This is a genomic window from Erwinia sp. Eh17-17 (genome assembly GCF_039675725.1).
Taxonomy (GTDB): domain Bacteria; phylum Pseudomonadota; class Gammaproteobacteria; order Enterobacterales; family Enterobacteriaceae; genus Erwinia.
Genome location: NZ_JBDFQT010000013.1, coordinates 1 through 57,671 on the forward strand (window position 1 = coordinate 1; position 57,671 = coordinate 57,671).

Here is a 57,671-nt window from a genome sequence, read left to right on the forward strand (position 1 = left end):
CCACACAGATTGTCTGATAAATTGTTAAAGAGCGTTGCGAACAGTGCCGGAGCTTCCTGTCGCGAGGTGGCGTATATTACGCTTTCCTCCTTCGGAGTCAACTTCTTTTTGAGAAGTTTTTCCGGCGGTTCAGATACTTCCTGAACCTCCTGACGCGTTGACTTGTAAGTCGTTATTCCGTGTCAGTGGAGGCGCAGTATAGGGATTTTCTGGCGGCTGACAAGGGCAAAATGCAAAAAACTTTTCACTTGCTCACTTTTCACCCGAAAAGCCCTTTTAACTGCATTTTTTGCTGGTTTAATAAACAGAAATGGGCCAGAGGCCCATTTCTGTTACTTACCGTGATTACTGATGTGCAACGATTACACCCTCTTTTACGTCCATTTCGATGGTTTTTCCCGGAATCAACGCCCCGGACAGTATCTGCTGTGCCAGCGGGTTCTCTATTTGCTGCTGAATCGCACGTTTCAGCGGCCTTGCACCGTAAACCGGGTCATAACCATTCTCACCGAGTTTCTGCAACGCCTCTTCAGAGATGTGCAGTGCATAACCTCGGTCCTCCAGACGCTGATACAGCCGGGCAAGCTGGATGCGGGCAATAGAAGCGATATGCTGTTCACCCAGCGGGTGGAACACCACCAGCTCATCTATACGGTTAATGAACTCCGGACGGAAGTTCTGGCTCACCACCGACAGCACAAGATCTTTCATGTCTCCATAGCTCAACGCACCAAAGCGTTCCTGAATCAGATCCGATCCCAGGTTGGATGTCATAATGACCACAGTGTTACGGAAGTCTACCGTTCTCCCCTGCCCGTCCGTAAGACGACCGTCGTCCAACACCTGCAACAGGATGTTAAACACATCCGGATGCGCTTTCTCTACTTCATCCAACAGGATGACAGAGTAAGGACGGCGGCGAACCGCCTCGGTCAGGTAACCGCCCTCTTCATAACCGACATAGCCCGGAGGCGCCCCGACAAGACGCGACACTGAGTGCTTTTCCATAAATTCGGACATATCAATCCGCACCATCGCGTCATCGCTGTCGAACATAAAGTTAGCCAGCGCCTTGCACAGCTCTGTTTTACCCACCCCGGTTGGCCCCAGGAACAGGAACGAGCCAATCGGGCGGTTAGGGTCGGCCAGCCCGGCACGGCTGCGTCGAATCGCATTCGATACCGCTTCCACCGCTTCGTTCTGCCCAATGACGCGCGTATGCAGCTGTTGCTCCATGCGCAGCAGCTTGTCGCGTTCACCTTCCATCATGCGATCGACAGGAATGCCCGTCCAGCGAGCCAGCACGTCAGCGATTTCAACCTCGGTGACGCGGTTACGCAGCAGACGCATGGTTTTACCTTCAGTCTGTGTCGCCGCCGCCAGCTGTTTTTCCAGCTCGGGAATTTTTCCGTATTGCAGCTCAGACATCTGCCCCAGATCACCCTGACGACGTGCCTGCTCCATCGCCAGCTTCGCCTGTTCCAGCTCAGCTTTAATATGCTGGGTTCCCGACAGTTCGGCTTTCTCGGCCTTCCACTCTTCTTCCAGCTCGGAGTATTCACGCTCTTTCTGGTTCAACTCGGTTTCCAGCATCTCCAGGCGCTTGATACTCGCGTCATCAGACTCTTTCTTCAGCGCCTGCTGTTCCAGCTTGAGCTGAATAATGCGGCGCTCAAGGCGGTCCAGAGATTCCGGCTTTGAGTCGATCTGTATACGAATGCTGGATGCAGCCTCATCAATCAGGTCAATCGCCTTATCCGGTAACTTACGATCGGCAATATAGCGATGGGACAGCGTCGCCGCCGCGACAATAGCCGGGTCGGTGATCTGCACATGGTGATGCAGCTCATAACGCTCTTTCAGCCCACGCAGGATCGCGATGGTATCTTCCACGCTCGGTTCAGCGACGAAAACCTTCTGGAAGCGACGCTCAAGCGCAGCATCCTTCTCTATATACTGACGATATTCGTCAAGCGTGGTGGCACCAACACAGTGCAGTTCGCCACGTGCCAGCGCGGGCTTCAGCATATTACCGGCATCCATCGCTCCGTCGGCTTTACCGGCACCCACCATGGTGTGCAACTCGTCAATAAACAGAATAACGTTCCCTTCCTGTTTAGACAGGTCGCTCAGTACCCCTTTCAGACGCTCTTCAAACTCACCGCGATATTTGGCACCAGCGACCAGCGCCCCCATATCCAGCGCCAGCACCCGGCGGCCTTTCAGCCCTTCCGGCACTTCGCCGTTGATAATGCGCTGCGCGAGGCCTTCAACGATGGCGGTTTTACCCACGCCAGGTTCACCGATCAACACCGGGTTGTTTTTAGTACGGCGCTGCAGTACCTGAATAGTCCGGCGGATCTCTTCATCACGGCCAATCACCGGGTCAAGTTTGCCCAGCTCTGCACGTTCGGTCAGATCGATGGTGTATTTCTTTAACGCCTGCCGCTGATCTTCAGCGCCCTGGTCATTCACGCTATCGCCTCCACGCATCTGGTCAATGGCTTTCGTCAGTTTGTCACTGGTGGCACCGGCAGATTTTAATAAATCAGCCAGCGAGCCACGGGAATCGAGAGCCGCCAGAACGAATAGTTCTGATGAAATAAAGTTATCGCCACGCTTTTGCGCCAGTTTGTCGCACAGGTTAAGTACCCGTACCAGGTCCGCGGAGGGTTGAACATCCCCGTCGCTACCTTCCACCTGCGGTAAGCGGCTGAGTGCCTGTTCGATACCGTTACGCAGTGACGAGACGTCAAGGCCTGCGGCGGTCAGTAAAGGACGAACGGATCCACCTTCCTGACTGAGCAATGCGCTCATCAGATGCAGAGGTTCAATGAATTGGTTGTCGCGGCCGAGGGCCAGAGATTGAGCATCAGCCAGAGCCAGCTGAAATTTGTTAGTAAGACGATCCAGACGCATAATTTCCCCCTATCAGGTCAAATTGCTACTGGAGATTAAATGAGGTCATCCCTCAAATTTTTCAAGGTTAATGACCTGACATTTTGGAGAAAAAAACATCAATCCGGACCGTCTTATGGCGCTAGGTTATATCAGCCAGATCAAACTTGCCATACGGCCGGTGACGCCATCGCGTCGGAAGGAGAAAAATTGCTCAGGCTGTGAATAGGTACATTGTCCACCACCCCAGACGTGGCGCACTCCACAGGCCTGTAACCGATGTTTTGCCAACTGCCACAAATCAGCATAAAACTTTTCACCCGCCGGGCGAAAAGCAGTTGAATCGCCTGGATTTTGTGCAATAAACGCCTCGCGGACTTCCGGACCAACCTCGAAAGCGTCGGTACTAATCGCGGGACCCAGCCAGGCAACAATCTGCGATGGCGGTGCCGAAAAAGCCTTAATGGTCTCTTCAAGCACTCCATTGCACAGACCGCGCCAGCCTGCGTGTGCTGCCGCGACTTCCTGACCATCCTGCGAACAGAACAGCACCGGAAGACAGTCAGCAGTCATCACACCGCACACCACGCCTGGGGTACGGGTATAAGCGGCGTCTGCACGCAGTGAAGCCGGTACTTTCCAGTCCAGCGTCAATACCTCAGTACCATGCACCTGCTCAAGCCACTGCGGCATAGAGGGCAGATCGGCCAGTTCCAGCATGCGCTGGCGGTTAGTCTGCACATGCTGCAGTTCATCACCCACATGAGCACCGAGGTTAAGACTGTCCCACGGTGCCTGGCTCACGCCCCCCTGCCGCGTACTGCTGCATGCGCGCACGTTAGCGGGAACCTGCCAGTCAGGTACAATCAGGCTCATTACCAGTCCAACTGTTCTTTAAATTCTTCAGTATCGGCCTTCAGTGCATTGATCAGATCGACCATGTCCTGTGGCAGCGGTGCATGCCATTCCATCTCAATCCCGGTGATCGGATGATAGAGACGCAGCATGGTGGCGTGCAGAGCCTGGCGATCGAAACCGCGCAAGGTGCCGATAAAGGCTTCAGACGCGCCTTTTGGTGGACGTGGACGGCCGCCGTAGAGCGGGTCACCCACCAGCGGATGGTTGATATGCGACATATGTACGCGTATCTGGTGAGTACGACCGGTTTCCAGACGCAGGCGCAGGCGCGTATGAGCACGGAAATGCTCCATAATGCGGTAATGCGTCGTCGCCGGTTTGCCCATCGGATGCACGGCCATGTGGGTACGTTTTGTCGAGTGGCGGCTGATCGGCTCATCAACGGTGCCACCCGCCGTCATACGACCGATTGCCACGGCTTCATACTCACGGGTAAATTCGCGTAACTGCAGCGACTCCACCAGATGCGTCTGTGCCGGAACCGTTTTTGCCACGACCATCAGGCCGGTAGTGTCTTTGTCCAGACGATGCACGATACCTGCACGAGGGACATCGGCAATCGCCGGGAAATAGTGCAGCAGTGCGTTAAGAACCGTTCCGTCAGGATTACCCGCGCCAGGGTGGACGACCAGATCGCGCGGTTTGTTGATCACCATAATATCGTCATCTTCATAGACGATGTTCAGCGGGATATCCTGAGCTTCCCAGCGGGCTTCCTCTTCGATCTCGGCATCGATGATGATCTGCTCACCACCGAGGACTTTTTCCTTAGGTTTGTCGATAATTGCACCGTTTACGGTGACGCGACGGTCAAGAATCCATTCTTTTATGCGAGAACGTGAATAATCAGGGAACAATTCGGCCAAAGCCTGATCTAAGCGTTGTCCGAGTTGCGATTCGGATACCGTTGCGTTGAGTTTTACTTGTTGTGCCATAAATAAACAGCTTCTTCGTTAACGTTGGGTTTTCACGGCGATGCCGTTTAATATAATGTGCTATCGTACCTGGTCACTACCGGAAGCTTAACGGACAGCTTCCTGAATAACACTCTGAGGATAAGCAAATCGTCATGACGCGTATGAAATATCTGGTGGCTGCAGCCACGTTGAGCCTGGCATTAGCTGGATGTTCCGGCTCCAAGGATGTGGTGCCTGACAGCCCGCCTTCCGAGATCTATGCCACTGCCCAGCAAAAACTGCAGGACGGTAACTTTAAAGGAGCAATAACGCAACTGGAAGCGCTCGATAACCGCTATCCATTCGGGCCTTACTCCCAGCAAGTTCAGCTAGACCTGATCTACGCTTACTATAAAAATGCCGATTTGCCACTGGCGCAAGCCGCCATTGACCGCTTTATGCGTCTGAATCCAACGCATCCGAACGTGGACTACGTTATCTATATGCGTGGTCTGACGGATATGGCGCTGGATGACAGTGCACTGCAGGGCTTTTTTGGTATCGACCGTTCAGACCGCGATCCCACCCATGCGCGTGATGCCTTTAAAGACTTCTCGCAGCTGCTGCGTGGCTATCCAAACAGCCAGTATGCGACGGATGCACGCAAGCGTCTGGTGTACCTGAAGGATCGTCTGGCGAAATACGAACTGTCCGTGGCGGAATTCTACACTAAACGTGAGGCATATGTCGCTGTGGTTAACCGTGTGGAGCAAATGCTGAAAGATTACCCGGATACCCAGGCAACCCGAACTGCACTGCCGTTGATGGAAAATGCTTATCGTCAACTTCAGCTCAATGCAGAAGCCGATCGCGTAGCAAAAATTATTGCGACCAATCAGGCCTGAGTCTGACCCATAAAAAAAGCAGCCTGAGTGGCTGCTTTTTTTTGACTAAAATTACGGCTTTCGCCAAATTTCCAGCCGACTTAACCTGTCAACAATGCCACTGAAAATGCCCTCCGACAACCCCTCAAGCCCTATTTACACGCCCATCTCACAGTTTTATGGTCCTTGACAAAAAGTGACAAAATAACGTGATTTTGATCACACATTTTTACCCTTTTCGCGGTATGCTGGTTTCACCAAGACGGAAATGACAGAGAGGTAAGCACTATGGTTCTGAACATTACCAGTAAGCAAATGGAAATTACTGCGGCTATCCGCCAACATGTCGAAGACCGTCTCGCCAAGCTAGAAAAATGGCAAACTCATCTGATAAACCCGCACATTGTTCTTTCGAAGGAGCCGAAGGAATTTGTTGCCGATGCCAATATCAATACGCCGAACGGCCCGCTTGTCGCCAGCGCCAAGCATGAAGATATGTATACGGCAATTAACGATCTGATTAACAAGCTGGAGCGTCAGCTGAACAAAGTTCAGCACAAAGGTGAAGCACGCCGCGCATCTGCCAGTGTGAAAGATCTCAGTGTGGTTGAGACTGACGAAGAGTAATCTGCTTAAAATAGCGATAACGCGCCTCCGGGCGCGTTTTTTATTGACAGAACGAAATTGCAGCGGTTACTTTAACCTCTCAGATAACATGGATAGCACAATGAAATCAGAAACGTTTTTCTTCGCATTATTTTTTACCTTCTTTACCTTCCCCTGACCTGGGAGGCAATTCGTCGTGTAAGAATCAATGCGAAGACGAACATTAAAGCCTCCCAAACGGGAGGCTTTTTTTTTAGCAACATCAGACAGGTAGCAAATATGAATCCCGAAAATCCTTTGCTGGCTCTGCGCGGTAAGATCAGCGCACTGGACGAACAACTGCTGTCTCTGCTGGCTCAGCGCCGCGCACTGGCAGTTGAAGTTGCCGAGGCCAAAATGGCCACCCACCGTCCCGTGCGTGATATCGACCGCGAACGCGACCTTCTTGAGCACCTGATCACCCTCGGTAAAGGCCACAAGCTTGATGCCCATTACATTACGCGGCTGTTTCAACAGATCATTGAAGACTCAGTGCTGACCCAGCAGGCACTGCTGCAAAAGCACCTGAACAACACTAATGCGCACTCTGCGCGCATCGCGTTCCTCGGACCGAAAGGCTCATACTCCCATCTTGCCTCACGCCACTATGCAGCCCGCCATTTTGATAACTTCATCGAAAGTGGCTGCCTGAAGTTTCACGATATCTTTAATCAGGTAGAAACGGGGCTGGCAGACTACGCGGTCCTGCCGGTCGAGAACACGACCTCCGGCTCCATTAACGATGTCTATGACCTGTTGCAGCAAACCAGTCTGTCGATTGTCGGAGAGATCACGATTCCTATCGATCACTGTGTGCTGGTATCCGGTAATACCACGCTGCAGGAAATTGAAACGGTTTACAGTCACCCGCAGCCTTTCCAGCAGTGCAGCCAGTTTATCAACCGCTACCCGCACTGGAAAATTGAGTACACGGAAAGCACCGCAGCCGCGATGGAGAGAGTCGCGGCGATGAATTCACCGAAAGTGGCAGCGCTGGGCAGTGAAGCAGGCGGTGAGCTGTATAATTTGCAGGTGCTGGAGCGTAATCTGGCTAACCAACGTCAGAATATTACCCGCTTCATTGTGCTGGCACGCAAGCCGATAGAAGTGTCATTACAGGTTCCGGCCAAAACTACGCTGATTATGGCCACCGGACAGCAGGCGGGAGCCTTGGTTGAGGCACTGCTGGTGCTGCGCAAGCACAACCTGACCATGAGCAAGCTGGAGTCTCGTCCAATTAACGGCAACCCGTGGCAGGAGATGTTCTACATCGACTTCCAGGGCAACCTCAATACGGATGACGTGCAGCAGGCGCTGCGTGAGCTGACGCCCATTACGCGATCTCTGAAAGTGCTGGGTTGCTATCCCAGTGAGAACGTCGTTGCTGTCGATCCGCAGTGATGGAGAAACGTTATCCGGCAAAATTTGCCGTAGCAGGCAGATAGGGAGGCCGGCGTTCTTTTTGGTCTGCCCGCCAACAATGAATATCCTCGGCACGGGACGACCGGAAAAAAAGGTCGTCCCCTACAAATGGACGAAAGTTACAGGGAGTACGGCGGCCCAGGGGTAGCATTCTTTTCCGGTGTAGGGGCTGACCTTCTTTTCCGGCGTAGGGCTGACCTTCTTTTTCGGCGTAGGGGCTGACCTTCTTTTCCGGCGTAGGGGCTGACCTTCTTTTTCGGCGTAGGGGCTGACCTTCTTTTCCGGTCAGCCCGCTAACAACACATCTCTTCTGCCCATGACGACCGGAAAAGAAGGTCCTCCCCTACAAATGGACGACCGCGACAGGGAGGCGTTATGCCCTGCTGTCATTCGCCTGACGCAGCAGCGTTCGGCTTTCAGCCTGGAAACGCTTAGCGTGGTCGCCAAACCAGTGTTCCACACGGCGGAAGCTGTCAATAAATGCCTGCTTATCCCCCTGCTCCAGCAGCGTGATTGCTTCACCAAAGCGCTGATAGTAGCGCTTGATCAGTGCCAGATTACTTTCCGACGACATAATAATGTCTGCATAAAGCTGAGGGTCCTGGGCAAACAGCCGCCCGACCATCGCCAGCTCCAGCCGGTAGATCGGCGAGGAAAGCGCCAGCAGCTGATCAAGTTGCACATTCTCTTCGGACAAATGCAGACCGTACGCGAAGGTGGCAAAGTGACGCAGCGCCTGAATAAATGCCATGTTCTGATCGTGCTCCACGGCACCGATGCGATGGAGGCGCGCGCCCCACACCTGAATCTGCTCCAGGAACCACTGATACGCTTCCGGCTGACGACCATCACACCACACCACGACCTGCTTCGCCAGGCTACCGCTGTCGGGACCAAACATTGGGTGTAATCCCAGCACCGGCCCGGTGTGTGCAGCCAGCATCGCCTGCAGCGGTTTATTTTTGACTGAGGCGAGATCAACCAGAATACAGTCCTGCGGCAGCGGCGGCAGCTCACCGATCACCTGTTCAGTAAGATGAATAGGCACGCTGATGATCACCATCCCGGCATCAGACAGCATCGCTTCAGCGTTACCCCAGTCCTCTTTATCGAGGATCTTCACCTGATAGCCGGAAAGTGTCAGCATCTTCTCAAACAGGCGGCCCATCTGCCCTTTACCGCCGACAATCACTACCGGACGCAGCTCAGGGCACAGCGTTTTAAATCCTTTATCATTTTCACTGGTATAGGATTCACGCATCACGCGGCGCAGCACATCCTCGATCAGATCCGCAGGTACGCCCAGTTTTTCAGCCTCAGCGCGGCGTGAAGCCAGCATCGTGGCCTCACGCTCAGGGACGTAAATCGGCAGCCCGTGGCGGCTTTTCACCTCCCCCACCTCGGCAACCAGCGCCAGCCGTTTCGCCAGCAGGTCCAGCAGCGCTTTATCCACTACATCAATTTGATCGCGTAGCGCGGTCAGTTCAGCCACCATAACTCGTTAATCCTCTTGCGACAGACGTGCCGCCAGTACCCCGGTCAAATCCTGATGAATATTACGCAGCAGGGTTTCCGTCGTTTCCCAGTTGATACAGGCATCGGTCACGGAAACGCCGTAGCGCATAGCGCTGCGCGGCTGCTCGGAAGACTGATTGCCTTCGTGAATATTACTTTCCAGCATCAGGCCAATTATGGAGCGGTTGCCATCTTTAATCTGTGCGACGGCTGACTCCGCTACGCCGGACTGGCGACGGAAATCTTTGTTAGAATTGCCATGACTGCAATCTATCATCAAGGAAGGACGGAGTCCCGCCTGCTGCATCTCTTTTTCACACTGCGCGACATCGTTCGGACCGTAGTTCGGGCTTTTACCGCCGCGCAGGATCACATGCCCGTCCGGGTTACCCTGGGTTTGCAGCAGGCAGACCTGACCAGCCTGATTTATCCCGACAAAACGGTGCGGCATAGCGGCGGCGCGCATCGCGTTAATCGCGGTGCCAAGGCTGCCGTCGGTACCATTCTTGAAGCCTACCGGCATTGACAGACCAGAGGCCATTTCACGGTGCGTTTGCGATTCCGTGGTGCGCGCCCCAATCGCTGACCAGCTGAACAGATCGCCCAGGTACTGCGGGCTGTTGGGATCCAGCGCTTCGGTGGCCAGCGGCAGCCCCATCTCGACCAGATTCAGCAGCAGCTGACGGGCGATATGCAGACCGGCTTCCATATCGAAGGTGTTATCCATGTGCGGATCGTTGATCAACCCTTTCCAGCCAACCGTCGTACGTGGTTTCTCAAAGTAGACGCGCATCACGATGTAAAGCTCATCTTCAACCTGGTCCGCCAGTGCTTTTAGATCGCGGGCATAGGTCAGTGCGGCTTCCGTATCGTGAATCGAACAAGGACCGCAGACCACCAGCAGACGATGGTCTTTACCGCTGATAATGTCAGAAATAGTCTGGCGGGAAGCGGCGATCTGTCCTTCCAGCACGCTGTTCAGTGGAAACTGTTTTTTCAGCTCTTCGGGGGTAATCAGAATCTGTTCGTCAGCGATATGAACGTTATTCAGCGCATCTTTTTGCATGATCGTCATCCTGGGTCATTCGTTGAAAAGGGATCCTCAGTGAGGTTGCTGACAACTGTACCAGAATGCGTACATAAAACGCCATAGCGATGTACACTTTTATTACCATTAAAATAAAACCAACCAATAAAATAGTAAAAATTGTTCTAAAACATAGATATAAATAGAATACAGCACGCGAGCCATAAAATTAAAGTGTAATTATTAGTTTACAGCAAGGTTTCACTCTCTTAAAAACATTCATCATTTTGTACCGGTGATTCGGCTACGATCTATAATGTCGTTCATTCAGGGAGCATTCAGCGGAGAGAGTGATGAAGATTATCGTACGCCCTTTTGAAAACAGCGATGCAGGGGCATTTGCAGAAGCCGTCAATACCTCTCTGGATACCCTGAAACCATGGATGGTATGGGCGCATGAAAACTACACCGCAGAGGACGCCCGCCGGTGGTTTAGCTATACGCATTTACAGCGTCGCCAGGGTGTGGCAAATGAACAGGGAGTGTTTGCTGAAGATGGCCGACTGCTGGGGGGCGCAGGTCTGCGCTACAGCACCGGGCCGGATATTCCCGCCGCGCTGGGCTACTGGGTTCGCAGCAGCGAACAGCGTAAAGGCATTGCCCGTCAGGCCGTACACCTGATCGTCACGGCAGCATTTGAGCAGCCCGACATCAACGTTATTGAGATTCTGGCCGCTGAAAATAATATTGCCAGCCGCGCAGTGGCAACCAGCGCAGGAGCAGAGCTGGTTGCCATACGCTACGGACTGATCGTACTAGAAAGTGGGCCGATCAACACCGCCATCTACCGGCTTCACCGCCCGCATCAGAGCGCTGAGTGACTGACGCTGCTGCCCACTGGCATCAATATTCTCCGCCGATAACCAGTCGGTCAGCGCCTGGTTTATCACCGGCCATTCGCTGTCAATAATCGAAAACCAGTCCGAATCCCGCGAGCGCCCTTTGCGTACCATCGTCTGCCGGAAAGTGCCCTCGTAAGTAAAGCCCATTCGCAGTGCGGCCTGTCGCGAGGGAGCGTTCAGAGAATCACATTTCCACTCACAGCGGCGATAACCGAGGGTGAACGTCTGATTGATCATCAGCCAGAGAGCTTCTGTGCCAATCACCGTGCGTTTCATCAGGGGAGACCAGGTGACACCGCCAATCTCCAGCGAGCCGTTCGACGGATCTATGCGTAAATAGGACACCAGCCCGACCGGCTTGTTGCGCTGCGCGCAAATGATGCTGAAAGTGATGAAACCAGGCGTCGCCGCACGCTGCTCAAGCCAGATATGAAAAGCCTCAGGTGAAGCGGGACGATCTTCCGTCAGGTAGGTCCAGTCACTGCCATCGGGGGCGGAAGCATAAGCGGCATACAGGTCGTCACCGTGCCGCTGGGGATCCAGCCGTTCAAGCCGACAGTAAATGCCCGCCATCATGCTGACGTCCGGTAGCGGTACCGGCTGCCAGTAAGGCAATGGTGCGCCGATGGGTTGACCAAATTCGTTCGTTCGCTGCGTCACATCTCTCTCCTTGCCGTGGTGATTTTCCAGCATACGAATAACTTCAGCGTCTTGCCAGCGATGCCGCAGTGCAGTAGCATCCTTTTTTACCTGCACAGGAAACTATCATGGTCCGTTTAGCTCTGGTTGGTGACTACCGCCCCGATGCCGTTGCGCATCAGGCCATTCCTAAGGCCGTTCAGCTTGCCGCACAATCCCTTAACCTTAACGTCGATTCACAGTGGCTTCCCACTGAGAAGATTACTGACCACCGTGTTTTACAGCAATACGATGCCCTCTGGCTGACGCCGGGAAGCCCGTATCGAAATGATGCGGGAGCCTTTCTCACCATTCGCTACGCACGAGAAAACAACGTCCCTTTTCTCGGTTCGTGCGGCGGCTTTCAGTACGCCATGGTTGAGTACGCCCGTAACGTGATGGGCTGGAGTGATGCCGGACATGCCGAAACCGACAGCGACGGACGCCTGGTGATTGCGCCGTTAAGCTGTTCGCTGGTGGAAAAAACCGGAGATATCGTCATTGAGCCGGGCACGCTGCTGGCACAGGCCTACGGTAAAACGGAAATCAGCGAGGGCTATCACTGTAATTTTGGCGTGAACCCGGAATTCGTGGCCGATCTTAAAGCGTATCCCCTGCGTCTCAGTGCTTACGATCGTGAAGGTGACGTACGGGCAATGGAGTTGCCGGGGCATAAATTCTATGCGGCCACTCTGTTCCAGTCAGAACGTGCGGCTCTGCGTGATGAACTGTCCCCTCTGCTGGTGGAGTTGCTGCGCGCTGCACGTTAAGCTTCCCGCCTCGCCGCTCAGCAGAGATAACCGGCGAGGCGAGTCACAGGCGCCCTGTCTCAGGGGGCACTGATGACCACCGCCACCCGGCGGTTTTCTGCCCGCCCCTGCGAGGTATTATTACTTTGTACCGGATTGCTGTCACCCAGACCGCGGGTGGTAATATTACTGCGCGGTACACCGGCACCGTTGGCCCAGGCATCAGCGACCACGTTGGCACGCTTCAGCGACAGCGCCTGATTATACTGTTTATCACCGTAGTTATCCGTGTGACCATCGAGCCGCGCATGGTGTAATCCACTGCTGGACAGCATCTTCGCCATGTGCTGAACGGTTGCGACACTTTCAGGCGTCAGCTCTGACTTATTCTTACCGAACAGGATCTTATCTGATATTCCCAGCATCCATCCTTCCGGGACTTCAGTGAACCCCTGGGCGCGCATGGCGCTAATTTGCTCAGGCGAGAATTTACCCTGTGGCTTACCCTGGCAGCCCGTCAGTAACAGAGCGAACAGCACCCCGCCAATGATATGTCTTCCTTTCATTTTTCATTCCCCTGATTAACTGGTTAAGACGCTGCGCGCTGATGGTGTTGTTGTTTTTCCAGATACATGCTGCGGTCAGCGGTTTCCATGATGCCCTCTACGGTGGCCGCCTGGCTGGCGACCGCACGGCCAATGCTCAACGTCATCATGACATCGTCTCCTGCACTGAGGCAAATCGGTTCAGTCATGCGCAGATTGATGGCATCAATCACAGCCTGCACTTCGTCGTCATGGCTGACTTCTTCAAGGATCATGGCAAATTCATCCCCCCCAAAGCGGCACACCAGATGCGTATTACCGGCACACTCTTTTAAACGCCCGGCTATCGCCAGCAACACCTCATCCCCCGCAGCATGCCCCCAGGTATCATTGATGCCTTTGAAATTATCCCCATCCATAAACAGCAGGGCCGTATGAGTCTTACGCGTGCTGTCACTGAGCACGCTTTCCAGCGCGCTGCGGAACGCCGCACGGTTAGCCAGCCCGGTCAGCGGATCGTGTAAAGCACGTTTCAGCAGCGAAGCTTTCTCCTGCTGCTCACGCAGCTGCCACTTCTCAATTTCGGTGAGCAGACTGTTGAAGTCCTCACCGAACACATGCAGTTCTTCAATTCTGGACGGCGGTACGCGGCGCGAAAAGTTACGCGTCGCCCGAATATCGTGCACCACACCAGTAATATTGCGTAATGCCGCGATCAGTCCGCTAAACAGATGTCGGGTGAATAACAGCGCCACCACGGAGGCCAGCAGCAGGCAGATGGTCAGCACCGTCAGCGAACGCCAGACAAAGCCCGTCACGGTGGCATCTTCACCGGTCAGGGTAACGCTGCCGATGACGACGCCATTATGCAGAATCGGTTGCTGCACGGGTTTCGGGAACAACCAGCCGGAGACGAGCCGGGCCAGGGGATCGGCGCGCAGCGACCGGTCCTCTTCCTGCCCCCAGTGAGCCAGCATCCTGCCGTTACTGTCTGCAACCGTTGCGGAAGAAAACTGCCCCTGTTTGCCCAGCTCTCTCAGCGTATCCATCGCGGCGTTACCATCACGAAAGACTACTGCCGCCTCCAGACTGTGGCTTACGGTGTAGGCCAGCAGCTGCAGATTCTTATCGGCATACTGACGGAACGACAACATGGACGTGGCAGAAATAAACAGCCAGGCAACGGTCATCGTCGTGACCACGCTGATCACACTGATACGCACCAGCGTTTTGCGAAAGCTGGGCCTGCTGAGTTCTGGTACAGATTTATCCATGCTTTTCACTCCCTGAAGATGCCAGCATTAACACATCGGGATGTACCCGAACGCCGCTTCGACCCAGCGAGTCGAGATTCACCGAAAAAGTCACCCGGTGGTTGATAAATTTAAGACAGAATGCGCTGCCGGCAACACACTCAGGGGTTTGTTCTGCAATGGTCAGCAGCGGGCGCGGCTGATAGCTGTTAATCAGTTCAACCTGCTGCCGTGAGGTTTCGCGACCGAAATAGAGCACGTCGCACTGCGATGCCAGCGCCTGCTGCACATCGTCCACCGGCACGCTCTGCCAGGCCGCAGGAGGATGTTCAACCGAGGCGGCTGTCAGCGCCTGTGCATACACCGCCGAACGAAAAATGCACAGCCGTGGCAAACCGCCAGGCTTTGGCCAGCGAGTGTAACTGATCATCCCCGCCACAGTCTGGCGAACGTCTGCCGCTGACACTCCCGAAGGTTTTTCAGGCAAGGTTTCACTCCTGAGAGGCAGAACGATGCCACTCAGCAGGAGCGGCAGTAAAAGCACGCGTTTTTTCGCCATGAAACCTCTGTAGACCCGGTCGCTGAACGGATTTTGTCTTTCCGGGTTGCCCCTCAATCTAACTAAGAAATATCCTAACACTCACTGAAACATCCGTCATCATATTGAAAACAACAAAAAGGCCAGCCTATGGGTGAACACGCCGGTTCAGTAAGCGTCAGCCCCCGACATTCAGCGGAGTGATTGCCCGACGGTGACGTCGTTCAAAGTACATTGAGATCGCCCCGCCGGTGACGACCAGCCCGGCGCCGAAAAGGGTTGCCGATCCTGGCAACGTGTCCCAGAAGAGATAACCAATGAACACCGACCAGATCAGCGTGGTGTAGTCAAACGGCGCCAGTAGTGAAGCATCGGCATATTTCAGGCTCAGGGTCAGTAAAATCTGTGTAATCCCCCCCAGCAGACCGCAGCCAAGCAGCAGCATCAGCTGCCTGCCATCGGGCACCGTCCAGCCAAAAAATAGCGTGAACAGTGAGGTCAGCGTGGTGGTTATCGCAAACCAGAAAGCGATAGCGCCGGGTTTTTCGATGCCGTTGAGATAGCGGATCTGAATGGACGCCCCTGCAATACAGACGGCCGCCATCAGCGCCAGAATCATCCCCAGAGTGGATAACCAGCTCACCTCACTTAATGCACCTTCGCGGGCAAAGAACAGCTGGCCCGACATCATTACCAGGATCCCGGCAAACCCGGCGACCACCGCGATCCAACGGTGATATTTCACTTTTTCGCGCAGAAAGACCGCCGCCATGATCACGGTGATCAAAGGCGCGGCGTAGTTGATTGCGGTGACATCGGTCAGGGAGATATACAGCAGCGCAAGGTAGCTAAAGTACAGCCCGCCCGTCCCGGCCAGCCCGCGTAAAAAATGTCCTTTGATGTTGCGGGTACGAATACCGTCCAGGACATTGCCCTGGCACCACAACCAGATAAACAGCGGGATTAACGCGACAGAAGAACGGAAGAAGATCACCTCACCGACCGGGATGGTGCCTTCAAGGCCTTTAACACAGGCCATCATCAGCGTCGAGGTCAGGGCTCCGGCGATTTTCATCGACACGCCGGTTGAGGGGCTGGGCGAAGGACGCATAGCGTAAAAGATTCCAGAAAGCAGACAGGGTTCTATCAAACATACGCGGAATTTTATTTATATCCGCATAAATATCAGCAGTAAACGGCTTTTAATTTTTTTTAGCGCACGGCGACAGGCAGGAAATTTTTCACAGAGGTGAACGGGTTAAAAAAAAGGGGCCAGCCTCGCGGCCAGCCCCTTTATTGCTATTAACTATCAGATGTCGCTTAAGCGCCCAGACGTTCTTTGATACGTGCAGACTTACCAGTACGCTCACGCAGGTAGTACAGTTTGGCTTTACGCACAGCACCACGACGTTTCACAGTAATCGTGTCGATTACCGGGGAGTGAGTCTGGAATACACGCTCTACGCCTTCGCCGTTAGAAATTTTGCGAACAGTGAATGCAGAGTGCAGACCGCGGTTACGAATAGCGATAACCACGCCCTCGAATGCCTGCAGACGCTTTTTAGCACCTTCAACGACCCATACTTTCACTTCCACGGAATCACCCGGACGGAATGAAGGTACGTCCTGTTTCAGCTGTTCTTGTTCGATCTGCTTAATAATGTTGCTCATAATTAAATCTCTTATCCTGGGTAAACTGATAGTTAAGGCGAACTAAGCACTATGCCCGTTCAACCGTATCATCGTTTTGTTGACTGGGTGTGTTCCCGTTGGAACTCAGCCAGCAACTTTGCTTGCTCTTCAGTCAGAGCCAGGTTTTCCAGAAGTTCAGGTCTTCTAAGCCAGGTACGGCCCAGCGACTGTTTCAGGCGCCAGCGGCGAATATCAGCATGGTTGCCCGACAGTAAAACTGGCGGAACCTCCATCCCTTCTAACACCTCAGGCCGGGTATAGTGTGGACAATCCAGCAAACCATCAGAAAACGAATCTTCCTCGGCTGATGCCTGTTTCCCCAGGACTCCCGGAATAAACCGGGAAACCGAGTCAATCAGCGTCATTGCTGGCAGCTCGCCACCGCTGAGTACGTAATCGCCAATCGACCATTCTTCATCGATCTCGGTTTTGATTACGCGCTCATCAATCCCTTCGTAGCGACCACAAACCAGAATTAACTTCTGGTGGGTCGCCAGCTCACAAACCCCATCTTGATCGAGTTTGCGCCCCTGAGGTGACAGATAAATCACCTTAGCCCCTTCTCCTGCCGCCGCTTTTGCTGCGTGGATGGCATCCCGTAAGGGCTGAACCATCATTAGCATCCCCGGTCCGCCGCCGTAAGGACGTTCGTCCACGGTACGGTGCCGGTCATGAGCGAAATCACGAGGACTCCAGCTCTGGATGCTGAGCAGGCCATTTTTTACTGCCCGGCCAGTTACTCCGTAGTCGGTAATTGCGCGAAACATTTCAGGAAACAGGCTGATTATGCCAATCCACATACTTTGCGCCGGAGTATTACCGTTTTGTTCGGAGCTCAAAAACCAGGATCCCAATCTACTTTAATCATACGAGTAGTGAGATCGACATTCTTGATAACCTGTTCATCGAGGAACGGAATTAACCGCTCCTGCGCACCAAATGCATCCTTCAGGTTTGCCTTAACGACGAGAACGTCGTTCGAACCGGTTTCCATCATGTCGATGACTTTACCCAGCTCGTAGCCTTCAGTGGTGACGACCTGGCAACCCATAAGGTCTTTCCAGTAGTAGTCACCGTTATCCAGCTGTGGCAGTTGCTCTGAGTCCACGACAATTTCGCAATTAGTCAGCAGGCCCGCAGCATCACGATCGTCAATGCCTTTGACTTTGATGATCATGTCCTGATTGTGGCGCTTCCAGCCTTCCAGCTCGACAAGCTGCCATTGACCCGCACGTTGGATAAACCACGGCTGATAGTCAAAAATGCTTTCGGCGTCTTCGGTGGAGGAAAACACTTTGAGCCAACCACGAATACCGTAGGCCGAGCCCATCTTCCCCAGAATCAGCGGGTTAGCGGGAGGCTGGGCGGTGAGTTGCTTGCTCATGTTGACCACCGTGACAGATTAAGCTGCTTTCTTAGCTTGTTTGATCAGCGCGTTAACGCGATCAGACAGAGTAGCGCCCTGGCCAACCCAGTGCTCAATGCGGTCCAGATCCAGACGCAGTGGCTCAGCCTGACCTGAAGCGATCGGGTTGAAGAAGCCAACGCGCTCGATGAAGCGACCGTTGCGAGCATTACGGCTGTCAGTGACGACTACCTGATAAAACGGACGCTTTTTAGCGCCGTGACGTGCCAAACGAATTGTTACCATAACATCCTCTTTAGTTAATAAAACAGCCGGGCCCCATTGAGGGAACGGGGCCCGGATGCAATATAAAAAGCCCGAAAATTTTACTCATTTTGGCGCAAAAAGCAATCTAATTCGCCTGAGAGGTTTTCCGGCTGACTTAACGGCCAGGGAAGCCCGGCGGCATCATACCTTTCATGCCGCGCATCATCTTCGCCATACCGCCCTTTTTCATCTTCTTCATCATGCGCTGCATGTCGTCGAACTGCTTCAATAAGCGGTTAACGTCCTGCACCTGCATACCTGAACCTGTTGCAATGCGGCGCTTACGGGAGCCTTTAATGATCTCAGGTTTTTCACGCTCTTTGCGCGTCATCGAGTTGATCATCGCTTCCATCCGCACCAGCACTTTGTCGTCCATCTGCGATTTCACGTTATCCGGCAGCTGACCCATGCCCGGCAGCTTGCCCATCAGGCTCGCCATGCCGCCCATGTTACGCATCTGTTTCAGCTGGTCGAGGAAGTCGTTGAGGTCGAAACCGTCCCCTTTCTTCAGCTTGCTGGCCAGTTTTTCTGCCTGCGCACGGTCAACTTTGCTTTCAATATCTTCGATCAGCGACAGCATGTCGCCCATACCGAGGATACGTGACGCAACGCGCTCCGGATAGAACGGCTCCAGGGCTTCGGTCTTCTCACCGACACCCATAAATTTAATAGGCTTACCGGTAATGTGCCGGATGGACAGCGCGGCACCGCCGCGCGCATCACCGTCAACCTTGGTCAAAACCACACCGGTCAGCGGCAGCGCTTCGTTAAACGCTTTGGCCGTGTTCGCCGCATCCTGGCCGGTCATGGCATCGACAACAAACAGCGTTTCCACCGGATTAATCGCGGCGTGAATCTGTTTGATCTCGTCCATCATCGCTTCATCGACGTGTAAACGACCGGCGGTATCCACCAGCAGTACGTCGTAGAATTTCAGCTTCGCCTGTTGCAGCGCGCTCTTAACGATATCGACAGGCTTCTGGCTCAGGTCTGACGGACAGAAGTCAACGCCCACCTGTTCTGCCAGCGTTTCCAGCTGTTTGATCGCCGCAGGGCGATAAACGTCGGCAGACACCACCAGCACTTTCTTTTTGTGCTTTTCACGCAGGAACTTACCGAGCTTACCGACGCTGGTCGTTTTACCAGCCCCCTGCAGGCCCGCCATCAGCACCACGGCCGGTGGCTGTGCCGCCAGGTTCAGAGTGTTGTTCTCTTCGCCCATGGCAGCAACCAGTTCGTTTTTCACGATCTTAACGAACTCCTGACCAGGGGTCAGGCTCTTGTTCACTTCATGACCGACGGCGCGCTCTTTCACACGTCCGATAAAGTCACGCACTACCGGCAGCGCGACGTCGGCTTCCAGTAATGCCATGCGCACTTCGCGCAGCGTATCCTTGATATTGTCTTCTGTCAGCCGCCCGCGGCCACTAATATTGCGCAGGCTTTTCGACAGTCTGTCGGTTAAATTATCAAACATCGTCTCTCGCTCAACGTAATGAGAGGCCGCCTCGGCGACACAATGGCGCGGATTATAACATAGTGACGCAGCGATCTCAGCCATATGCGTTGAGATCGTTTGGAGCCAGCCGTCGCTGGCGCTATACTGGTTTTTTTCTCAGTCTTGTCGGTAACTAACGAGATCTATGTCTGTATTTTCGATTCTGGCGCTACTCGCCTACTCATTCAGCCTTGCACTGATCGTTCCCAGCCTGCTGCGTAAAAACAGCACCTGGCGTCGTCTGGCGGTATTGTCAGCGATCGCAGCGCTGGTTTGTCATGCCGTAGCGCTGGAACAGCGCATTTTCGGGCCTGACGGTGGGCAAAATCTCAGTCTGCTCAATATTGCCTCGCTGGTGAGCCTGCTGATCTGTGCCATTATGACTATTGTTGCCTCGCGCAACCGTGGCTGGATCCTGCTGCCAGTGGTGTACAGCTTTGCCTTGATTAACCTGGCGTTTGCCACTTTTGTCCCGAATGCGTTTATCACTCACCTGGAAACAACGCCGGGGATGATGGTGCATATTGGTCTGGCGCTGTTTGCCTATGCCACGCTGATCATTGCTGCGCTCTACGCGTTACAGCTGGCGTGGATTGACTGGCTGCTGAAGAATAAAAAGCTGGCTTTCAGCACAGATATTCCCCCGCTGATGACCATTGAACGTAAAATGTTTCATATCACCCAGATCGGCGTGGTGCTGCTGACGCTGGTGCTGTGCACCGGTCTGTTCTACATGCAGGACCTGTTCAGTCGGGAGAATATCGATAAAGCCGTCCTGTCGATTCTGGCCTGGTTCCTCTATATCGTCCTGCTGTGGGGCCACTATCATGAGGGCTGGCGCGGTCGACGCGTAGTGTGGTTTAACTGCGGTGGCGCATTTTTACTGACCATGGCCTATTTCGGCAGCCGCATGTTACAGCATTTTTTAACTTCCTGATTTACCACCACAAGGACCTCCCTTGGAACACGTTTCAACCACGACCCTGATCGTTACACTGGTCATTATGATTCTGGTGTCGGCGTACTTTTCTGGCTCCGAGACCGGCATGATGACGCTGAATCGCTATAAGCTGCGCCATCAGGCTAAAAACGGTGACCGCGCCGCGCGTCGTGTCGAAAAATTACTGCGTCGCCCCGATCGCCTGATAAGTCTGGTGCTGATTGGTAATAACCTCGTCAACATCCTGGCCTCAGCACTGGGCACCATCGTCGGGATGCGACTGTACGGGGATGCTGGCGTAGCTATTGCCACCGGTATTCTGACCTTCCTCGTGCTGGTTTTTGCTGAGGTGTTGCCCAAAACCATTGCGGCGCTCTACCCGGAAAAAGTCGCTTTCCCCAGCAGCGTGCTGTTAGGCCCGCTGCAGGTCGTCATGATGCCACTGGTGTGGCTGCTGAACACCATTACGCGCATGCTGATGCGCATGGTGGGTATCAAAAGTGACGGAGCCATCAGTGCTGCCCTGAGCAAAGAGGAGCTGCGCACCATCGTTTACGAATCCCGCTCGCTGATGTCACGCCGCAATCAGGATATGTTGCTGTCAGTGCTCGACCTGGAAAAGGTGAATGTTGATGACATCATGGTGCCGCGCAACGAAATCGTCGGTATCAACATCAACGATGACTGGAAGTCCATCGTGCGCCAGCTCACTCACTCCCCGCACGGGCGCATTGTGTTGTATCGCGACACTCTCGACAATGCCATGAGCATGCTGCGCGTGCGCGAGGCTTACCGCCTGATGACTGAGAAGAAAGAGTTCACCAAAGAGGTCATGCTGCGGGCGGCGGATGAGATTTACTACGTGCCGGAAGGCACGCCGCTCAACGTGCAGCTGGTGAAGTTCCAGCGCAATAAGGAAAAAGTCGGGCTGGTTATCGATGAGTACGGCGACATTAAGGGACTGGTGACCATCGAGGATATTCTGGAAGAGATTGTTGGTGATTTTACCACCTCTATGTCGCCTACGCTGGCAGAAGAAGTGGTACCGCAGAATGATGGTTCCGTGCTGATTGAAGGCAGCACCAACGTGCGCGAGCTGAATAAGGCCTTTAACTGGACGCTACCCGAAGAAGAGGCACGCACCGTTAACGGTATGATCCTCGAAGCGCTGCAGGATATTCCCCTGGCGAACACTACGGTTCAGATCGACCACTATGCTGTGGATATCCTGGACGTGCAGGACAACATGATTAAGCAGGTAAGGATAACGCCGCAGATGTCATTGAAGGAGTCGGTAGGGTCGTAAACGGAAGGAATGCGGGCCGAGCAAAAAAAGAAGGTCAGCCCCTGCGCTCAGTTCTGTAGGGGTCGACCCTTTGTTTCGGTCGACCCGATACATTTAGATGTGCAGCTCTTTCAGCTTCTCTTTCGGCAGCGCCAGTTCGTCGTTACGGTTTACGCGAATGTCGTTGTCGATGATGTTACGCGCGATATCCTGCGCTTCATCCAGAGAGTGCATCTCACAGGTCCCGCACTGATAAATATTCAGTTCCGGGATATCGCTCTGGTTTTTCACTTTCAGCACGTCAGCCATCGCGGCCTTCCATGCTTTCGCCACACGCTGCTCGTCCGGCGTACCAATCAGGCTCATGTAGAAGCCGGTGCGGCAACCCATTGGCGAGATATCAATGATTTCCACGCCATCACCGTTCAGGTGGTCGCGCATAAAACCAGCAAACAGGTGCTCCAGCGTATGGATACCGCGCTCTGACAGAATCTCAATATTCGGTCGGCAAAAACGCAGGTCGAAAACCGTGATGGTATCACCCGCCGGGGTGTTCATGGTTTTGGCTACGCGTACTGCGGGAGCGGCCATGATGGTGTGATCAACGGTAAAGCTATCCAGCAATGGCATACTTGTTACCTCAACTAATGAATTTATTTTAGATCAGATGAAACTTTCTCAAACTCTGCGCGTCTGAATATATGAAAGACGCGCATTTGTTATCATCATCTCATCCCTGACAACAGAGATGTTAATTTGGCCACATTGATGTGGCCTTTTTCTTTTCTGGCGCTTAACCTTTTCCTTTCAAAAAGGCTTCGAGGTCAAGCGTATCACTTTCTTCGATTTCCTGCTGACTCAACTGAGAGCGCCGTGCTTCATCGCTAAACTGCTGTTCTGTAAGCACCTCAAACGACTCTTCGCTCAACTGAGCACGATACTGCTCTGCCAATGCCAGCCCTGCCCCACCAATACCATTCTCTTTCAGCGTCTGCAGAAAACGTGCTGAATAAGTCAGATCCGGGTCGTCAAACGATGCGACCAGACGGTCACAGACCTCCTGATAGTGATGTTCATCGCGCTGACTGTCGAGCGTTTCCGCCACGCGACGCAAATCACTGAACAACGCCTTGCCGACATCGACCAGCAAATGTTGTGAATCTTCACACCCCATGCTGATAGTCTGACCCGGCTTACGCCCTTCAAGGATCACACGATTCCAGTTCTTACGGGTACACGCCAGTTCTGCGCTATTCATTTCCGGCGCATCGGCCAGCGTACACCAGATCAGGAACAGGTCGAGGAAGCGCACCTGATTCGCATCGACGCCAATCGGAGAGAACGGATTAATATCCAGTGAACGGACTTCGATATATTCAATACCACCGCGCTGTAAAGCATCGGAAGGCGCCTCACCGGAACGCGTCACCCGCTTCGGACGAATAGGCGCGTACAGCTCATTTTCGATCTGAAGCACGTTCGTATTCAGCTGTAGCCAGTTTCCCTGTTCATCCTTCACACCCATCGCGGCAAACTCTTCCGACGGCGTTTTAATCGCCGCTTTGAGTCCGGTAATGTAATCAGGAAGATTGTTGAAGGTGATACCCAGGTTACTCTGTGATTTATTGGTATACCCCAGGTCGCTGAGACGCAACGAGGTCGCATAAGGGAGTGACAGCATGCCCTTATCACTGCGATCAAACGGCAGCGCACTCTCCTTGCCTTGCAGGAAGGAAGAGCAAATCGCCGGTGATGCACCAAACAAATACGGGATCACCCAGCCGAAGCGATAGTAGTTACGGATCAGGCGCAGATAGCCATCAGAGATTGCCTCTTTACCGCTTTCCGCATCTTCCACTCCGGCCCATTCCTGCCAGAAAGAGAGAGGAAGCGAGAAATTGTAATGCACGCCAGAGATAATCTGCATCAGTGCGCCATAGCGGTTTTTCAGCCCCTGGCGGTAAAGCGTCTTCATCTGGCCAATATTAGAGCTGCCATACTGTGCCAGTTCGACATCCTGATCGGCGTCGATCATGCACGGCATGCTCATTGGCCACATGCGCTCTTCACCCAGTTCACGAGCAACGTGACGATGAATGTCGCGCAAGAATGCCAGCAGATGATCAATATCCTGATCGACCGGTGTGATAAATTCCAACAGCGCTTCCGCAAAGTCAGTGGTAATCCACTTGTGCGTTAAAGCTGAACCCAGAGAAGCCGGGTGCCCGGTGGTGGCAAGATGTCCATCCGGTTTGACACGCAGCGTTTCGCGCTCAATGCCGCGACCAATACCTTTAAGTGCGTCAGGATGAGCTTCCAGCCAGGAAAGCGCCTGTGATACGTCCGGGATCAAATTGACCTCCCGCTCAGAGAAAAATTTATTATTGTTCAGCATAATGTTAACCGTAGCATCGCCTGAAAGCGAATCAATGCCACCATTCCATGCCCTGAAGTGTTGCGGCTGCCAGCAGCACATAACGTAAGGTCTTTCCGATGGCAAGACAGATAACCATCGGTAGCCAGGCGAAACGTAGCCAGCCAGCGAGAACGCACAGCAGGTCCCCAATCACGGGTAACCAGCTAAAAAGTAGCGCAGCAGGCCCCATACGGTGCAGCCACGCTGTTGCCGTGTTATGCCATCGCCCCTGACTTTTTAATGGAAGCAAGCGGCCAATAATAATATTAGTTAAACCGCCCAGAGTATTTCCCAGCGCAGCAATCAGAACCACCGCGCTGACAGAGACCTTCCCCGCCAGCAGTAATCCCACCAGTAGGGCTTCTGAACTGCCCGGCAACAGCGTGGCACTCAGAAAGCTACTGGCAAACATCGAACCGTAAGCGAACCATTCACTCACAGTAGACGAACATCCACCGCGTCCATGCCTGCTGCTCGCGCAGCCTGTAAACCAAAATCAGCGTCTTCAAACACCACACAGCGTGCAGCCGGTACGCCGATCAGTTCCGCGCAACGCAGAAATGTATCAGGTTCTGGCTTATGACGTTTAACATCATCTACTCCGACGATGGCATCAAAGTGGTTGAGCAACCCCAGATGTTGTAATAACCCCACCGCCATTGAATGCTCGCTACCGGTGCCCACCGCCATCGGGCGACGCCCTTTATAGGCTTTGACCACGTCGATAAGAGGCAAAGGCTGAACGCTATCAAACAGCATCGTTTTAAGTAACGCTGTTTTTTCTTCGGCCAGACGGTAAGGATCAAGATCGCTTTGCTGAAGGGTAATAATCACCTGCGCAATATGCCAGGTCGGGGAACCGTTCAGACCGATAATGGCCGTTTCATCGAAAGTCATGCCATATCGGCCAAGCACCTGGTGCCAGGCTTTACGGTGTGTTGGCTCGGTATCGAGGATGGTGCCATCCATATCGAAAATCAAGCCGTCGTAAGCATCGTACATTCTCGCATCCAGACTCATAACGGAAAGATTACTTTAGCGTAAAGAACCCGTGTTGTCGCTGTTGGTATGGATCCGCAAATGCTTTGAAAAATATAAGGTTTTTTATTATCAGATAAATACGTGGGATAAAACGCAGGGTAATTTGTTTTAAGTTGATAATTATTAACAAGGAATTTTCAGAAAAGGACAGAAGAGAGGTATTGAGGTCGCTTGAGAAGAGAGTGCATCCAGGAGGATTATTCGGCTTCGCCTCACCCTGATGGGCCGTCGCAAGCGACGTTATCCTCCTTTGTGCTGGCTGTAAAACGTCTACATTATGCCAACTCAAAGATACGTCCACCTTCCAGAATATGGTGCATCCAGGAGGATTCGAACCTCCGACCGCTCGGTTCGTAGCCGAGTACTCTATCCAGCTGAGCTATGGATGCATTGGTAAAACGTATGACAAAAACCTGAAGCCAAATGTGCTGGCTGTAAAACGTCTACATTATGCCAACTCAAAGATACTTCCACCTTCCAGAATATGGTGCATCCAGGAGGATTCGAACCTCCGACCGCTCGGTTCGTAGCCGAGTACTCTATCCAGCTGAGCTATGGATGCATTTGATAAAACGTTGGGGGAGATAAAGCGACAAAACTGAGGAGATACTGAAGAATGGTGCATCCAGGAGGATTATTCGGCTTCGCCTCACCCTGACGGGCCGTCGCAAGCGACGTTATCCTCCTTTGTGCTGGCTGAAACAACTTACAACTTGCCAGTACAGAGGTGCTTTCAATCTTATAGAATATGGTGCATCCAGGAGGATTCGAACCTCCGACCGCTCGGTTCGTAGCCGAGTACTCTATCCAGCTGAGCTATGGATGCATTTTTAATTCTTGTATAACGCAGTGTGCTGACTACTCACCGTGATGCAGGGCTGCTAACGCTGCATCTGTACTACCCAATATTAAAGCCGCACTAAGCCGCTTTAAAGAAGATGGTGCATCCAGGAGGATTCGAACCTCCGACCGCTCGGTTCGTAGCCGAGTACTCTATCCAGCTGAGCTATGGATGCAAAATGGCGGTGAGGCGGGGATTCGAACCCCGGATGCAGCTTTTGACCGCATACTCCCTTAGCAGGGGAGCGCCTTCAGCCTCTCGGCCACCTCACCACTAGCACTCTTTCGAGTTGTGCTTCAGAACGTTGTATCTGCTCATCGGCACTGCGTGGCGCACATATTACTTTCTGGGCGTTGTAAGTCAAACAATTTCTCCCCCTTTTTTCATCACTCGCGTCTGATTGCACAAAAGCCACGCAAGTCGGCCACTTTGACGACAAAAAGAGTGATTTATCAACAAAGAAAGCGGGCGATATCGGTGTGAATGCACAGCAAGAAATTGGAATCATTGGAAAGTAACAGGCAAAAAAATGACGCAGAGGGGAAGAAAACGGAAAGGAGAGAGGAACAATCGAAGAAAAGAAGTCAAAACCGGTAGCGCCTCGCTACAGGAGCGAGGCGCTGGATCCGTTAGTAGCTTGTCTGCTGAGTCTTTTCGGCCTGGATGCGCTGATAGATCTCTTCGCGATGCACCGAAACTTCTTTAGGGGCGTTCACACCAATACGTACCTGGTTACCTTTGACTCCCAGCACAGTTACAGTCACCTCATCACCGATCATGAGGGTTTCACCAACTCGACGAGTTAGAATAAGCATTCTTTGCTCCTTGAAAGATTAAAAGAGTCGGGTTACGTGCTTCCCGGCATTATCCATCGTATAACGCTAAATGTAGATGACGAGAAATACACCAGTTGTGTATCTGCGCGCCAATACATTCTGCTGATACTTAGTTTAGCCGAAAACCAGATCATCAACCTGACTTTATGATTACAGGGGTATATCGCTTGAAAAGGCGCCAGTGCCTGCGGCTCTGTACGCCTCTCCCTGATACATTTTTATAGTGTTACAGTTTTGCAGCCACCCATGCCTCAACGCCAGCCAGAGCAGCAGGCAGCGCCTGTGCATCCGTACCGCCAGCCTGAGCCATATCCGGTCGACCACCACCCTTACCGCCGACCTGTTGGGCAAGCTCACCCACCAGCTCACCCGCTTTGACGCGGTCGGTCAGGTCTTTAGTCACCCCGGTAATCAGGGATACCTTGCCATCAGCGACCGTAGCCAGCACGATAATTGCAGAGCCGAGCTGATTTTTCAGATCGTCAACCATCGTACGCAGCATCTTAGGCTCAACGTTGCTCAGTTCGCTAACCAGCAGCTTCGTGCCTTTTAGCGCAATGGCTTTACTACTCAGTGATGCACTCTCTTGCGCAGCCTGCTGATCTTTCAGCTGCTGCAACTCTTTTTCCAGCCCGCGCGCATGATCAATCAGCGCCCGCACTTTTTCATTCAGGTTACTGTTGTTGGCCTTCACCAGATGAGCAATATCCAGTAATTGCTCATTCTGCTGGTAGACCTGGGCCAGCGCGCCTTCACCCGTCACCGCCTCAATACGACGTACGCCAGCGGCAGTACCCGACTCAGAGGTGATACGGAACAGACCGATGTCGCCCGTACGGCTGGCGTGAACACCACCACACAGCTCGGTAGAGAAGTCGCCCATGCCTACGACACGCACGTGGTCATCATATTTCTCACCAAACAGCGCCATCGCACCATGCGCCTTCGCAGCTTCCAGCTCCATGATGTTGGTATCAATCGGCAGGTTGCGACGAATCTGTGCGTTGACGATCTCTTCAACCTGGCGAATTTCAGCGGGTTTCATCGCTTCAAAATGCGAGAAGTCAAAGCGCAGGTATTTATCGTTGACCAGAGAACCTTTCTGCGCGACATGGTCACCCAGAACCTGACGCAGGGCCGCATGCAGCAGATGCGTCGCGGAGTGATTCAGACGAATACGCGCACGACGCGCCTCATTGACCTGTGCCGCAATGCGGTCACCGACGCGCAGCTGGCCGGAAGCCAGCTTGCCGATGTGGCCAATAGCCTGAGCATATTTCTGCGTGTCGTTGACGCTGAACGTGGCACCCGCTGCGCTTTTCAGCTCACCGGTATCCCCCACCTGACCGCCGGACTCACCGTAGAAAGGCGTTTCATCAAGAACGATCACGCCTTCCTGACCGGCGCTGATTTCTTCCGCAGCCTGCCCGTCAACGAAAATGGCGGTAATCGCTGCGTTCAGCGCCAGTTCTTCATAACCTTTGAAAGTAGAAGCCTGATCGATGCGGATTACGTTGTTGTAATCCGTGCCGAAGCCGCTGGCGTTACGCGCACGCTGACGCTGCTGCTCCATCGCCTGCTCAAAGCCGGCTTCATCAATTTTCAGATTACGCTCACGGCACACATCCGCCGTCAGATCGACCGGGAAACCAAAGGTGTCATACAGGCGGAAGACCGTTTCACCGTCGAGGGTATCACCCTGCAGGTTCTCCAGCTCTTCATCCAGCAAGGCCAGACCGCGTTCCAGCGTCTTCGCAAACTGCTCTTCTTCCGTTTTCAGAATCTGCTCAACCTGGGCCTGCTGACGCTGCAAATCTTCACCCGCCGCGCCCATCACCGCAATCAGCGGAGCGACCAGCTTATAGAAGAATGTCCCTTCTGCGCCCAGCATATTGCCGTGACGCACCGCACGACGAATGATACGGCGCAGCACATAGCCACGGTTTTCATTCGACGGGATCACACCATCAGCAATCAGGAAGGCACAGGAACGGATATGGTCGGCAATCACGCGCAGGGATTTGTTACCCAGATCGCTGGCACCGGTCACCTGCGCAACAGACTTGATCAGCTGTGCGAACAGGTCGATTTCATAGTTAGAATTCACGTGCTGCAGCACCGCGCTGATGCGCTCCAGCCCCATCCCGGTATCAACAGACGGTTTCGGCAGCGGCAGCATCGTTCCGTCAGACTGACGGTTAAACTGCATAAAGACGATGTTCCAGATCTCGATGTAACGGTCGCCATCCTCTTCCGGGCTGCCCGGAGGACCACCCCAGATATGGTCGCCGTGGTCGAAGAAGATCTCGGAGCACGGGCCACACGGGCCGGTATCACCCATCTGCCAGAAGTTATCAGAGGCGTACGCGCCGCCTTTGTTGTCGCCGATACGGATAATACGCTCGCGCGGCACGCCGATCTCATTTTCCCAGATGCCGTACGCTTCGTCATCGGTCTCGTAAACGGTTACCCACAGCTTCTCTTTCGGCAGGCCGAACCACTCTGGACTGGTGAGCAGCTCCCAGGCAAAAGCGATCGCTTCTTTTTTGAAGTAATCGCCAAAGCTGAAGTTACCCAGCATTTCGAAGAAGGTGTGGTGACGGGCGGTATAGCCGACGTTTTCAAGGTCATTGTGCTTACCACCGGCACGCACACAGCGCTGCGAGGTGGTCGCTCGTGAGTAGTTGCGCTTGTCCTGACCGAGGAAAACGTCTTTAAACTGGTTCATCCCGGCGTTGGTAAATAACAGCGTCGGATCATTGTTAGGGACGAGGGAGCTACTGGCTACAACCTGATGTCCCTTGCTCTGGAAAAAGTCGAGAAACGCTTGACGAATCTCCGCAGTGCTCTTGCTCATATTTGTCCTGGAATCACGCTAACGAACGTTTCGTGGGTCATGTTACGCCGGATCGGCTGCTGCCTGCGGCGACACACGAACAAAAAGTGGTGAATAAGATAAATTTTCTTCAGAGGGAAGTAAAATCCCATCGACGGTCAATTGTCAAAATTATCAAAAATTGCGCGGATATCTTCCATAAAGAAGCCCTTAGCCATTAGAAAACGCTGCACTTTCGCTTTTTCCTTCCATTCGGTCGGCAAAGGCAGCCCAAACTTACGTTCTGCCAGGGTAAAAGCCTCATTTTGCCAGTCGATCTCAGCGGCAAACAGCGTCTCATCAATCAGGGTTTTAGCAATGCCCTTCTGTCCCAGCTCCATACGTATACGCTGGGGTCCGTAACCTTTACGGCTGCGCCCGGCCACGTAACGCTCCGCGAAGCGGGTATCGTCCAGCCAGTTATGTTGGTAACACCACTCAACAACGCGGTCGATCTCTTCCGGAGCCAGCGGCTCTGGCGGCGTCTCCGCTTTAGCACCCTGCTGCTTAGCAAACTGGGCGGCACGTTCACTGGAGATTTGCAGCTTTCGGCGGAACTCTGCCTCGCTGTGATCGCGCATGGCGAGAATACGCATTGCCCGTTCCAGCAGTTTTGCATGCCGGGTTCGTTCAGTGGATTCTGACATAATGCCTCATACCGCGTTCAGTCTTAGTAACAGATATTCAGGGTAACGTTTGAGGGCGGTGCTTGCGAGGAAAAAGCGTAGAAAGAAGAGGATAGTGGGCGGGTTTTCGCATTCAATACAGAATGTTCCGGAATATCATTAAAAAAGGGCGTCGCAAAAGCGACACCCTTTTTCAGACAGCGGGTCCGATATGCCCGCCCTGCAGAAAACGATCAGAGATCTTCGTTAACTTCGCTTTCCGCTTCGTGCGGTGCCGGAACAAAATCAGGCTTATCGTCCTGGTTGTTCAACAGCATTTCGCGCAGTTTCGCTTCGATTTCATTAGCGATAGCCGGGTTCTCCTTCAGGAAGTTACCTGAGTTAGCTTTACCCTGACCAATTTTATCGCCGTTGTAGCTGTACCATGCACCGGCTTTCTCAATCAGCTTGTGCTTCACGCCCAGGTCAACCAGCTCACCGTAAACGTTGATGCCTTCACCGTACATGATCTGGAACTCAGCCTGTTTGAATGGCGCTGCGATTTTGTTTTTCACCACTTTAACGCGGGTTTCACTACCCACCACTTCATCGCCCTCTTTAATCGCGCCGATACGGCGGATATCCAGACGGACAGAAGCGTAGAACTTCAGGGCGTTACCGCCGGTAGTGGTTTCCGGGTTACCGAACATCACGCCGATTTTCATACGGATCTGGTTGATGAAGATCAGCAGCGTACCGGAGTTTTTCAGGTTACCGGCCAGCTTACGCATTGCCTGGCTCATCATACGTGCCGCAAGGCCCATATGGGAGTCACCGATTTCGCCTTCGATTTCCGCTTTTGGCGTCAGTGCCGCCACGGAGTCAACGATGATCACGTCAACCGCACCAGAGCGAGCCAGCGCATCACAGATTTCCAGCGCCTGCTCACCGGTATCCGGCTGAGAACACAGCAGGTTATCGATATCCACGCCCAGTTTCTTGGCGTAAACCGGGTCCAGAGCGTGCTCGGCATCGATAAACGCACAGGTTTTACCTTTGCGCTGTGCAGAAGCAATAACCTGCAGAGTCAGGGTCGTTTTACCGGAAGACTCCGGGCCATAGATCTCGACGATACGGCCCATTGGCAGGCCACCAGCCCCCAGCGCGATATCCAGTGATAAAGAACCGGTTGAGATGGTTTCCACATCCATGGTGCGGTCTTCACCCAGGCGCATGATGGAGCCTTTGCCAAACTGCTTTTCAATCTGGCCCAGCGCTGCTGCCAGTGCTTTTTGCTTGTTTTCGTCGATAGCCATTTTTACTCCTAATCATGCGGGTAAAGCACACGTGGATGCTGCTTTGTCTCTAAAATATGCGCTGATTATACTGTATGGTCATACAGTATCAAGTTTAATTTTTGAGAAAATGATCGTGCAGCGTCTGCAGCGCCCAGGCCGTTGCCTGGCGACGAACAGCGTCACGGTCACCGCTGAAGCGCTGCACCAGCGTCAGCACTTCACCGCTGGCGGACGCGAAACCAAACCAGACAGTGCCCACCGGTTTGCCGTCGCTGCCGCCGTCCGGCCCGGCAATGCCGCTGACCGATATCGCATACTGCGCCCCGGCTTCACGCAGTGCCCCCTGCGCCATTTCCTCGACCACCTGCTCGCTGACGGCGCCGAACTGCATCAGCGATGCCTCCGTCACGCCAGTCATCTGCTGCTTGGCATCATTGCTGTAAGTGACAAAGCCGCGCTGGAACCAGGCGGAACTCCCGGCCACGTCCGTCAGTACCTTGGCAATCCAGCCTCCGGTGCAGGATTCAGCCGTGGTGACAGTAGCCTGCCGCGCCAGCAGACGCTCGCCCACGCGGGCGCTTAACTGCGTTAATTCGTAATCGGTCATATTGCTCTCCGCTCCCCGATGATCAAGAGCAAGAGAGTAGCACTTTTCACCGCTTCACACGGTGTGGAAAGCGGTATTTGCGGCCGGTCTTCGCGATTTTGCCTCAGACTTTTTCCGCCACCATAAACAAACGCGGGAAGGCGAGCAGCAGGTTACCGTCCTGGCGTGGCGGATAGGCGATGGCAATCTCTGCCTGATACTCCGCCAGCCACTGCGCCTGCTCTTCTTCGTTCAGCGCCGCTAGGTACGGGCGTAACCCGGTGGCGCGCAGCCAGTCGACAATCGCCTGCGGCGACGGCATGACGTGATAATAAGTGGTGCGCCAGAGATCAACCCGGCAGCCTGCCGCGGTCAGCAGGTCGTAGTATTGCCCGGTGGACAGCAGGTGCTTACGCGCCGACGCCAGTGGATCGATCTTATCCCGCCAGGCTGGCCGTTCAGCCACGCTGCGCATCAGACGATGACCTGGTTCATCAAGGTTATCCGGCATCTGCACGGCCAGCACCCCGCCGTGGGCGAGCTGGGACACCAGATGGGGCAGCAGCAGCGGATGATCGGTCAGCCACTGCAGGGAGGCATTAGCGTAAATCACCTGCTGAGGCTCCGCCGCCTGCCAGTGTCTGATATCGGCCAGCGCGAAGGCACAATCCGGCAGACGCTGCTGCGCCTGGTCGAGCATCGCCTGTGAGCTGTCCAGCCCGGTAACGCGCGCCTCAGGCCAGCGCCGGTGCAACAGTTCGGTGCTGTTGCCGGGGCCACAGCCAAGGTCAGTAACGTAAGAAGGTGACGGGAGGGTAATGCGGTTGAGGAGTTCCTGCGCCGGGCGGGTGCGTTCGGCTTCGAACTGACGGTAAAGATCGGGATTCCAGTCTTTCATTTTTCCTCACTCAGAGAAGAAGCGGCAGCCAGGTTACGATCAACCTGGCTGCTGCGCGCTCAATGACAAGGCTGCTACAACACGCCGCGCGGCTTAGCGCGCCTGCTTCACCGCCAGCCCCAACTGCCACACTGCCATCGCGTAATGGTTGCTGTGGTTGTAGCGGGTGATGGCATAGAAGTTCGGCAGCCCGTACCAGTACTTATAACTCTTACCCATATCAAACTTCAGCAGGCTGACCTGCTGGTGATTATCCAGTGGGATAACCGGTGACAGCCCGGCGGCAGCCAGCTGGGCAGCGGTATAACGGGTTTTGAAACCGCTTTCCAGCCCTGGAGCCTGCCCGTTAGCCTCTACCGCAACGGTGCCGTTGGTCAGCCAGCCGTGCGCCTGGAAATAGTGCGCCACGCTGCCAATCGCATCCACCGGGTCCCACAGGTTGATATGACCATCACCGTTGAAGTCCACCGCGTACTGTTTAAACGCCGATGGCATAAACTGGCCGTAGCCCATCGCCCCGGCAAAAGAGCCACGCAGCTCAAGCGGGTCATCATCTTCTTCACGCGCCATCAGCAGGAAGGTTTCCAGCTCCCCGCTGAAATACTCGGCACGACGCGGATAATTGAAGGAGAGCGTGGCCAGCGCGTCGAGAATACGCGTTTTGCCCATCACGCGGCCCCAGCGGGTTTCCACGCCAATAATACCGACGATAATTTCTGGCGGCACACCATAAGTCTGCTCGGCGCGCTGCAGCGCGTCCTGATACTGGTTCCAGAAGGCCACGCCGTTCTGCACGTTATCCGGGGTGATAAATTTGCTGCGATAGCGGATCCACGCCCCGTTAGGTCCGGTTGGCCCCTGTGCCGTGGGGGTGGGTGCCTGACGGTCCATCAGGCGCACAATCCAGTCGAGATTTTTTGCCTGCGCCAGCACGTTGTGCAGCTGCTCACGCTCAAAACCGTGCTTACGCACCATTTTGTCGATAAAGGCATTCGCCGCCGGGTTATTAGCGAAATCACCGCCCAGCACGCTGCCGCTATGGGAAGGTTCCAGCAGGAACCCACCGTTGCCTTTAAACGGATTGCCATGAGGTTCAGCCGGGGCCGGTTTCGGCTGGCTGCTACAGGCGGTGAGTAATGCGAGGACAGGAAGAAGCGAAGCCAGATAACGCATTAGATATCCATATTACCGTTTAAATTGTCGGAAACAGATGGTAATGCATCAATGGAAAGGAGTTAAGCGGATTTACGCAAACCGACCGGGGATTGCGGTGGAAATCCCCTCTTCCCGGACGGCAAGAGGGGTAAACCCGGTCACGCGTGGCGGAACGTGCTGAGATCGTGATGCTGCATAAACAGATCGTCCAGTTCATTCTGATGCGTCACGGCAATCACCGTCGTGCCCGGTAGTTCGTCGCGAATCATCCCCAGCAGCTGGCGCGCCGCACCGTGATCGAGACTGCTGGTCGCCTCATCAAGATACAGCGTATCAGGCCGGGCGATCAGGGCACGGGCAAAGGCCAGCCGCTGGCGCTCTCCACCGGAAAAGACCCGATCCCAGTTCAACTGCTGCGCCAGTTTATCACGCCAGGCCGACAGTCCGACCTTATCCAGCACCTCACTCAGGAAGGCATTATCCGCCAGCGCGGGCTGCGGATAACACAGCACGTCTGCCAGCGTTCCCTGGCCGAGATAGCTCTGCTGCGGCAGCAGCAGACTACGTCCTTCCTGCGCCTGCCACTGCCCGTCATAGTACGGCCACAGGCCGTTCAGGGTGCGCAGCAGCGTCGATTTTCCCAGCCCGCTGTTGCCAGAAAGCCGGTTCCAGCTGCCGGGTTCGCACTGCAGCTCGACGTTGCTGAGCAGCGGCCCCCCCTGCGGCGTGGCAAAAGAGAGCTGACGGATGTGCAGCTCACGCCCGGCAGGCTGCGGCTCCTGCTGTGACTGATGTTGCAGAATTTCAGCGCGGAACTGCGACAGTCGCTGCATACTGGCCGACAGCAGCGCCAGCTCGTGATACATGCGGATAAACCAGCTCAGCGCACCGTGTACCTGGCCGAAGGCGCTGCGGATCTGCATCAGCCCCCCCAGCGTAACCGTTTTATTGAGGAACGCCGGTAGCGCGGCAAACACCGGAACAATCAGGCTGACGCGAGAATAGCCGGTAGTAAAGAAGCCAAGATTACGCTCAGCGTTCATCAGAGAACGCCAGTTCTGCACGATGGCCCTGAAATTACCGGCCAGGTGCCGTTTTTCCTGCTGCTCGCCGCCGTACTGTGCAATCTGTTCGGCATTATCATGCTTACGCAGCAGTGAGGCACGAAAATCGGCCTCAGCTTTCTGTTTATGATAATTCAGGCCGTGCAGTTTTTTGCCAATCAGATGCGTCACCAGACTGCCCACCAGCGTGTAGATCAGCACCACCCACACCAGGTAACCTTTGACAACCCACTCGCTGCCAAACAGAGTGAAGCGCTGCACCCCGGATAGCTGCCACAGGATCACCACAAACGAGAACAACTGCGCCATCACAATCAGAAAATTGACCGTCAGGCTGACGGTTTTATCGACAAACAGATCCACATCCTGGGCAATACGCTGGTCGGGGTTATCGGTCTGTCCGGTCAGCGACATGCGGTAAAACGCCCGCTTTGCCAGCCAGCTGTCCACCAGCTCGGCGGTCAGTGCGCCGCGCCAGCGAATAATCAGCAGTTTGGTAAACCAGTCCTGATAGACAAACACCCCGATATAGATAGCGATATAGACGCAGTACTCCTTCACCAGTGCATAAAGCAGGCCGCCGTTAAACGCCCCCAGCGCATCGTAGAAGCTTTTGCTCCAGTTGTTGATCAGCACGTTGAGCCAGACGATGGTGCCGCCCATTCCGACAATAACGACGATCAGCAGCCACGCCTGCCAGTGACTGCGGTTAAGCCAGAACGGGCGACACAGCGCCCAGAATTGCCCGACTACGTTCTTCACTTTTGCACCTGCTGTGGCAGAGAAAGATGGGTCACCCGGTTCTGCGGATTAAACAGACGGCCAGCGACCGCGCGTACGCCCTCCAGCGTGATACTGTCGGCCAGACTATCGACTTCACTCAGATAGCGCGGATCATCAAAGTGGCGGTAACTGAGAACCAGCCGCCGTTGCAGCGTGGTGATATCCTGCTGACGCCCCATCTCGGCGCGGATAAACTGGCGTTTCTGTTCATCCACCTGTTGCTGAGTGATCTGTGCAGGAAACTGCGCAAAAACCTGTTCAGCCCGCTGCCACAGCTCCTGCGCCCGCTGCGGGGAGCTGGTGAAGCTGACTTCGGTTTCAATACGCTGATGAAGGTCGGACAGCTCGCTGTTCATTTGCAGACGATAAATGCCCAGCGCCTCGTCACGCAGGCTGCTTTTCAGCGCCTGATTAGCCAGATTGCGCGCAATACTGACCTGTACGGCGGCCTGCGGTGACCAGTTAAAGGGAGTAAAGCTCCAGGCCTTCATCTCGGCGCGTGGTTCAATATTCAGCGCGGCGCTGGCCTCAAAACGGCCGGGACGCGGCAGCTCTGGCGCGGTTGCCGCCAGCGGCCTGCGCGGAATAGTGGCCAGATAGCGTTCGACCAGCGGCAGCAGTGTTTCCGCCGGCATATCGGCGAGTAAATACCAGGTGACCGGAGCCGATGCCGTGATGCGCCACTGCTCCAGCAATGCGGCGGCCGCGATCTGCTTCAGCTCGCTGTCCTGCGGCGTTTTCCAGCCGGGCTGGCCATAACGCAGCAGCCGAATCTGACGCGCGCGGTTGTCCTGCACGGTCTGTGTCTGCGTGGCCTGCTGCCGTAACAGGCGCATCATGCTCTCTTTCATCACGTCGTTATCAATACCCGGTTCAACCTGTAGCGCATGGCTTAATGCCAGCAGGTTTTCCAGCCCGTCACGGCGACTCTGACCGGAGTACTGTAATGTTTCAGCCTGCTGGGAAATGGAAAGTGACAGCGAATTCTGCTGTTTCCATGCCTGCAACTGTTCTCCCCGCCAGCCCTGCGGGCCACTCTGCCCTACCAGCTGGCTGGCGAGCTGCGCCTGCCACGGGTTCAGCCCTGGTGCGCGGAACCCGGCATCGCTGCTGCCGGATAACCAGACCTTATCCTGTGCCAGCGGAGTGCGCAGCCAGACCACACGGTCCCCGTTGCTTAACGTCCACTGCTCCACCTGCTGTACAGGCCAGGTTTTCAGGGCAGTCCGGGTCCCCGTTTCTTTAACCCCGTTCAGCTGCGGGATCTTCTGCTCCACCACGCGCACCGGCGCGGACAGCGCCACCCCTTTCATCTGCTGCTCCTGGCGCAGAACGGCCGCAGTTGATGGCAGAGTAAACGGCGTCAGCCCCGGCACACTGAACTGAACCAGACGATCGGGGGTGCTTAACCAGCGCTGGAACAGCGCGTTGACCTGCTGATTATCGATGCTGTCCAACAGCGCCAGCGCCTCACGACCGCGCTGCTGGCTGCCGGTATAGGGCCGGTCCTGTGCCCAGTCGGTGGAAACCTTCTGCACCCATTCGGCAAACTCGCGCTGCTCCTCTTTCTGCGCCATACGCCCGGCAACGTCACGAATATCCTGCTTCACCGCTGCGATATCCACATCACTCAATCCATAGCGACGCATCCGCTCCTGTTCACGCAGCAACACGGTCAGCGCCACCGCATGACCGTCGGGCATCACGTCGGCAAACAGGCCGAGTGCCTGGGTGGTTTTGCCAATATCTGATTTACGCACCACCAGACTGCTGACCTCCACTGGCAGCTCAGACTTCTGGCGACGCATCTGGCGGCTGTATGCGGAGAGCGCAATCTGGCTGGTCAGCCGTTCGCGCAGCGTGGTCTGCCCCGGATTAAAACGCAGCACCAGCGAAGCCTGGCTGCTGCCGCTCTGGCTGTCCTGCAGGCGCACCACATTGAGCTGCGGCTGGAGAGTGGGCTCATAGTAGTCGCGCGCGGGAAGCACGGCGGCAGGCAGCGCGGCAAAATTGCGGCGGATCTCTGCGGCTACCTCATCCGGGGCGAAATCACCGACGATCAGCAGCCGCATATTTCCGGGGTGATACCAGCGCTGATAGAACTGCTGCAGCGTGCGGGCAGGCGTGCTACGAATCGCGGCTTCGCTGCCAATCGTCGGTCGCTCAGGGTAACGGGAGCCGTGGCGGATAGCCTGTACCCGCTGCTGATTCATGCGCTCTGCCACGCCGAGCTTGCCGCGCCACTCCTCCAGAATGATGCGGCGCTCGTCATCCAGATCGCCCTGGCTGAGTTGCGCATGGCCCACCATCTGGCTCAGGGCCTGGAAGGCAGCGCTGAGCTCCTTCGCGCCTCCCGGCGGGCTCATCATATACAGCGTGCGTTCATAATTGGTCATGGCATTGTAGTGCTGCGCGCGTTTCCAGCCCTGCTGATGCAGATAATTTGCCACCCCCTGCGGGTATGCCGTGCTGGCCCGGAACACCATATGCTCCACCATGTGCGCCACGCCGGATTCATTGTCCTGCTCATCGACCGATCCGACGTCAACGCTGAGACGCACATCGACGCGTTGCTTCTGGCCGCTGAGCGGCACCAGCGTGTAACGCAGGCCATTCTCCAGGACGCCCTGCGTTATTTGCGGCAACGGGCTGAGAACCTCTGCCGCCTGCACGCTGCTGAAAGAGAAAAGCAGGCTGAGGAGTGCCACCAGCCCGCTGAATTGACGCCATTGCTTCATTGCATTTTTTCCTGTGCCGCAACGCGCAGGCGCGCATTCACGGTTTGCTAACGGACAGGGCAGACCCGACGGCCTGCCCTGATGAGGATTTACCAGCTGTACGCCACGCCCAGCCAGAACTGGCGGCCAGTCTTGTAGGTCACCGTTTTACTGCTGCCGGTGCTGGTGGTTTGCGAGGTTTCAATCACGTTATCCAGCACGTTGATCACATCCAGCGTCAGATCCACGCTCTGCTCTTTGTACAGCGGCTGGGTATAGTTAAAGCGCCAGTCCCAGGTGAAGTAATCTTTGTACCGGGTCTTCTGATACTCATCAGCACTGCCCTCATAGCCGCCACAGGCGCTGTTGCCATTCGGGCAGCTCACCGACACGACGGTGTAGCCGCTATACCCTGCGGTGTAACCGAAATTCTGATTCCAGTTCAGGCGCAGCGCCGGGAAATAAGTATTGAGGTTAACGAAGGCATTCCACGGAGTATTAAAGTCGAGCGCATCCATTTCGCCCTGATCCATCAGACGTCCGTCAAAGATCACCTTATTTTCGTCCGTGCTGCCCTGGTCGTAATACGTCTGTGAGCTGGACTTATTTTTCACGTAGCTGGCCCCGAGTGACCAGCTGAGGTCAGCCCAGGCAAAGTGGGTCGGGCTAATCGGCTCGGCGCTCAGGGAGAAGGTGTTACCGCGGGTTTTGGCGTTGTTATCCAGCACGTAGGAACGGCCGCCGTCCTCATCACTGACTGTCTTACGGCCAAACTGATCCTGCCCACTGCGCCCGGTCCATTTCACCGTCAGCAGCGTATCGGCAACGCGCTGAGACACCCCCAGTGATACTTCATCGCTGTACGGGGTTTTCAGGTCGGAGATAGCGTAATCAATAGCATTAGTGCGGACATTGCCGTCGGTCCAGGCCCCGGTGGCGCTGGTGCGCGTGCGGATAATATTAGAACTGATGCCGGAGCGCAGCTTATACGCCAGCAGGTTCTGCCCGTAGTAGCGGTTTGCGCCGCCAAAGAGGCGGGTGCTGCGGTCACCAAAGACGTCATAAGAGGCGGCAAAGCGCGGGGCCAGCGTCAGGTTTTTCAGGAAGTCGTCATACTGCGCACGCACGCCCGGCGTCACTTCCAGGTTACCGAAATTGATGCTGTCCTGCAGATAGAAAGCGTAATTGGTGTAGTTACCTTCCACTTCACGGGCAGGGTAGAGCGTCACGCTTTTATAATACTGTTCACCGTCAATACAGAAATCATCACCGGCCTGGCAACGCGTCGTGGCGCTGACCGTCGGCGTAGTGCGCGAATAAGAGACATCGTTGAAGCGTTTATAGCGCGCGCTGTAGAGATCAACCTCCCAGCCCAGGTCAATCTGATGCTGCAATCCGGCAAACGCCAGGGGGTTCAGTTCATAATCCTGCTTCAGCGTCGTGGTCCGTTTTTCCGTCGCAAAACTGCCGCTGCCGCCGATCAGCGAGTTCTGGGAATTCCTCGCTGGAGTCGAGCTCACCCAGTCAATGCTATCGGAGACATAATTGCCCGGCGTATAGTAGCGATACCAGGTAATCATATTATCGGATTCATGTTCAATCTTATTTTCTTCGAACTGGTAACCCGCCAGGCTGGTCATTTTCCCCCAGTCAGCATTGTGCTCCCATTCCATATTGGCACGGTAGCCACCGCCGGTATTGGTAAAGCCGCCGTTTTTCACATCTTTTTTAAAGTATTTAGATTCGTGTGGAGAATACATCCCGGTCAGACGGAACATATCTCCGTTATCGGCCAGGTAGGTGCCCTTCAGCAAATAGGTTTCTGCCAGGCGCTCCTGATTGTGCCACTCTCCCAGCCAGCTGTGGTAATTAGGAATAGTCGATTTCTGGCGATTATAGGCAAAGATAAATCCGGCCTTATCGCTTAAAGGCTGGTTGGCGCTGAACGAATAAAACTCTTTTTTAAAGCGGGGCTGCTGCGTCAGTTCAGTCGCAGTGTCAAAGTCTTCGGTATCGCTGGCGTCAATATGGTAACGGGTCCAGCTGTCGCGCGTGGTGCGGTAAGAAATTTTTCCGGACGCTTTGTCTAAATCCGGATCTTTTAACCGCGCATCCACCACGCCGCCGGTAAAATTACCGTATTTCGCCGACACATTGCTGTCGAACACTTCCAGCTGTTCGACCAGCTCAGAGTTAATCCAGAACGACTGTGTGCCGCCCGCCGGTAGATCGGTGGGGCTGTAGCCATCGGGCGTGTTACTAAGTTCCCCCCCGTTTGCGCCGGGGTTGATGGTGTTATTATTGGATAGCCCGTCAATCATAAAGTTATTGTTATAAAACTTCTCGCCGTGAAACGAGACGTTTTCCGGGGCCAGTTCACCGGGGGTATTACTGCTGTCCGTGGCATTAGAGAATCGCACATTCGGATTGTGCTTCAGCAGTTCGGGAATAGTGCCGTTGGCGGTAGGAAACTGTTTAATCTGCTCAGCCGTCAGGATCTGCGTCCCCATTGACTGACTGGTCGGCGTGGAACGCACCAGAATAGTGTCTTCTTTTTCCTGCGTATCCGGCTCCGGCGGCATCTGCTGTTGTGTGCTGGTTTGCTGCTGCGTCAGGCTGTCGTCCTGCTGCGCCAGCGCGGCGGCAGGCAGGAGCGAAACGGCCACCATCAGGCCAATTTTGTTATTCACGTCTTTCCCCAGAGATCAATAAACTACAGAATGAAGTTGTTATTTAATTGCCCAGCTCAATCTGACCATTCAATTTAAACAGGATGGCGACAGTCTGATCGTTAACGGCCCCCTGGGTCTGATAACGCCAGCGGGAAATATCTTTTTTAATCGCAGCCGCAAACATACCGGCAGGCTTTTCCGACAGGATGCGCACGTTGGTAATCGTCCCGCTGGCGGTAATATCAAACTGAATTCTGACCTGTCCTTCCACGCCCATCGCTTTGGCGCGCTGCGGATAATTCACCCGACGATGCAGAGCCTTCAGGTTCTGACTGGCGCGGTTTCCCGCCCCCTGCTGTGCCCGCCCGCTGTCGCTGCTGCCGGTTCTCGCCGCGCTGACGCTGCGCGTGCTGCCGGTGGCAGCGTCAGTCTGAACCGCCTGCTGACCGGGTTGACGGGCGACTGCCGCAGCCGTCGCGGGTTCCGCTCTGGCAGGCTGCGAGGCAGCCGGGGCTGGCGTGCGTTTTGGCTGCGGTTCGCGTACGGGTTTTTTCTGCGGCTTTTCCTCTTTGCGTGCCGCCGTCTGCTGTATTTTTTCCCTGGCGGCAGGCAGTGTTATCAGCGCATCAGGCCGGGGCGGTGCAGGCGCTTCCATCGCCTGCGGCCGGGTTTGCGGCCGCGTCGCTTCTGGCCTCACCGGCTCAGGCACAGGCGATGCAACCGGCCGGGGCTGACTGGCTACATGGACCATCGTTATTGCCATGACGCCCCCTTCCGCCCCCGCCATCAGCAGGGCTGGCTCCGGGTCGTCACGCAAAAACCCCGCCACCAGCGTCAGGTGTAGCAGCAGGGATAACGCCACAAATACCGGCATATGCCAGCCACGCTTTGCCGGAAATGCGGGCATAGCGTCTGCGGTTACGGACTGTGGACTGCTCACTGCGCCTCTCCTGATGCCTGCACCCGCCGCGGCACAAACAGAAGTGGCCGGGTGCAGCGCGGATCTGATAAACAAAATCGGGCGACAACCGATCGGGACTGCCTGAATGCTGACGGACAGAAGTACAAGGAAGATCAATTGCTTGTTAATAGTAATCTTAATGATAATTATTTTACAGATCATAATGATTATCAATTAGTTTTTACATTTTACTGGCAGATCGTGACAAAGGCAGAGGAAAAACGCAGAAATCCATGATTCAGGCAACTGAATTTAAAGGGAAAACAGCTTTATTAAAGATATGTCAATGTGTATCAGCGACGAAAAAACCAGGGTGACACATTGAACCACGCGCGGGTGAAAAACCGTTCTCGGGGCATGTTCTCCCGCCTGGACTGGCGGGAGAGAGGCAGGAAAGAATTAACGTTTGTAGTAGATTTCACCCTGTTTCGCCTGCAGAATTTTCCCGTCTGCATTGGTGATCAGCACATAGTTACCGCCCATATAGGTCCAGTGACTGTCGGCTTCCGGCGCGGGCAGGTGGCGAACTTTCCACTGCACAATTTCATATTTTTTGCTGCGGTAAACATCGGGTACCACGTCGCCGATGGCGAAGCGTTTAAAGTCAGCAAAGAAATATTGCAGATCGTAAGGATCGGCAGGATTAACCTGCGGGGCGGTAGCCGGTGGATCCTGCGCCAGTGAGTTCTGGCTTTCCGGGGTCTGAACGGCAGGCGTCTGCACTTCAGGTGTACCTGCCGCGCTCTGCTCACCTTCCGCCCACGCGGTCGGGACGCAGGATAACGTCGCAGCCGAGAACAGCGCTGAACAGAGTACCACTTTCAACTTACGCATATTTTCTCCAAAATTTAGGCTATCTGGCAGCGATCCGCTGCAAAATCCACGTACGGCAGTACGACGATAATCAACAGTAAGCCGGCCCCATCAGCGCCCGGTAAAACTTAGAGAGCCGCAGCGCAGAATGGTTCCGGCACAGTTACCCGTGATAATAATGTGATGGCAGCCCGGTCTGGAAGAAATTATTGTTAATAAACATAATCTGACCTTCCCCCCGCGCTGCGATCGCCTTTCAGGATGGCTATTTCGGCTGACGCTGAACTTCGCGCCAGACCCTGAGAGCCAGCACCACCAACCCTCCGGCACCGATAATCAACAGCGCCCAGAGCAGCCATTTCTGCCAGAGTTCGCTTTTCTCTGCTTCCGTTGTGGCGCTTAGACGGTCACGCCCTCCGAGGGTCTGGATCCCCTCTTTACCGGCCTCAGGCATAATCAGCCACGGGTTGGACTCTGCCGGAATAAGCTTATCAAGACTTATCGCCTGCGCTGCAGCGGCCTTATTTCCCCAGACCAGCATATACGGCGCACTGCCCTGGGCGTTAAACACCAGCTTGCGTACTTCACGCTCGGCGCTCACCAGCGGCGGCGCTCCGCTCCACTGCTGGTTGACCCCTTTAAGACGAATAGCCTGAATGAACTGCCCCTGAAGGATAAGCGGCTCGGAAGCGTGTTCCCCCAGGCTGTACACCACCTGATTGCCAAGCGGCTGCCAGTCGTCCTGAGCACTGCTGCGATAGTCTATCTCCAGCGGTAACACCGCATTCACCTGGGCCGGGGTAATCTTCAGCCGGATCAGGGGCTGAGGAGTGGGCCAGCTGTATTCCGCTTCGCTTTCCGAGACCGCCTTTACCGACGGCGTAAGGGTAATGAAGTGCTGAACCGGATTTTCCGACGCCTCAATACCCGCGATGGCGCTGAGATTAAGATTCTCCGGCTGCCCACCGTCTTTAAACACCAGCATCAGGTAGCGCACGCGGACACCCCGGTCGGCGTTGAGATCGATCGTATCCAGCAGCAGCCTGTTATCACCGGAGGTGAGATCCATCAGCGGGGCGTCACCTACCAGTTCCTCCCAGTCTTTCAGATCCTGGCTGTACAGAATAGTGACCCGCGCCTGCCAGTTCTGCGGCAATCGTTCCCAGGTCAGCTTTAATCCACTCAGCCGTGGGTAGAACCCCTCTCCCTGCTGCGGGATCTCCAGCAGCAGGCTGCGCCCTAACGGCTTTTCACCCTCGACGGGCAGCGTCACCTCAATGCCACCGGTCGATTTCAGAGTCACCTGTTTGCCTTCACTGGACTCACGCGGCTGGTTATCCATGGGGAACACGCGCAGCGGCCAGCTATTTTTTTTGCTTTCGCTGGTTTCGCTCGAATAGAGTGCAAAAGGCACCGTCACCCCCTGGCTGTTAAACACGCGCAGGTCGCGCATATCAGGCCAGGCGGTTTGTTGATAGACATCACCGGGCAGTTTGACCTGATAAAAGGGGTCAGAGCCCTGGGTGATCAGCGGCAGGCCATAAGCATAATCTGCGGGCACTTCACTTGCGTTCGCCGCAACGCCTGCGGTCATACACAGCGCGAATATCAATACCCCGTGGCGTAAGTTAATCTTCATGCTTTCCCTCATTGGCTGTCACAGCCTCCTCTTTATGACCGGTTTTCGGTGGCAGAGGTGAAAAATACCCGGCGATCAGTACCAGAACCGCCACACCGATAAAGCCCACCGCGCGGGCCAGACCGCCGCCGTGAGCACTGTCGACCAACATCAGTTTAACGATCACCACGCCCAGCAGACCGGCCCCCACGAACCAGCCCTGACGGTGACTGCGCCGCGTTGACCACAGCATGATCGTCAGCGCGGTCAGCATCCACAGCAGCGCAAACGTCGTCTGAACCAGGCGCGACGACCACAGTGCCTGCGGCTGCCAGGCAATGCCGCCGTAATAAGACAGGATGCGCATCACCAGGCCATTGCCCCACCAGAACAGCAGCACCACAGCCGCCAGGCGCAGGGCGAGGTGCCCCCAGGGAACGGCAGCCGCAAACCGATCGCGCAGCAGGCCGCCCCACAGCAGCAGGGCAAATATCAGCAACAGCGCCCCCTCTTCCAGCGGATTGACCAGCGGCAGATAGTGCCAGTCGATCGTCACACCATCGTGCAGGTTACCCAGCAGCAGTAATAACAGCGCGCACGGTGCCAGCGGCAACAGCCCCAGCGTGGTGTAAAGACGCTGATGCGCGGTAAACGGCCACAGTCCGCGACGCACCGCCAGGAAGGTCAGCAGCAGGATAGCGGCAGTAAATGCCATCAGCGCGGCGATGCGCCATTCATGCTGCCCCCACGGCAGCCTGTCCGTAATGCGCCACACTTCCGCCCCGGTCGATAACAGCATCCAGAACAGAGACAAATGCAGCCCCTGTTCCAGCCGTTGAGGTTTCAGCCTGCCGGATGCGCGCTTCAGCAGCCCGTAAGCCACCGCAAGCACCGGCAGCCAGACCAGATTCATCCAGCCTGCTGCCCGTAGAGAATTATCAATCAGCTGCTGATATAACAGGGCCAGCAGCATGGCGACCCACAGCAGCCACGGCATGTATCCCAGATCGGGCCAGGCAAGACGACGGCTGACCAGATGCCAGGCGAGCGCAGACAGGGCAATCAGCCCCAGCAGCACAAACAGGAAATCAGTGTCATACAGCGAGGTGCCTGACACCCCGCCACACAGCGCCGCCAGCCAGAACAGCGTACCGCCGCCCAGCAGCGTGCGCGACACCACCAGACTGACGTGACGCCACAGCCAGGCGGCCCCCAGCCAGGTCAGAGCCAGTACAGCAAAAATCAGGCTGAAGGAGAGTGACGATATGCCGTTATACCAGGCCATCAGCGCGGATCCTGCCGCCAGCAGCAGCAACCCGGTGCCGCTGTAGCTGACGCGTGACTGCCGCTGACTCTGACCCAGCCACAGAATACCCAGCCCCTCAAGCGCCCAGGCCATTGACGTCCATTGTGCAGAGAGTGCCAGCGGGATCGCCAGCGTGGTGAACACGGCGCCCAGCGCCAGCCCGGCCACCGCCAGTTGGCGTCCGAGGGACGGATAGCGCCGCAGCGCGAACCACGCCAGCAGCAGATAAGCCAGCCCGAAGCCCAGCGCGGAGAAGGCCGGGCCAAACGCCCAGTGCTGCGTTATGTGGTACTGCATACCAAAGCCGACCAGCGGGGGACCGAACAGCAGCACGCCGTCGATCGCCTTTTCACCTTTTATCTGTGCGCGCAGAGAGAGCCCCAGCGCCAGCACGCCGAAGATCACCAGATTGGCGATCAGGAACAGCTGGCAGCTGAGATAGAAGTCCGGCTGATAGTCTCTGTAACCCCACAGCCCCGCCACGCCAAAGGAGAAGGCAAAGCCCAGCAAATTAAGCGGGCGCCATGGCTGCCAGATAGTGATGGCGAGAATGCCCAGCGACAACAGCAGGTAATAGGAGAACAGAGCCACGTGGCTGCCGCCGCCGGTTGACAGCAGCAGAGGGGAAAGATAGCCGCCAATGCTGGCCAGCATTGCCAGGCTCAGCGCACGCTGCAGGACAGCCAGACCGACGCTGGCCGCGCAGATTGCCAGCATCAGAGCAAATGCCAGCAGGTGCGGCAGCAGAGCATAGAGCCGGAAAGCCCCAAACACGGTGATATAGAGTGCGCCTACCGCCCCGCCCTGCAAAATCAGGGCGTACAGAGACTGCTTCACTCTGAGCCGCCAGCCAAGCCCCAACATCGCCAGGCTGGCCAGCGCCGCTCCCGCCAGACGCAGCTCAATCGGCAGCATGTCGCGATCCACCGTGTATTTAAGCAGATACGCCAGGCCGAAAAACATCAGCAGTACGCCGAGTTTGGCCAGTGGATTGCCCTTCATAAACCATGCCAGCAGACCCGAAAGCAGGCCGGAGAACATGTCAGGCTGTTTTTTGACGGATAGCGGTGGCTCCGCAGAAGAGGCGCGTTTTACTGGAGGCACCGGCGCCGCAGTGACGGTTGGCGCGACGCGTTGTGCGACCGGCTTGACGATCGCAGGCGCCACGGCCTGGACACCAGGCGACGACGCAACCGCGCCCTGAGTTTCACCACGCTGCCATTTAGCCAGCTGCAGCTGCAACTTAGTCACCGTCTGTTTTAACTGCACCAGTTCGCGCTCGTTGCGCTTGCCGCGCGCCAGAGAAATCATCACCAGTATCGGCAGAACAATCAGCGTGAATACTGCGACCAGCCCGGCGAAGAGCAGAAGCTCATCCATGACATCATCCCGAATGTGAATTAATAGTTACATTCTGACATGAAAAGTGAGAAGTCACTCACTCATTTGGCGGAGTATTTTCGCTGTGGCTTATCGCGGTAATGAAACATGTTCAGAGCCCGTCGCCCGCCAGGCGCAGAGCGGCCTGATATCCCCGCCCTCTGCCTGTATTTTCTCTAATCTGCGAGGCGTTATGCTGTTTTACGGGTGTCAGTTTTTCCCCTGCTGCGTTAAACTAGCGGCCACGAATCGATGATGACCTATAATGACAACTAACATCATTATTAACTTTATATTCAATGGATTAGATAAAACTTCCGCATGAATGATACCAACACATTTACCGCCCACACCCCAATGATGCATTGGTGTGTTAATGCTGATAAATAAAGCTTATTTTACGCCATAATATAAAAACTGCATTTTAACCTACACTTCAGTAACTATCTGATTTTACTAGTATTGTTTACTGTACTCATCCAGCGTTATAATCCCTCTGTTTTTCCATATATCTAATAGCACAGGGCATCTCCATGAGCCGATACCATGTATCCAGCAGTGAAGGCCAATATGAGAAAGACTCTGGAAAGCAGATTTTCCTCTTCCAGCTGCCGCATATGTTTGAATTCAGAAGGGGAAATTCCGCCGTACTTCTTGCGCCACGTGTAAAAAGTGGCATCGGAGATACCCTGCTTACGGCAGACATCCGGCACGGACGTACCCAGTTCGGCCTGCTTCAGGGCAAAGACAATCTGCTCTTTGGTGAATCCTGACTTTTTCATCGGCACCACCTCCGTTCAGGGGAGTGTTTATCATGCCGGAATTTTGTTTCTGAATGGAACAGGATTTTAGGTCAGGGTCAGATCATACCGCCCCCTGCCGTAGCATCAGCAGATGCTGACGGACCGACTGTTCAGCAAAGAACAGGCAATCGAGATGCGCACTGTTTTCAATAACGCTGAAACTCAGTTGTCCGTTACCATTTTTTTCTGCGAACTCCCCCATCGCCTGGGCGCTGAATAACTCATCGTTTCCGGCAGCAAGCAACAATACTGGCAAGGGCAATGCCGCCAGTTGATTCGCCGGATAGCGTGGAGTCAGAGCATTCGCCATATTCACGCTGTAGTGCTGAACAAAATCCGGTTCGGAGGCTTTAACGTCCTCAGGAAAATTCAGATGAACCGCCGGATAGTTGCCAAACAGCCAGCCACCGCTTAACGCATTAATGACAAAAGGCCACTGACGTAATTCAGCAAAGGGAACTGCAACCTGGTTGCGGCGAACTTCTTTCGCAAAAGGCCCTAACTCTGGCGCAATTAATATCAGGCTGTCAGAAGAATGTTGTGGATGATGGCGCGTGAAATAGTTAATCAGCATTCCGCCGCCGCTCGAATGGCCCAGCAGATGGATATGCGCCTGAGGAAAAAGCTCGCGCATCCCGGCCAGCAGCGTATCAACATCGCGCCAGACCATGACAGGGCTGGCGACCTCACCTTTAGCTCCCGGTGAACCGCCGTGACCACGAATATCTACCAGGCAAACCGCGATACCTGCATCATGGCTTAGCTGACGAGCAAGAATGTCATACCCGGCATCCAGATGGACTCCGCCACCGTGATAAACAATAACAAGATCCTCCGCAGCTTGCTGCGGCTGATAAAGACGGTAGCGGAGCCCGTCAATCTGCGATGTGTTCACCCTGGCAGGCTGCGGTAAAATTGCATCGAGCTTATCCGCCTGCTGGTTGAAATGGTCAAAATTAATCACGTTAAGCATTCCCTGTGAATAATGTCTGTCGGAAAAACTCTGAACGGCAGTCACAAATGCTTTTTGGCGCGTTCACCCCACTCTTCCCCTCGCAGAGCAGCAGCACGCTGCCACAAGGACTTCGCAGGGAGGGCTCGTCTGCCGCCATAACTTCGCCCAACTGATAAAACAACATGGCGCGTAGCACCTGGGTTTGCCCGGTCGCCGGTATATTGTCTATCACCCAGTTAAAATCCTGCCTGGCCAGCGCACGTTTTCCTAAAAAAAACCGGAGTCCTGCTGGCAGTGATAGCACGTTGTAAACGAGGCCCGATATTCTCTGGCGCTTTGAGAACAGCACGGTCTGGCTGGCGGAATCTCCGATTCACCAACGCCATTGCCTGCATTCCGTCGATCTCCTTGCTGCCTGCCTGAAGATCCGTGGGCACCAGTGCCAGCTGATGATTTGGTGTGTTAACACTGATTAATAACGATTATTTCTCACAATAGTATAAAAACTATATTTTAAGCTACACATTTTTAAGCATCTGATTTTACGAATATTTTTTGCTTTACTCATCCAGCGTTATCATCCCTCTGTTTTTCCATATTTCTAATAACACAGGGCATCTCCATGAGCCGATACCATGTATCCAGCAGTGAAGGCCAATATGAGAAAGACTCTGGCAAGCAGGTTCTGGCTAACAAGCTGGGGATCGCTAATTCTGATGAGATGGATGAGGCTGAGATTGTCCTGTTAGAACAACTCTACCAGTCCGTTTTTGAAGAACAGTTCCCGGGAGGACAGCTCAGCGCAGCCATGCTAAAAAGCTGGCACCGCCGCTGGTTAGGTAACATCTACGAGTGGGCTGGACAGGAAAGAACTGTGAATATCAGCAAGGGTGGCTTTATGTTTGCCCCCTCAGCGCAGTTGCCAAAACTGCTGAGCGAATTCGATGTTAAATATCTTGCCCGTTACACGCCATGTAGCGGCATGGACGAAGAACAGCTCATCACCGCTATCGCCATAACCCATGTCGAGCTAATACTCATCCATTCAGATAGGGAAACGGACGCTTGTCGCGACTATTAGCCGACGTGATGGCCGTTCAGGGAGGTTATAAACCGCTGGATTATCAAAGTTGGGAGCAAAACAAAACTCATTATATTTCTGCTATTCATGCTGGCATGTCAATGGACTACGAGCCGATGAAACACTGGGTCAGGCAAGATAAGAGAATATAATGTTTCCGAACTGCCAGTCTGCATTCTGATCGATTCGTCAGCTGTAGCTTATCCGAACAGAAAGGCGTTCACTGAACGTCGTTGGCAATAAATTTTGCTCATCTAAACTAAATGTAACTTCTTCTGCCTCAACCTCAGAAACCCCTGCCCTCATTTGCAAAAATGCATCTGTCAAATTACGGCCAGCTTCCTGGGCTTCATATCTTGCTGCTTCACGTTTTTTGGATATCCGATAAGCATCCCGGCAAAACAAATCATTCACTTTTAAAGACCTTCCGACATACTGAATATATCTTTTGATGAGATAATCATGCGAAAAGCCCGATTCACTGTGCACCAGATAATACCGTTCTGAAGTCCGTCGCGCGCAGGCGCAGAGCGACCTGATATCCCCGCCCTCTGCCTGTATTTTCTCTAATCTGCGAGGCGTCATGCTGTTTTACGGGTGTCAGTTTTTCCCCTGCTGCGTTAAACTAGCGGCCACGAATCGATGATGACCTATAATGACAACTAACATCATTATTAACTTTATATTCAATGGATTAGATAAAACTTCCGCATGAATGATACCAACACATTTACCGCCCACACCCCAATGATGCAGCAGTATCTACGCCTCAAGGCTGACCATCCTGAGATCCTGCTGTTCTACCGCATGGGCGACTTCTATGAGCTGTTCTACGACGATGCGAAACGCGCCTCCCAGCTGCTGGAAATCTCCCTGACGAAACGTGGAGCTTCGGCCGGAGAGCCGATCCCGATGGCGGGCGTGCCCTACCATTCGCTGGAAAACTATCTGGCGAAGCTGGTGCAACTGGGCGAATCGGTCGCGATCTGCGAGCAGATTGGCGACCCGGCGTTAAGCAAGGGCCCGGTGGAACGTAAAGTGGTGCGCATTGTTACCCCCGGCACCATCAGTGACGAAGCGCTGCTTAATGAGCGTCAGGATAACCTGCTGGCGGCCATCTGGCAGAGCCAGCGCGGTTTTGGCTATGCAACGCTGGATATCAGCTCCGGGCGTTTTCGCCTGGCAGAACCGACGGACCTGGAAACGATGGCCGCTGAGCTGCAGCGCACCAACCCGGCTGAGCTGCTGTACCCGGAAGATTTTGCCGCGATGGCGCTGATTGAAAACCGTCGCGGACTGCGCCGCCGTCCGCTGTGGGAGTTTGAGCTGGACACCGCCCGCCAGCAGCTGAATTTGCAGTTTGCCACCCGCGATCTCAGCGGCTTTGGCGTCGAGCAGGCGCACCACGCCCTGCGCGCGGCGGGCTGCCTGTTGCAGTACGTGAAAGATACCCAGCGCACCTCGCTGCCGCATATTCGTGCGCTGACGATGGAGCGCCAGCAGGACGGCATCATTATGGATGCCGCCACCCGCCGCAACCTGGAGATCACTCAGAATCTCTCCGGCGGCATTGAGAACACCCTCGCGTCGGTGCTGGATAAAACCGTCACGCCAATGGGCAGCCGGATGCTGAAGCGCTGGCTGCATATGCCGGTGCGCGATACGCAGGTGATTAGCCGACGTCAGCAGAGCATCAGTGCGCTGCAGGATCTCCATGAATCGCTAACGCCGCTGCTGCGTCAGGTGGGCGATCTGGAGCGTATTCTGGCACGCCTGGCCCTGCGCACCGCCCGTCCGCGCGACCTGGCGCGTATGCGCCACGCCTTCCAGCAGCTGCCGCTGCTGAACAGCGAGCTGGAGCACAATACCACTGAGCACCTGCAAACCCTGCGCGCGCAGATGGGCGAATTCACCGAGCTGCGTGAGCTGCTGGAGCGCGCCATTATTGAAACGCCCCCGGTGCTGGTGCGTGACGGCGGCGTGATTGCCCCCGGTTACAACGCCGAGCTGGACGAATGGCGGGCGCTGGCTGACGGGGCTACTGACTATCTCGATCGTCTGGAGATCCGCGAGCGTGAGAAGCTGGGTCTGGATACCCTCAAGGTTGGCTTTAACGGCGTGCACGGCTACTACATTCAGGTCAGTCGCGGTCAGAGCCACCTGGTGCCGATCCACTACGTGCGCCGCCAGACGCTGAAAAACGCTGAACGCTACATTATTCCCGAGCTGAAAGAGTATGAAGACAAGGTACTGACCTCGAAAGGCAAAGCGCTGACGCTGGAAAAAGCGTTATACGAGCAGCTGTTCGATATGCTGTTACCGCATCTGGAAGCCCTGCAGGACAGTGCCGCCGCGCTGGCCGAGCTGGACGTATTAAGCAACCTGGCCGAACGCGCCTGGACGCTGAACTACAGCTGCCCGACGCTGAGCGACAAGCCGGGGATTAAACTGACCGGTGGCCGCCATCCGGTGGTCGAGCAGGTGTTGAAAGAGCCGTTTATTGCCAACCCGCTGTCGCTGTCACCGCAGCGACGCATGCTGGTGGTTACCGGCCCGAATATGGGCGGTAAAAGTACCTATATGCGCCAGGCGGCATTGATCACGCTGATGGCCTACATTGGCAGCTTTGTGCCGGCAACCCAGGCGGTCATTGGCCCGGTTGACCGTATCTTTACCCGCGTGGGCGCGGCGGATGACCTGGCCTCCGGCCGCTCGACCTTTATGGTGGAGATGACCGAGACGGCCAATATTTTGCATAACGCCACCGAGTTCAGCCTGGTGCTGATGGACGAGATTGGCCGGGGTACCTCAACCTATGATGGCCTGTCGCTGGCCTGGGCCTGTGCAGAAAGTCTGGCCAGCCGCATCAAGGCGATGACGCTGTTTGCTACCCACTATTTCGAGCTGACCACCCTGCCGGAGCAGATTGAGGGCGTGGCCAATGTCCATCTGGATGCGGTAGAACACGGTGACACTATCGCCTTTATGCACAGCGTGCAGGATGGTGCCGCCAGCAAGAGCTACGGCCTGGCCGTAGCTGCCCTGGCCGGGGTGCCGAAAGAGGTAATTAAGCGCGCGCGTCAGAAGCTGAAGGAGCTGGAAGCGCTGTCGGGCAGCGCGGCGGCCACTAAGGCGGATGGCTCACAGCTGCCGCTGCTGGTGGAGGAAACCTCCCCGGCTATGGAAGCCCTGGAGGCACTGGACCCGGATTCCCTGTCGCCGCGTCAGGCGCTGGAGTGGATTTATCGTCTGAAATCGCTGGTGTAAACCCCGGTTGCAAAACGGGTCAGGCATCCCTGACCCGTGGTAACGGAAACCGGCCTGTCAGCGGCGGTTACGCACCAGCTGATACCGGCGGGTCAGGTACTCTACCGGCGCACTCCAGATATGCACCAGACGGCAGAACGGGAACAGCAGGAACAGCGTCATTCCCAGCACCATATGCAGACGGAAGATGATATCCACACCGGCAAGATACTGCGACGCGCCTCCCCGGAAGGTCACAATACTCTGCGCCCACTCTGCCAGCTTGAGCATTTCACTGCCATCCAGATGCTGCACTGAGAACAGAATGGTGGTCAGCCCCAGTGCGGCCTGTAATACCAGCAGTGACAGGATCAGGATATCGGCAAAACTGCTGGTCGCCCGCACCCGCTCATTGGTCAGGCGGCGTTTCAGCAGCAGAGCACCGCCAGCCAGGGTCAGCGCGCCAAACACGCCACCAGCCACCATCGCCAGCAGCTGCTTTTCACCCGCCGAGAGAAACGGCTCATACACCCAGTGTGGCGTGAGCAGGCCGACAAAATGCCCCAGCAGAATGCCGATAATCCCGATATGAAACAGATTCGATGCCAGTCGCATCCCTTTCTTACTCAGCATCTGGCTTGAACCGGCGCGCCAGCTGTACTGCCCGTAGTCATAGCGCAGCCAGCTGCCGACCAGAAAGACGGTTCCGGCCAGATAAGGATAAATATCAAAGAAGAAACGATTCAAAAAGTCCATGATTTACTCTCCTCGCGCCGCCATGCTTAATGCCGAAATATCAAGGTACTGCGGCATCACTGCCGCAGTGGAGTGGGGTTGCTGCGCCGCCTGGCATCCGCTATCGCCCGGATTCATCTGGGCGATAAACGCCACCTGCTCCTCTTCCCATACGGCATCCAGCGCAGCGGGGGTATCATCACGCGCTTCCCGGGCCACCTGGGACTGAAGCGACTGCGGGTTGGCGCTGCTGCCGGACAGCGCCAGCAGTAGAGAAAACAGCGGCGCAAAGTCACTCTGTCGCTCCTCCAGCCTTGCCGCCAGCAGCGCCAGAATCGGGGCAATATCCTGTAACCCCCGGCACATGCGGGCCAGGTCACCGTGGGCCAGATACTCCAGATACAGCGGCAAAAAGTCCGGCAGTTCTTTCGCATTCAGCTCCAGCCCGTCGGCGCGATACTGCGCCAGCAGGTCCACCATCGCCTGGCCGCGATCGCGCGACTCGCCGTGTACGTGTTCAAACAGCAGCAGAGAGGTCGCCCGACCGCGATCGAACAGCTCACAATATTCCGCCTGCCGGTCCAGCAGTGAACGGGCGGCACTCTGCTGAATAAACTGCGTCAGAAACTGGCGCTGATGGACATCCAGTTCATCCGCCTGCGCCAGCGCGCTCAGGATCTCCTGCTGATGATCCACAAAGTCCTGCTGCGGATAGTCCAGCAGGCGGGCAATGATACGCAGCGCGATCATGAGTTTTTCTCCGCATCCGGGGTCGTTTTCTTCGAGACGTCGATGGCATCAATACGGCGGCTGTTAAACAGGTTGAATTTAACGTCGCTGCCGTGACAGCCATCGCCGAAGCTGAAGCCGCAGCCTTTGCTTTCCGGGAAGGCCTCGCGCGCCATTTCACGATGGCTGGTCGGGATGACAAAGCGGTCTTCGTAGTTGGCAATCGCCAGGTAACGATACATCTCCTGCGCCTGCGCCTCCGTCAGACCCACCTGCTCCAGCGCCCGCACATCGTGCACACCCTCTACCGTCTCTGCGCGCTTGTAGTGGCGCATGGCCATCAGGCGATTCAGTGCCTGCAGGACCGGCGCGGTATCCCCGGCCGTCAGCAGATTGGCAAGGTACTGCACCGGAATACGCAGGCTCTCAACGTCCGGCAGCACGCCGCTGTGCGCCAGCATGCCCGCATCAGCGACCGACTGGATCGGTGACAGCGGCGGCACGTACCACACCATCGGCAGGGTGCGATATTCCGGGTGCAGCGGCAGTGCCAGCTTCCAGTCCATCGCCATTTTGTACACCGGAGACTGCTGCGCAGCGTCAATCACACTTTGCGGAATGCCCTCCTTCAGCGCCTGCGCAATCACCGCCGGGTCGTGCGGATCGAGGAACACATCCAGCTGGCTCTGGTAGAGGTCTTTTTCGTTCTCCACCGCCGCGGCCTGTTCAATACGATCGGCGTCATACAGCAGCACGCCGAGGTAGCGGATACGCCCCACGCAGGTCTCGGAACAGACGGTCGGCTGGCCAGATTCAATGCGCGGATAGCAGAAAATACACTTCTCTGACTTGCCGCTTTTCCAGTTGAAGTAGATTTTTTTGTACGGGCAGCCGGTAATGCACATGCGCCAGCCGCGGCACTTATCCTGGTCGATCAGGACGATGCCGTCTTCCGCACGCTTGTAAATCGACCCGCTCGGACAGGTTGCGACACAGGCCGGGTTCAGACAGTGTTCACACAAACGCGGCAGATACATCATGAAGGTGTTTTCGAACTGTCCGTACATCTCCTTCTGCATATGGTCGAAGTTTTTATCCTGCGAGCGTTTGGCGAATTCGCCGCCGAGGATCTCCTCCCAGTTCGGGCCGTTTTCGATCTTCTTCATGCGCTGCCCGGTGATCAGCGAGCGCGGGCGGGCAATCGGCTGATGCTTACCGGCAGGCGCGTTGTGCAGGTGCTGGTAGTCAAAATCGAACGGTTCGTAATAGTCATCCAGCCCCGGCAGATCCGGGTTGGCAAAGATTTTCGACAGCACGCCGACGCGGTTACCCATGCGCGGCACCAGTCTGCCGTTGATCTTGCGGATCCAGCCGCCCTTCCACTTCTCCTGATCTTCCCAGGCATGGGGGAATCCCACGCCGGGCTTACTCTCCACGTTGTTAAACCAGGCGTATTCCATCCCTTCCCGGCTGGTCCAGACGTTTTTACAGGTCACCGAACAGGTGTGGCAGCCGATGCATTTGTCGAGATTCAAAACCATTCCGACCTGAGAACGAATTTTCATTGGCCTTTCTCCTGCTGGCTGCCCTGGCAATCATCGTTGCCTTCACCATCTAACCAGTTAATCTGATTCATTTTTCTTACGATAACGAACTCGTCACGGTTGGAACCGACGGTGCCGTAATAGTTAAAGCTGTAAGCCAGCTGCGCGTAGCCGCCGATCATATGCGTCGGTTTCGGGCAGACGCGTGTCACCGAGTTATGGATGCCGCCGCGCTGGCTGGTGATCTCCGAGCCCGGAATATTCACAATGCGTTCCTGGGCGTGATACATCATGGTCATCCCGGCGGGGACGCGCTGGCTGACCACCGCGCGGGCGGTCAGCGCACCGTTAGCGTTGAAGGCCTCGATCCAGTCGTTATCCTCAATACCTAACTGCCGCGCATCGTCTTCGCTCAGCCAGACAATCGGTCCCCCGCGTGACAGAGTCAGCATCAGCAGGTTGTCGCTGTAGGTGGAGTGAATGCCCCATTTCTGGTGCGGCGTCAGGAAGTTAAGCGCCATTTCCGGGTTGCCATTCGGTTTTTTATTCAGCAGCGGCTGCACCGTACGGGTATCAATCGGCGGACGGTAGACCAGCAGGCTTTCGCCGAAGTCACGCATCCACTGATGATCCTGATACAGCTGCTGACGACCGCTGAGCGTCCGCCACGGGATCAGCTCATGGACGTTGGTATACCCGGCGTTATAGGAAACATGTTCATCTTCCAGGCCTGACCAGGTGGGGCTGGAGATGATT

47 protein-coding genes, 5 tRNA genes, 2 pseudogenes and 1 other annotated feature (1 of these 55 running past the window's edge) are annotated in these 57,671 nt (G+C 55.2%); of the genes and pseudogenes, 9 read left to right on the forward strand and 45 right to left on the reverse strand.

Annotation, left to right across the window (positions count from 1 at the left end):
- Positions 1-345: 345 nt before the first annotated feature.
- The 3 genes from clpB to rluD all read right to left on the reverse strand — a co-directional run bounded on the left by clpB (position 346) and on the right by rluD (position 4,751).
- Positions 346-2,919, reverse strand: a complete 2,574-nt coding sequence (clpB, locus tag ABEH87_RS20495; protein ID WP_346579117.1) for an ATP-dependent chaperone ClpB — start codon at positions 2,917-2,919, stop codon at positions 346-348.
- Between the two features lie 126 nt (positions 2,920-3,045).
- The gene (yfiH, locus tag ABEH87_RS20500; protein WP_346579119.1) at positions 3,046-3,774 is read right to left on the reverse strand and encodes a purine nucleoside phosphorylase YfiH; all 729 of its coding nucleotides are present in this window, start codon (positions 3,772-3,774) and stop codon (positions 3,046-3,048) included.
- The gene (gene rluD, locus ABEH87_RS20505) at positions 3,774-4,751 is read right to left on the reverse strand and encodes a 23S rRNA pseudouridine(1911/1915/1917) synthase RluD (protein ID WP_346579121.1); all 978 of its coding nucleotides are present in this window, start codon (positions 4,749-4,751) and stop codon (positions 3,774-3,776) included. The genes yfiH and rluD overlap by 1 nt, the downstream gene beginning before the upstream one ends.
- Positions 4,752-4,885: 134 nt before the next feature.
- Between rluD and bamD the strand changes: the two genes are divergently transcribed.
- The 3 genes from bamD (at position 4,886) to pheA (ending at position 7,642) form a co-directional block, all read left to right on the forward strand.
- On the forward strand, positions 4,886-5,617 hold the full coding sequence (bamD, locus tag ABEH87_RS20510; RefSeq protein ID WP_346579123.1) for an outer membrane protein assembly factor BamD: 732 nt from the start codon (positions 4,886-4,888) through the stop codon (positions 5,615-5,617).
- A 267-nt stretch (positions 5,618-5,884) separates the two neighbouring features.
- Positions 5,885-6,223 carry a ribosome-associated translation inhibitor RaiA gene (gene raiA / locus ABEH87_RS20515; protein WP_346579125.1) on the forward strand — a complete coding sequence of 113 codons (339 nt, stop codon included), beginning with the start codon at positions 5,885-5,887 and terminating at the stop codon, positions 6,221-6,223.
- 99 nt (positions 6,224-6,322) lie between these two features.
- Positions 6,323-6,457, forward strand: a sequence feature (Phe leader region).
- A 24-nt stretch (positions 6,458-6,481) separates the two neighbouring features.
- The gene (pheA, locus tag ABEH87_RS20520; protein ID WP_346579127.1) at positions 6,482-7,642 is read left to right on the forward strand and encodes a bifunctional chorismate mutase/prephenate dehydratase; all 1,161 of its coding nucleotides are present in this window, start codon (positions 6,482-6,484) and stop codon (positions 7,640-7,642) included.
- A 394-nt stretch (positions 7,643-8,036) separates the two neighbouring features.
- Here the strand turns inward: pheA and tyrA are convergent, their stop codons facing one another.
- Both tyrA and ABEH87_RS20530 read right to left on the reverse strand, forming a co-directional pair.
- Complete coding sequence (gene tyrA, locus ABEH87_RS20525; RefSeq protein ID WP_346579129.1) at positions 8,037-9,158, reverse strand: bifunctional chorismate mutase/prephenate dehydrogenase; 1,122 nt, start codon at positions 9,156-9,158, stop codon at positions 8,037-8,039.
- A 6-nt stretch (positions 9,159-9,164) separates the two neighbouring features.
- On the reverse strand, positions 9,165-10,244 hold the full coding sequence (locus tag ABEH87_RS20530; RefSeq protein ID WP_346579131.1) for a 3-deoxy-7-phosphoheptulonate synthase: 1,080 nt from the start codon (positions 10,242-10,244) through the stop codon (positions 9,165-9,167).
- A 314-nt stretch (positions 10,245-10,558) separates the two neighbouring features.
- On the opposite strand from ABEH87_RS20530, the gene ABEH87_RS20535 reads away from it, so the two are divergent.
- Positions 10,559-11,086, forward strand: coding sequence for a GNAT family N-acetyltransferase (locus ABEH87_RS20535; protein ID WP_346579133.1), 528 nt, complete (start codon positions 10,559-10,561; stop codon positions 11,084-11,086).
- Here the strand turns inward: ABEH87_RS20535 and ABEH87_RS20540 are convergent.
- A complete protein-coding gene (locus tag ABEH87_RS20540) occupies positions 11,021-11,767 on the reverse strand; it encodes a GNAT family protein (RefSeq protein WP_346579135.1) in 747 nt (248 codons plus the stop codon). The genes ABEH87_RS20535 and ABEH87_RS20540 overlap by 66 nt on opposite strands.
- 107 nt (positions 11,768-11,874) lie before the next feature.
- Between ABEH87_RS20540 and ABEH87_RS20545 the strand changes: the two genes are divergently transcribed.
- Positions 11,875-12,555, forward strand: a complete 681-nt coding sequence (locus ABEH87_RS20545) for a CTP synthase (RefSeq protein WP_346579137.1) — start codon at positions 11,875-11,877, stop codon at positions 12,553-12,555.
- Between the two features lie 59 nt (positions 12,556-12,614).
- On the opposite strand, the gene ABEH87_RS20550 is transcribed toward ABEH87_RS20545, so the two are convergent.
- From ABEH87_RS20550 to ffh, 9 genes are all read right to left on the reverse strand, one after another.
- Positions 12,615-13,100: an OmpA family protein gene (locus tag ABEH87_RS20550; RefSeq protein ID WP_346579139.1), complete on the reverse strand. Its 486-nt coding sequence runs from the start codon at positions 13,098-13,100 to the stop codon at positions 12,615-12,617.
- A gap of 23 nt (positions 13,101-13,123) precedes the next feature.
- Entirely contained in the window at positions 13,124-14,353 is a 1,230-nt protein-coding gene (gene dgcN / locus ABEH87_RS20555; protein ID WP_346579141.1) for a diguanylate cyclase DgcN, read from the reverse strand.
- Positions 14,346-14,891 carry a YfiR family protein gene (locus ABEH87_RS20560; protein ID WP_346579143.1) on the reverse strand — a complete coding sequence of 182 codons (546 nt, stop codon included), beginning with the start codon at positions 14,889-14,891 and terminating at the stop codon, positions 14,346-14,348. The genes dgcN and ABEH87_RS20560 overlap by 8 nt, the downstream gene beginning before the upstream one ends.
- A gap of 157 nt (positions 14,892-15,048) precedes the next feature.
- Complete coding sequence (locus tag ABEH87_RS20565) at positions 15,049-15,981, reverse strand: DMT family transporter (protein WP_346579145.1); 933 nt, start codon at positions 15,979-15,981, stop codon at positions 15,049-15,051.
- Positions 15,982-16,190: 209 nt separating this feature from the next.
- Positions 16,191-16,541, reverse strand: a complete 351-nt coding sequence (gene rplS, locus ABEH87_RS20570) for a 50S ribosomal protein L19 (protein ID WP_062744160.1) — start codon at positions 16,539-16,541, stop codon at positions 16,191-16,193.
- Between the two features lie 68 nt (positions 16,542-16,609).
- A complete protein-coding gene (gene trmD, locus ABEH87_RS20575; protein ID WP_346579213.1) occupies positions 16,610-17,362 on the reverse strand; it encodes a tRNA (guanosine(37)-N1)-methyltransferase TrmD in 753 nt (250 codons plus the stop codon).
- Between the two features lie 35 nt (positions 17,363-17,397).
- The gene (rimM, locus tag ABEH87_RS20580) at positions 17,398-17,946 is read right to left on the reverse strand and encodes a ribosome maturation factor RimM (protein ID WP_346579147.1); all 549 of its coding nucleotides are present in this window, start codon (positions 17,944-17,946) and stop codon (positions 17,398-17,400) included.
- A gap of 18 nt (positions 17,947-17,964) precedes the next feature.
- Positions 17,965-18,213, reverse strand: coding sequence for a 30S ribosomal protein S16 (gene rpsP, locus ABEH87_RS20585; protein WP_004155935.1), 249 nt, complete (start codon positions 18,211-18,213; stop codon positions 17,965-17,967).
- 136 nt (positions 18,214-18,349) lie between these two features.
- Positions 18,350-19,711 carry a signal recognition particle protein gene (gene ffh, locus ABEH87_RS20590; protein ID WP_346579149.1) on the reverse strand — a complete coding sequence of 454 codons (1,362 nt, stop codon included), beginning with the start codon at positions 19,709-19,711 and terminating at the stop codon, positions 18,350-18,352.
- 166 nt (positions 19,712-19,877) lie between these two features.
- Between ffh and ABEH87_RS20595 the strand changes: the two genes are divergently transcribed.
- Complete coding sequence (locus ABEH87_RS20595) at positions 19,878-20,669, forward strand: inner membrane protein YpjD (RefSeq protein WP_346579151.1); 792 nt, start codon at positions 19,878-19,880, stop codon at positions 20,667-20,669.
- Positions 20,670-20,691: 22 nt separating this feature from the next.
- A complete protein-coding gene (locus ABEH87_RS20600) occupies positions 20,692-21,978 on the forward strand; it encodes an HlyC/CorC family transporter (protein ID WP_346579153.1) in 1,287 nt (428 codons plus the stop codon).
- 93 nt (positions 21,979-22,071) lie between these two features.
- Here the strand turns inward: ABEH87_RS20600 and luxS are convergent, their stop codons facing one another.
- From luxS to ABEH87_RS20725, 25 genes and pseudogenes are all read right to left on the reverse strand, one after another.
- Entirely contained in the window at positions 22,072-22,587 is a 516-nt protein-coding gene (gene luxS, locus ABEH87_RS20605) for an S-ribosylhomocysteine lyase (protein WP_346579155.1), read from the reverse strand.
- A 163-nt stretch (positions 22,588-22,750) separates the two neighbouring features.
- Positions 22,751-24,352 (reverse strand): glutamate--cysteine ligase, encoded by a 1,602-nt coding sequence (gene gshA, locus ABEH87_RS20610; RefSeq protein WP_346579157.1) that lies wholly within the window; start codon positions 24,350-24,352, stop codon positions 22,751-22,753.
- Positions 24,353-24,383: 31 nt separating this feature from the next.
- Complete coding sequence (locus ABEH87_RS20615; protein ID WP_346579159.1) at positions 24,384-24,812, reverse strand: YqaA family protein; 429 nt, start codon at positions 24,810-24,812, stop codon at positions 24,384-24,386.
- Entirely contained in the window at positions 24,809-25,375 is a 567-nt protein-coding gene (gene yqaB / locus ABEH87_RS20620; protein ID WP_346579161.1) for a fructose-1-phosphate/6-phosphogluconate phosphatase, read from the reverse strand. The genes ABEH87_RS20615 and yqaB overlap by 4 nt, the downstream gene beginning before the upstream one ends.
- A 351-nt stretch (positions 25,376-25,726) precedes the next feature.
- Positions 25,727-25,803, reverse strand: a tRNA-Arg gene (locus ABEH87_RS20625).
- 96 nt (positions 25,804-25,899) lie between these two features.
- Positions 25,900-25,976 (reverse strand) — tRNA-Arg (locus tag ABEH87_RS20630).
- A 187-nt stretch (positions 25,977-26,163) separates the two neighbouring features.
- A tRNA-Arg gene (locus tag ABEH87_RS20635) sits at positions 26,164-26,240 on the reverse strand.
- A 113-nt stretch (positions 26,241-26,353) separates the two neighbouring features.
- Positions 26,354-26,430 (reverse strand) — tRNA-Arg (locus ABEH87_RS20640).
- Between the two features lie 4 nt (positions 26,431-26,434).
- Positions 26,435-26,527 (reverse strand) — tRNA-Ser (locus ABEH87_RS20645).
- 357 nt (positions 26,528-26,884) lie between these two features.
- Positions 26,885-27,070 carry a carbon storage regulator CsrA gene (csrA, locus tag ABEH87_RS20650; RefSeq protein WP_004155916.1) on the reverse strand — a complete coding sequence of 62 codons (186 nt, stop codon included), beginning with the start codon at positions 27,068-27,070 and terminating at the stop codon, positions 26,885-26,887.
- Between the two features lie 247 nt (positions 27,071-27,317).
- Positions 27,318-29,948: an alanine--tRNA ligase gene (gene alaS / locus ABEH87_RS20655; RefSeq protein ID WP_346579163.1), complete on the reverse strand. Its 2,631-nt coding sequence runs from the start codon at positions 29,946-29,948 to the stop codon at positions 27,318-27,320.
- Between the two features lie 137 nt (positions 29,949-30,085).
- Positions 30,086-30,613, reverse strand: a complete 528-nt coding sequence (locus ABEH87_RS20660) for a regulatory protein RecX (protein ID WP_346579165.1) — start codon at positions 30,611-30,613, stop codon at positions 30,086-30,088.
- A gap of 212 nt (positions 30,614-30,825) precedes the next feature.
- Positions 30,826-31,887, reverse strand: coding sequence for a recombinase RecA (gene recA / locus ABEH87_RS20665; RefSeq protein ID WP_346579167.1), 1,062 nt, complete (start codon positions 31,885-31,887; stop codon positions 30,826-30,828).
- A gap of 94 nt (positions 31,888-31,981) precedes the next feature.
- Complete coding sequence (gene pncC, locus ABEH87_RS20670; protein WP_346579169.1) at positions 31,982-32,476, reverse strand: nicotinamide-nucleotide amidase; 495 nt, start codon at positions 32,474-32,476, stop codon at positions 31,982-31,984.
- A 103-nt stretch (positions 32,477-32,579) separates the two neighbouring features.
- Positions 32,580-33,353: a trans-aconitate 2-methyltransferase gene (gene tam / locus ABEH87_RS20675; protein ID WP_346579171.1), complete on the reverse strand. Its 774-nt coding sequence runs from the start codon at positions 33,351-33,353 to the stop codon at positions 32,580-32,582.
- 93 nt (positions 33,354-33,446) lie between these two features.
- A complete protein-coding gene (gene mltB / locus ABEH87_RS20680) occupies positions 33,447-34,526 on the reverse strand; it encodes a lytic murein transglycosylase B (protein ID WP_346579173.1) in 1,080 nt (359 codons plus the stop codon).
- 140 nt (positions 34,527-34,666) lie between these two features.
- Positions 34,667-36,334 carry an ABC transporter ATP-binding protein/permease gene (locus tag ABEH87_RS20685; RefSeq protein ID WP_346579175.1) on the reverse strand — a complete coding sequence of 556 codons (1,668 nt, stop codon included), beginning with the start codon at positions 36,332-36,334 and terminating at the stop codon, positions 34,667-34,669.
- Positions 36,331-39,093: an insulinase family protein gene (locus tag ABEH87_RS20690; protein ID WP_346579177.1), complete on the reverse strand. Its 2,763-nt coding sequence runs from the start codon at positions 39,091-39,093 to the stop codon at positions 36,331-36,333. Before ABEH87_RS20690 ends, ABEH87_RS20685 begins: the two co-directional genes overlap by 4 nt.
- Positions 39,094-39,182: 89 nt before the next feature.
- A complete protein-coding gene (locus ABEH87_RS20695) occupies positions 39,183-41,762 on the reverse strand; it encodes a TonB-dependent receptor plug domain-containing protein (protein WP_346579178.1) in 2,580 nt (859 codons plus the stop codon).
- Positions 41,763-41,805: 43 nt separating this feature from the next.
- Positions 41,806-42,684, reverse strand: coding sequence for a TonB family protein (locus ABEH87_RS20700; protein WP_346579180.1), 879 nt, complete (start codon positions 42,682-42,684; stop codon positions 41,806-41,808).
- 420 nt (positions 42,685-43,104) lie between these two features.
- Positions 43,105-43,539: an RcnB family protein gene (locus ABEH87_RS20705; RefSeq protein ID WP_346579182.1), complete on the reverse strand. Its 435-nt coding sequence runs from the start codon at positions 43,537-43,539 to the stop codon at positions 43,105-43,107.
- Between the two features lie 244 nt (positions 43,540-43,783).
- On the reverse strand, positions 43,784-45,157 hold the full coding sequence (locus ABEH87_RS20710; RefSeq protein ID WP_346579184.1) for a DUF3999 family protein: 1,374 nt from the start codon (positions 45,155-45,157) through the stop codon (positions 43,784-43,786).
- Positions 45,147-47,822: a DUF2339 domain-containing protein gene (locus ABEH87_RS20715; protein ID WP_346579185.1), complete on the reverse strand. Its 2,676-nt coding sequence runs from the start codon at positions 47,820-47,822 to the stop codon at positions 45,147-45,149. The genes ABEH87_RS20710 and ABEH87_RS20715 overlap by 11 nt, the downstream gene beginning before the upstream one ends.
- A gap of 593 nt (positions 47,823-48,415) precedes the next feature.
- Positions 48,416-48,604 (reverse strand): annotated as a pseudogene (locus ABEH87_RS20720) (transposase); the annotation flags it as partial.
- An 82-nt stretch (positions 48,605-48,686) separates the two neighbouring features.
- Positions 48,687-49,589 carry an alpha/beta fold hydrolase gene (locus ABEH87_RS20725; protein WP_346579186.1) on the reverse strand — a complete coding sequence of 301 codons (903 nt, stop codon included), beginning with the start codon at positions 49,587-49,589 and terminating at the stop codon, positions 48,687-48,689.
- Positions 49,590-50,202: 613 nt separating this feature from the next.
- On the opposite strand from ABEH87_RS20725, the pseudogene ABEH87_RS20730 reads away from it, so the two are divergent.
- Positions 50,203-50,813: pseudogene (locus ABEH87_RS20730) on the forward strand (Fic family protein).
- Positions 50,814-50,850: 37 nt separating this feature from the next.
- Here the strand turns inward: ABEH87_RS20730 and ABEH87_RS20735 are convergent.
- Positions 50,851-51,150, reverse strand: coding sequence for a hypothetical protein (locus ABEH87_RS20735; protein WP_346579188.1), 300 nt, complete (start codon positions 51,148-51,150; stop codon positions 50,851-50,853).
- A gap of 222 nt (positions 51,151-51,372) precedes the next feature.
- Here ABEH87_RS20735 and mutS point away from each other — a divergent pair, with 222 nt between their 5' ends.
- Complete coding sequence (gene mutS, locus ABEH87_RS20740; protein ID WP_346579190.1) at positions 51,373-53,928, forward strand: DNA mismatch repair protein MutS; 2,556 nt, start codon at positions 51,373-51,375, stop codon at positions 53,926-53,928.
- A gap of 57 nt (positions 53,929-53,985) precedes the next feature.
- Here the strand turns inward: mutS and narI are convergent, their stop codons facing one another.
- The 4 genes in view from narI to ABEH87_RS20760 are tightly spaced (at most 3 nt apart) and all read right to left on the reverse strand, a layout consistent with a single transcriptional unit that may run on beyond the window.
- Positions 53,986-54,663 carry a respiratory nitrate reductase subunit gamma gene (gene narI, locus ABEH87_RS20745; protein ID WP_346579192.1) on the reverse strand — a complete coding sequence of 226 codons (678 nt, stop codon included), beginning with the start codon at positions 54,661-54,663 and terminating at the stop codon, positions 53,986-53,988.
- Between the two features lie 3 nt (positions 54,664-54,666).
- Positions 54,667-55,392, reverse strand: a complete 726-nt coding sequence (narJ, locus tag ABEH87_RS20750; RefSeq protein WP_346579194.1) for a nitrate reductase molybdenum cofactor assembly chaperone — start codon at positions 55,390-55,392, stop codon at positions 54,667-54,669.
- Positions 55,389-56,936 (reverse strand): nitrate reductase subunit beta, encoded by a 1,548-nt coding sequence (gene narH / locus ABEH87_RS20755; protein WP_346579196.1) that lies wholly within the window; start codon positions 56,934-56,936, stop codon positions 55,389-55,391. Before narH ends, narJ begins: the two co-directional genes overlap by 4 nt.
- Positions 56,933-57,671, reverse strand: partial view of a nitrate reductase subunit alpha gene (locus ABEH87_RS20760; RefSeq protein ID WP_346579197.1) — the 3' end only. The gene runs 3,023 nt beyond the window's last position; the window shows 739 of its 3,762 coding nt (coding positions 3,024-3,762); its start codon lies beyond the right edge, outside the window — the gene reads right to left on this strand; it ends in the stop codon at positions 56,933-56,935. Before ABEH87_RS20760 ends, narH begins: the two co-directional genes overlap by 4 nt.

What these genes read in the sequence shown, in the direction of transcription:
- clpB (WP_346579117.1), bottom strand. Translation starts at nt 2,919, where the DNA reads ATGCGTCTGGATCGTCTTACTAACAAATTTCAGCTGGCTCTGGCTGAT.
- yfiH (WP_346579119.1), bottom strand. Translation starts at nt 3,774, where the DNA reads ATGAGCCTGATTGTACCTGACTGGCAGGTTCCCGCTAACGTGCGCGCA.
- rluD (WP_346579121.1), bottom strand. Translation starts at nt 4,751, where the DNA reads ATGGCACAACAAGTAAAACTCAACGCAACGGTATCCGAATCGCAACTC.
- bamD (WP_346579123.1), top strand. Translation starts at nt 4,886, where the DNA reads ATGACGCGTATGAAATATCTGGTGGCTGCAGCCACGTTGAGCCTGGCA.
- raiA (WP_346579125.1), top strand. Translation starts at nt 5,885, where the DNA reads ATGGTTCTGAACATTACCAGTAAGCAAATGGAAATTACTGCGGCTATC.
- pheA (WP_346579127.1), top strand. Translation starts at nt 6,482, where the DNA reads ATGAATCCCGAAAATCCTTTGCTGGCTCTGCGCGGTAAGATCAGCGCA.
- tyrA (WP_346579129.1), bottom strand. Translation starts at nt 9,158, where the DNA reads ATGGTGGCTGAACTGACCGCGCTACGCGATCAAATTGATGTAGTGGAT.
- ABEH87_RS20530 (WP_346579131.1), bottom strand. Translation starts at nt 10,244, where the DNA reads ATGCAAAAAGATGCGCTGAATAACGTTCATATCGCTGACGAACAGATT.
- ABEH87_RS20535 (WP_346579133.1), top strand. Translation starts at nt 10,559, where the DNA reads ATGAAGATTATCGTACGCCCTTTTGAAAACAGCGATGCAGGGGCATTT.
- ABEH87_RS20545 (WP_346579137.1), top strand. Translation starts at nt 11,875, where the DNA reads ATGGTCCGTTTAGCTCTGGTTGGTGACTACCGCCCCGATGCCGTTGCG.
- ABEH87_RS20550 (WP_346579139.1), bottom strand. Translation starts at nt 13,100, where the DNA reads ATGAAAGGAAGACATATCATTGGCGGGGTGCTGTTCGCTCTGTTACTG.
- dgcN (WP_346579141.1), bottom strand. Translation starts at nt 14,353, where the DNA reads ATGGATAAATCTGTACCAGAACTCAGCAGGCCCAGCTTTCGCAAAACG.
- ABEH87_RS20560 (WP_346579143.1), bottom strand. Translation starts at nt 14,891, where the DNA reads ATGGCGAAAAAACGCGTGCTTTTACTGCCGCTCCTGCTGAGTGGCATC.
- ABEH87_RS20565 (WP_346579145.1), bottom strand. Translation starts at nt 15,981, where the DNA reads ATGCGTCCTTCGCCCAGCCCCTCAACCGGCGTGTCGATGAAAATCGCC.
- rplS (WP_062744160.1), bottom strand. Translation starts at nt 16,541, where the DNA reads ATGAGCAACATTATTAAGCAGATCGAACAAGAACAGCTGAAACAGGAC.
- trmD (WP_346579213.1), bottom strand. Translation starts at nt 17,362, where the DNA reads ATGTGGATTGGCATAATCAGCCTGTTTCCTGAAATGTTTCGCGCAATT.
- rimM (WP_346579147.1), bottom strand. Translation starts at nt 17,946, where the DNA reads ATGAGCAAGCAACTCACCGCCCAGCCTCCCGCTAACCCGCTGATTCTG.
- rpsP (WP_004155935.1), bottom strand. Translation starts at nt 18,213, where the DNA reads ATGGTAACAATTCGTTTGGCACGTCACGGCGCTAAAAAGCGTCCGTTT.
- ffh (WP_346579149.1), bottom strand. Translation starts at nt 19,711, where the DNA reads ATGTTTGATAATTTAACCGACAGACTGTCGAAAAGCCTGCGCAATATT.
- ABEH87_RS20595 (WP_346579151.1), top strand. Translation starts at nt 19,878, where the DNA reads ATGTCTGTATTTTCGATTCTGGCGCTACTCGCCTACTCATTCAGCCTT.
- luxS (WP_346579155.1), bottom strand. Translation starts at nt 22,587, where the DNA reads ATGCCATTGCTGGATAGCTTTACCGTTGATCACACCATCATGGCCGCT.
- gshA (WP_346579157.1), bottom strand. Translation starts at nt 24,352, where the DNA reads ATGCTGAACAATAATAAATTTTTCTCTGAGCGGGAGGTCAATTTGATC.
- yqaB (WP_346579161.1), bottom strand. Translation starts at nt 25,375, where the DNA reads ATGTACGATGCTTACGACGGCTTGATTTTCGATATGGATGGCACCATC.
- csrA (WP_004155916.1), bottom strand. Translation starts at nt 27,070, where the DNA reads ATGCTTATTCTAACTCGTCGAGTTGGTGAAACCCTCATGATCGGTGAT.
- alaS (WP_346579163.1), bottom strand. Translation starts at nt 29,948, where the DNA reads ATGAGCAAGAGCACTGCGGAGATTCGTCAAGCGTTTCTCGACTTTTTC.
- ABEH87_RS20660 (WP_346579165.1), bottom strand. Translation starts at nt 30,613, where the DNA reads ATGTCAGAATCCACTGAACGAACCCGGCATGCAAAACTGCTGGAACGG.
- recA (WP_346579167.1), bottom strand. Translation starts at nt 31,887, where the DNA reads ATGGCTATCGACGAAAACAAGCAAAAAGCACTGGCAGCAGCGCTGGGC.
- pncC (WP_346579169.1), bottom strand. Translation starts at nt 32,476, where the DNA reads ATGACCGATTACGAATTAACGCAGTTAAGCGCCCGCGTGGGCGAGCGT.
- tam (WP_346579171.1), bottom strand. Translation starts at nt 33,353, where the DNA reads ATGAAAGACTGGAATCCCGATCTTTACCGTCAGTTCGAAGCCGAACGC.
- mltB (WP_346579173.1), bottom strand. Translation starts at nt 34,526, where the DNA reads ATGCGTTATCTGGCTTCGCTTCTTCCTGTCCTCGCATTACTCACCGCC.
- ABEH87_RS20690 (WP_346579177.1), bottom strand. Translation starts at nt 39,093, where the DNA reads ATGAAGCAATGGCGTCAATTCAGCGGGCTGGTGGCACTCCTCAGCCTG.
- ABEH87_RS20705 (WP_346579182.1), bottom strand. Translation starts at nt 43,539, where the DNA reads ATGCGTAAGTTGAAAGTGGTACTCTGTTCAGCGCTGTTCTCGGCTGCG.
- ABEH87_RS20710 (WP_346579184.1), bottom strand. Translation starts at nt 45,157, where the DNA reads ATGAAGATTAACTTACGCCACGGGGTATTGATATTCGCGCTGTGTATG.
- ABEH87_RS20715 (WP_346579185.1), bottom strand. Translation starts at nt 47,822, where the DNA reads ATGGATGAGCTTCTGCTCTTCGCCGGGCTGGTCGCAGTATTCACGCTG.
- mutS (WP_346579190.1), top strand. Translation starts at nt 51,373, where the DNA reads ATGAATGATACCAACACATTTACCGCCCACACCCCAATGATGCAGCAG.
- narI (WP_346579192.1), bottom strand. Translation starts at nt 54,663, where the DNA reads ATGGACTTTTTGAATCGTTTCTTCTTTGATATTTATCCTTATCTGGCC.
- narJ (WP_346579194.1), bottom strand. Translation starts at nt 55,392, where the DNA reads ATGATCGCGCTGCGTATCATTGCCCGCCTGCTGGACTATCCGCAGCAG.
- narH (WP_346579196.1), bottom strand. Translation starts at nt 56,936, where the DNA reads ATGAAAATTCGTTCTCAGGTCGGAATGGTTTTGAATCTCGACAAATGC.